We start from the raw sequence: 57,671 nt of genomic DNA, 5'->3' as shown, positions 1-57,671 counted from the left end.
TCTCCATCGCCTTCCCACGGCTCCACCGCGGGATGCACGGGCAGCCTACCGGGAGGATGCCGCGTGAGCAAACCGCCGAAGACACGGTGCAGGCGCCTCGGCATGAGGCGACGCGAGTGCCGGCCGCACGGGTGCCCCGCAGCCGCTACTTGCAGCCCGAGACCTCCGGTTCCCTGACCCGGGCGCCAGTGCCGTGCGGGACCATAATGGTCTTGAAAGCATGTCATGAGGCGACGCGAGCATGTTGAGAGGGCGCGCGGTGCACTGCGAGGAGGGGCGAGGATGCCGGTGAGTGGGGAGACGGGTGCGCGGGTCACGGATTTCATCACTGCCCTGCGTGAGGCCCTGGAGGAGGCGGGCGCCCCCGCCCGCGCCGAGCAGCAGCGGGCGTACCTGAAATCCGAGATGGCGATGTACGGCGTCGGGGTCCCGGAAACGCGGCGCCTCTCGCAACGGATCGCCGTCGCCCATCGCGGCCTGTGGACTGAGGCCGCCACCTGGGAGGCGGCGCTGCGGTGCCTGTGGGATGGGGCCACTCACCGCGAGGAGCGCTACGCGGCGCTGGCCGTCATCCGCTCCAAGCTGTCCGCGTCGCATGCTGGACGCATGGAGTCCCTGGCCCTCTACGAGCATTTTCTGCGCACGGGGCAGTGGTGGGATCTGGTGGATGAGACCTCCCACGCCGTCGGGCTGGTGGTGCGTGAGCATCCGGCTGCGGCGGCCCGTATGCGCGTGTGGGCCACCGACCCGGACGTGTGGGTGCGGCGCAGTGCCATCATCTGCCAGCTGCAGCACAAGGCCGGCACGGACCTCGACCTGCTCACCGCCGTCATCGAGGCCAACCAGGAGGACTCGGAGTTCTTCATCCGCAAGGCCGTCGGCTGGGCGCTGCGCGACTACGCACGCACGGACGGCGACTGGGTGCGCGCCTTCGTCCAGGCGCATCCGGACCTGTCCCCACTCAGCCGACGCGAGGCCCTCAAGCGCCTGTAGGAGCGGGGCGCGACACGGCAGGCGGTAGGGCCGCGCAGTCCGCTGGCCGTTCCTCGCCGTCGGAGCACGCGCGAGCCGTGCTGCCTCAACCGTGAGTCATCAGACCCCATCGGTACGGTACCGCTCACGCATGCGGTCCATGTAGTCGAGGAGGTCCTGTCGCAGGCGCATGGGGGTGATGACGCAGGCATCCGGACCGAGCCGAAGCAGAATCGTCATGGCATGCAGGTGATCCATGAACTCCAGCTGGAGACAAGTCCATCCATCATCTCCGGGAGGTTCGCCATCTGCATCGGTCGTCGCTGCGCGCAACGTCCACTCCTGCACATCGCTCCAACGCTCGTCCCGCACCCAGACAGTGGCTGTGATCGCCTCGAACCTTTCAAGAAACTCCTCACGCTGTTTCTGCCATGCCGCAGCCATATCGAAGCCGGAGTCGTCAGCACACTCCTCAGCGAGTACATCAGCCTCTTCGATCCGAGAGAGCCTGGTGAAGCGAACCTCGGTGCCGTGTGAGGCGCACAGGTACCAGCTGCGACCAGCGGCAACTATTCCGTGCGGATCGACGACGTCCTGCGTCGTCATCCTCGACTTGTGACGGAAGACCATACGCAGTCGATGGCGCGTCAAGACCGCTTCCTGGACAGCATGGAAGACGGCGTCGGCCCGCTCGCTCTCGGGAAGGGGAAGCCACCCTTGAGGATCGACCACGACGCGCGAGGCAATGCCCATGGACCGGCTTCGATGGCTGTCGGGCACGGCGGCGAGCAGTTTGCGAGACGCGGAGACGAGGGCGTCGCCAAGGCCCAGTGGCGCAGCACCCCAGCTGGTGAGACCTGCGAAGAGAGCCCGGCTCTCCTCACGGTTCAGTCCTGTCACGTCAATGCGAAAGCCGGGGTCGATTCTCACTCCCCCATGAGGTCCCCGCTCGCACCATACGGGCACGCCCGCAGCCGACAGCGCCTCAACGTCCCGCAGCACGGTGCGCCGTGAGACCTCCAGCCGCTGCGCCAGATCCGAGGCGGACAGACGACCATGGGTACGCAGCAGCCAGATCATGGACAGCAAGCGGTCAGCACGCACCGGCTCATCCTCGCACGTACGTGACACAAGGTGGCACCAATGGTCTCTAACCTCGACGCCGTCCGCCCACCTCGTATACCCGTGAGAGTCTCAGGAGCATCACCATGACGACCTTCGTTCCCAACAGCGTCATCCTCTACGTCTCCGACGTCGAGGCGAGTACCACCTTCTACCGCCGGATTCTCGGTCATGAACCGATCAAGACCTATCCAGGATTCAGCGTCTTCGCATTGTCCGACGACGTCACTCTCGGCCTGCAGGCAGCCGACGAGATTGAACCGGCTGCTGAGCCATACGTAGGCGGGACCGAGCTGAGTCTCAGCAACGTTGAGCGTGCCGACGTCGATCGTCTTCACGCGCAATGGAAGAAGCTGGGCATTCCGATGGTTCTGGAGCCGACCGTCCTCGAATTCGGCTACACCTTTGTGGCAACAGACCCCGATGGGCATCGCCTGCGTGTGTGCGCCACTGATACCTCGAGCTTCGTCTGACTCGAGACCCTCGGCACCCTGCCCGTCACCGGATGCAGGCCTCGATGCGCCGCAACACTATGAGTTCATCACAATAGTTGCTGTCGCCCGAGTGCGGGTGGGGCACCGCCGGTGTTGACGTGCCCCACCCGCAGTGTGGAGATCGCTCACCTAGAGAGGGCCCGGTGACCTTCCTGCCCCATGCCTCGGGCGCGATGCGCCTCCAGCGCCTGCCTACCGAGATGCTCACTACCCAGCACCTCGCCGACGATGCGAACGGCCTCATCCCAGTCGATCGGCTCCGACGCATACGCCTTGACCAAGGCTGGATAGTCTTCCAGGAGTTCTTCATGAACCCTGGAACTGAGTGGGCGCACATGTCCCTGCGCTCGAGAAAGCACTCCGTTGATGGCCGCATTCAGAGCAATTCTTCGCCGTCCGGTGATACCGTGCTCGGCCTGGAAGGCCAGGTAGGGCTCTTCCTTTCGATACCGGACCGCGATAGACAAGGTATGCAAAGCATCCTGCAACTCTTCGATGCGTTGAGACTGCTCATCAATTCGGCGACGTAATTCGTCTAACTCTGCACTGGACTCGGGCATTAACTGCACCCTCCCCTCGCGCCTTGCGACAGAAGCCTAGAGTAGCGCCCACATGACCCACTCGACAGACTCAGCAATGACTTGAGCGGTGCCACCATCCAAGGGGCCTTGGAGCGCATCACATAGTTTCTCGCGAACGACATGCGCAGCAAGGGCAGGTACGCCTGAGCATGCTCACCGAACACTCCCCGCTCGTCGCCGTCAGGGCGGGCCTGTGCGCCTTCAGCACTGCGGCTCGCCACTGAGTCGACGACTCGGGCGCCACCTTGCATCGGTGGCCCTCGGTGGGCTTCTGACTGCCCGGCCATAGCACTGGGGCCACTGTACGCGTGAACGCCATCCCCGAGGAGCTCTCCTTTCACCGCGTCTGTTTGAGCCTCTGCGAGCGCAGTTCGAAGACGGCTTCACCCTATAGACCACTGCCCTGGCATTCATCACCATGTACCTTGCCACCTGAATCTCCCCAGGGAACACCGCCTCCAACTACGCTACTGAGGTCCCCACGAAGCTGCGCTTCGGCCTGGCGGCCGGGGGGCGGTCCGTCTTGCGCTTGGGCTCCCCTCCCTGCGCCCTGGGCACACACGTGGGCGCAACTTCGCCGGCGTTCTGCCGAAGCCTCTGAGCCAGCAAGACACCCCGCGCAGCTAGAGTCAATTCACCGGCCCCGTCGTTACCGCCTGATATCTGGACCTCCCGGATCGCTAGCAGGTGCGCCGAGACTGAGCTCACCGGGATTTCCCCCGACCTGCCTGTCGCAACGAGCCCACAAAGCCCATGACCGCATACCTCAGAGCCGGGTACATGCGACGCCGGGCGTCAGGCCGGACGCCAGAGTCGTTACCGCCTCCGATCATCCTCATGCTTCACACAACGAAACTACTTCCTCTAAGGTCTCTTTATGCACAACCAGTGGATGGTAGTAGAATATCGACTCATGGTTCATGGGTCCAACTATATATACTCGAATCTGTTTTGACCTCAGTTCCGCCATCGCCAAAGCAGCCCCAAGCTCAACATACATGCCTTTACCACACTCACGATTGTCGCTCATAAGAACGAATGTATCGGCACTAAGAATTCCATTGATATCCTCGCGAGCACGCCTGGAAGCTTCCACAGAATACAATGAGTATGGTTTCTCAAGAGCCTCGGTTCGCGTCCAGTCGTATGTGATGACATGCCCGGCAGCCTCCATTACCTGGAATGCCTCACGAACTCGACGCTTCTCTTTGAACTGCCCGGAAACAAATACTCTCATAACAATTATGGAAACTACGCGAGACTTGTCGAGGCATCGATAGAAGGGATGATGTGCGAGGCAAAGGCATCAGTACGAGTATGTGCGAAGCTTAGTCGAAGTATTTCGTTCGGAAATGCATTCTTTTCGTAACGAAGACGCTCGACTAGCTTCCAACGGAAAGATTCCACAACTCTCCGAAAACGAGTGTCACCCCACCGTACATCAAAAGCCGGCAACACTATTCCCTGAAGCATTCCTGGATAGAATCTACCGTCACGGACCACGAAGGACATGGTGAATCTCTCATACGATTCTCCGTGTTGATCGCATTTTACAGGAATATTGATAGAATCCCCTGAAAATGCGCGCTGAAAATCGTCTCGCGACGGGGGGCGCTCGCGGTAGTCCATAAATTCTCTTGATTTCATCTTGTCGCTGGCCGAGAGATCAAGATGATCCTTCATGAGCAGGATGTCAGCACCTTCACGTGACACAAAATGAACGCTAAGATTATATTTCGTCGGCTGACCAAACCTCTCAAGAAATGTGTCCTGGGAGGTTTCTCGAATCTTGGCCTTCCCTGAGAAAGTTATATTGTCACGGTCCCCCCACTTCGACAGCATCTTCTCGGAGCGAATCATCATGCGCTCGACGTCGGCCGAAGAAACAATGCTTAGCCTACGAAGATTAGACAAAGTGATTGCCAGATCGTTCCACGAGTCGATGACGATCAGAAGATCAATGTCGGAAGCATCGTCACCACCTTTGACATTGATAAACTTGCCATAGCTCATCGACCCTCCGACCACAGCCCCGACCGTCGTCTTCGACAGCGCTTCTTCAAGAAGACGAATATCTCGAAGCCTTCGAGTGGTTTCGATTGTCGATTCAGCGAACCCTGGCGAGCGCCTTCCCTCAACATTTTTTTTGTTAGGATAGCAGGTGAGCCTGTAGACCTCTTCTCGACTCACCTCTCGTTTGTAAACATTCTCCGCTGCCTGGGTGAACCTCTCAACCGCCTTCGAAAAGAAGACGCTCTCCTGGCCGTAGTAACTATTGCTCAGCCGCGCCAAAAGCCATCCGAGAAAATCTGGCACCTTTGACGGCACATAAGGGGCATCTGCCGTAGATGACCTTAAACACTGCTCAGCCAGTGCCTGAACTCTGTCCCAAGGATCACGAATACCTTCAACTGGTTTCATAGAGCCCATTATATAACGACTACTCAGTCGTAATATTGTGGTTCTTTTACAACCGTCGGCAATAAAGTTTGGAGGATGAGACAAACACGAACTCTTTGGTGAGCATGCCTCATCATGCCTTTCAGCCACTGAGGGTTCGAGTAAGCATGGGATGGCGGAGAGGGAGGGATTCGAACCCCCGGTGCGCTAGGCGCACAGCGGTTTTCAAGACCGCCACATTCGGCCGCTCTGTCACCTCTCCAGGCCGCACCCTCCGGGCGCGACAGGCACAGACCCTACCATCCCGGTGGGCCCGCGGTCACCGTGAGCCCACCGGTCGCCAACGTCGCGGTCGTACCTTAGGGCTCGCGTTCGAGGGGTAGAGGGTACGAACGCGCGGCCTACCCTACGAACGCGCGGCCCCTGCCCCGACTGCCCGGCTCCGGCCGGCTTCCGCGACAGTCCCTAGGACCTGCCGAAGAACCCGCGCCGGTGCGACTTGCTGGCGCGCACCGGCAGCAGCGAGTTCGGCTCGTCGAGCCGCCCCTCGGCCAGGGCCTGCCCAATCGCCGGCCACACCGGCAGGCGCGCCATGAGAGTGGCCTGCAGGGCGTGGTAGATGTCCGGGTGCCCGGCCCAGGTGCGGGTCGAGGGCCGGTTGTCGCGGTCGAGCTCGTGGGTCCACACGCCCGGCGCCTCAATGAGGAACTCCTCGGCGTAGTCGATCCAGGCCCGGTAGCAGTGCTCGTAGTGCTCGACGTCGATCTCCCCGCGACCGTCGTCGAGCAGAGCCTGGCGAATGGCGGCCGACGCCGAGATCCCCTCGCAGACGACCCAGTGCATGCGCTCGTGCACCACCGGCTTGCCGTCGAAGTCCGTGGTGTAGACGAAGCCGGGGGCGCCGTCGACGCGCCAGCCGTCGGTGCGGGCCTGCTCGAAGATGTGTTCAGCGGCCTCAAGCATCCAGTCCGGCGCGCTCATGGAGCGGTTGATGAGCGCCCCGCGCAGCTGCACGGTCAGGCGCGCCCACTCCAGCCCGTGGCCCGGCGTGACGCCGTAGGGCCGGAAGGGGTGGGCGGGCTCGTCGCGGTTGTAGTCCAGGCGCGGCTCCCAGGAGGTGGAGTAGTGCTCGGGCAGGCGCCAGCCGTGCTCGCGGGCCTGGACGTTGACGGCGAAGTCAACGATCTTCAGGGCCCGCTCCAGCCAACGCACCTCACCGGTGACATCGGCGGTGGCCAAGTAGGCCTCCACCGTGTGCATGGCGGCGTTGATGCCGCGGTAGTCCTCGGGGCCGGTGAAGTCGGCGGCGTAGGAGTCCACCGGCATCTGCTGGCCCTCGTCCCACCAGTAGCGGTCCTGGACCTCGATGGCGTCGCGCAGCAGCTCATGGGCGCCGGGCCGGTCGGCGGCCGTCGCGGTGGCGGCGGCCAGGAGCACGAAGGCGTGCTGGTAGCACTCCTTACGGGCGTCACGATCGACCGGAACACCCCGCCCCTCGGCGTCGGGCTCGGGGCCGATCGCCGAGTACCAGCCGCCGTTGACCGGGTCGCGCAGGGGGCCGTTCAGGGCGCGCACGCCGTGGTCGGCGTAGCGGCGGCAGCCGGGGATCCCCATGAGCGCCCCCAGGGAGAAGGCGAAGGTCATACGGCCGGTGATCCACAGCTCGACGTGATGGGAGGGGTCCACCTCACCGTCCTGACCGATCCACCCGAATCCGGTGGGCACCTGCGCGGCGCGCGCGTAGTGCAGCAGCGCATGCGTCTCGTAGGCCAGCCAACGCTTGTGCTCGGGGGCGCCGAACCATCCCAGTCCCATGAGTCCTCCTTGATCCGCTGGGGGTCCAAGGCTATCGACCCGCCTGACACGGATCAATGCTCCCGACTGCTCTTGAGCGGCTCACTCCCGCGCCTCACGCGACGCGGCCCACCGCCCCCGCTACTTCCGCTTCGGCCAGGCCGACTCGGCCTGCTTGAGCGCCTCCTTGGGGGTCACCGTCCCGGTCGACCACCGACTCAGCCCGACCCACAGGGCGCTGCTGCCCACGCTCACGGGCATCGAGTCCGAGGCATCCATCTCCACGGTCGTCTGGCGCGACTGGAGCAGTCTCGTGGTGCGCCTGCCGACGTCGCTGGGCGCCAGGTCCGGGTCGACGCCCTGGTTGGCGGTCGCCACCCCGCCCAGTGCCATCCGCGTGCGGGCCCACTCCTGGGAGGTCAGGTACTCCATGACCGCGTTGACCGCGTCCGAGCGGGTGAAGGCCACGAGGTAGTCGGTGCCCACCAGCACGGAGTCCGAGCCGCGGTCCGCCGCCGGGGTGACGAAGGCCGAGACCTTCGTTCCCGCCGTACCGGCCTTAGTCGTCGCACTGGCCGTGCCCTTCGGCGTCGCCGTCGCCCCGGACGTCCCGCCGCCGGCGGCGGCGGCGGTGGCGCTCGCGGTCGGGCGGGGGGCCTGGACCGTCACCGGGTTGGCGCCGTCGGCGTCGGTGATGACGGTGCCCTCGGGGAAGCGGCTCTCGAAGGACGACGAGGCGTGCAGCATGAGGCAGTTTCCCTTGACCAGGTCGGACCCCGCCTGCACGGGGGTGCGGGAGATGACCGAGCCGCGCCCGCCGGCGACGTTCCCGTTGTCCAGGACCAGGGAGTTGACGGCGTTGAGGGCATCCACGGCGTTCGAGGAGTCGACGGGCACCCGGTGCGAGGCCCAGGTCTCGTAGACGCCGGGCCCCTGGGTGGAGAGCAGGGCGTCCTCGAGCCAGTCGGTGAGCACCCAGCCGGTCGACTCCCCGTCGGCGGCGCCCGCGCACCAGGGCGTCACGGAGCCGTCGGGGTGATCGGCCCGGACCTTGCTGGTGAGGGCCTCCAGCTCGCCCCACGTGTCGGGCACCTCGTAGCCGGCCTTCTTGAAGGCGTCCGGCGAGTACCACACGAGGGACTTCACCGAGGCCATGAGCGGGGCGCCGTAGGGCACGGAGGCGTGGATGCCGACCTGGATCCAGTGCCGGTCCCAGCCGGCCTCCACGTTGCTGTTGACCTTGTTCGGCAGCGGGTGGACGACGCCGGTGTCGACGAGCTCGGCCACCATGGCGGGCTGAGGCACGATGGCCAGGTCGGGCAGGTTCTCGGGGTTGTCCTGGCTCGAGGGCGAGGCCCCCGTGCTGGTGGACAGGTTCGCTCCCGAGCCGTTGAGCAGCTGGGAGCGCAGCTCGGCGGTGCCGGTGTGCTCGACGTTGATGCCCGTGCAGCTCTCGAACTCGGCCACGGAGGCCTCGAAGCGCTCGGCCTCGGTGCCGGTCAAGCCGCTGGAGATGGTGACGGTGGCGCCCTTGTGGCCCTGGTAGGCCTGGTAGGCGGCGCAGCCGGTGGCCGACGCCGAGCCGGACCCGCCGACTGAGCAGGCGGCGGTGACGGCGGCCGCCAGGGTCAGGGTGCTGGCGGCGGCCAGGAGGCGGCCGCCCCGACGCAGCCGACGGCCCGCGCGTCCTCGGCCAGGAGCGTTCGCCCCACCGGACGGACCGGCTGCGCGAACGGCGAGCTCCTGGTGGATGGAGTTGTTGTGGGAGACAGGGAGGGGGGACTGTCGCATCAGGGGTGCCTTACTCGTTCGATGAGGGCGTCCAGGACGGCGGCGCAGCCGTCCCGCCACACGGGCTCGGTCAGGATATCGCCGCGGTCGCGCACCCACTGCGGTGCGCTGCCCATGACGACGCCGGCTCCGGCCCACTCGATCATCTCGACGTCGTTGGAGCCGTCCCCGACCGCCAGGACGTGGGCGGAGTCGTTGCCCAGGCGGGCGATGAGCGCCTCGAGGGCGGAGGCCTTGGTGACGCCCTCGGGGGCGACGTCGAGCCAGGCCGTCCAGCCGATGGCGTACTCCACCGAGTGCAGCCCGGAGTCGGCCACGATCTGGGAGAAGCGCTCCACGGGCATGCCCGGGGCCCGCAGGACCACGCGGGTGACCGGCTGGGAGACGAGCTCGTCGAAGCTGACGACCCGCTGGTCCTCGATGAGCTCGCCGTCGGGGAAGAGCCGGGAGACCTTGAAGCCGAGGCCGGGGTTCTCCACGGCGATGATCCCGTCGGGCACGGCGGCGTGGAGGGTCTCGATGGCGGTGCGCGGGTCGAAGGTGCGCGAGTCGACCACCTCGTAGCCGCCGGGGGCGTCCGGGTCGAGCCGCAGGGTCAGGGCGCCGTTGGCGCACACCATCCAGCCGGTGCTCAGCCCCAGGTGGCGCACCACCGGCATGGCGGCGGCGATCCCGCGGCCGGTGGAGATGACCACGGGGACCTCGTGGGCGCGCAGGCGGGCGATGGAGGCCATGACCCGCTCCGAGACGCTCCCATCCATGTCGAGGATGGTGCCGTCGACGTCGAGGGCGACGAGGAGCCCGTGGCCGGGCGCGAGCCGGGCGCCGCCGTCGGCCTCCAGGGCGTCGAGGTCCCGCATCCGGTCCTGGACGAGGGCGTGGTACTCCTCGTGGTCCAGGGGCCGACGGCGCAGGGCGCGTTCGCCGGTGCCTGCGGTGTGGCCGGCGCCGTCCTCGAGGTGCCCGACGTACTCCGTGGAGCCGCCCAGGTGGGTCAAGGGCTGGCCGGCCGGGGCGATGCCGGTCTCGGGATTGACGACCGGGCCGTTGCCGGTGGGATCGGGGTCACCGACGACGTCGGTATCGGTTCCGCGGGCGGCACCCGGGCTGGAGGCGGACGTGGGGTTCATGGGGCCGACCCTCAGGCGGTGGCACCGACGGGCTCGATGACCTCCAGGCCGCCCAGGTAGGGGCGCAGGCCCGCGGGCACGCGCACCGAGCCGTCGGCCTGCTGGTGGTTCTCCAGGATGGCGACCATCCAGCGGGTGGTGGCCAGGGTCCCGTTGAGGGTGGCCACGGGGCTCGTGCCGCCTTCACGACGCTCGCGCACGGCCAGGCGGCGGGCCTGGTAGGTGGTGCAGTTGGAGGTGGAGGTGACCTCCATCCAGCGCTGCTGGGTGGGCAGCCAGGCCTCGCAGTCGAACTTGCGGGCGGCCGAGGAGCCCAGATCCCCTGCGGCGGTGTCGATGACCCGGTAGGGCAGCTCGACCAGGGCCAGCATCTCCTCCTCCATGGCCAGGAGCCGGGCGTGCTCGGCCTCGGCGTCCTCGGGGCGGCAGTAGGAGAACATCTCCGCCTTGTTGAACTGGTGGACGCGGATGATGCCGCGGGTGTCCTTGCCGGCGGCCCCGGCCTCGCGCCGGTAGCAGGTGGACCAGCCCATGTAGCGCTTGGGCCCGGCGGACAGGTCGAGGATCTCATCGGCGTGGTAGCCGGCCAGGGCCACCTCGGAGGTGCCCGTGAGGTAGAGGTCGTCGGCGGGCAGGTAGTAGATCTCGTCGCTGTGGGCGCCCAGGAAACCGGTGCCGCCCATGACCTGCGGGGTCACGAGGGTGGGGGTGGTCATCGGGGTGAAGCCGTGGGCGACGGCGGCGTCCAGGGCGGCCGTCATGAGCGCCAGCTCCAGGCGCATGCCCCAGCCCTTGAGGTAGTAGAAGCGGGCGCCGGAGACCTTGGCGCCGCGGCGGGTGTCGATGATGTCCAGGCCCTCGCCGATCGCCAGGTGGTCGGCGGGCTCGAATCCCTCGGCGGCGAAGTCGCGGGGCTCGCCGCCCTCGTGACGCAGAACGACGTAGTCCTCCTCGCCGCCCGATGGCGCCCCCTCGATGAGGTTGGCGAACTGGCGGGCCAGGTCGTCGAGCTCGGCGGCGGCGGCCGAGGAGGCGGCCTCGGCGGCCTTGACCTGCTCGGCCAGCTCCTTGGCGTTGGCGAGGATCGCCGGGCGCTCCTCCGGCGACGCCTTCCCCACGGACCGGGAGACCTGCTTCTGCTCGGCGCGGAGGTTCTCGAAGGCGGCCAGCGCCTGACGACGGGTCTCGTCGGCGGCGATGACGCGGTCGACGAGATCGACGTCGGCACCACGGGCTCGCTGGCTGGCGCGGAAGGGCTCGGGGTTCTCACGAAGCGCACGCAGGTCGATCATGGTCCCGAGTGTAGTCAGGACCGCGCCCCGGGCAGCATTCGAGCAGCATCCCGGACGGATTCGGGCCGCGAGCGGGGCCGGCGGCGGAGACGGGGAAGGCCGGCGACGATCAAAGTCACGGGCGAGTGGCCGAGCCGACACTCGGGGGCGGAACGGGACGGGATCGACGTCGATCCCCCGTCGCCCGGCCCGCCGTCGGGACAACCCGAGGACCCTGGAATCCATGAATTATCCGGGAGATCGGGTGGTCGTGGAGCGGGCCGGCGGGGCCGTGATGCATACACGCTCACCCTCGTCCGCACCACCTCCTGACGGCGAACGTGACCCACACCCCTCTTACCAACGCAATCCACCTGTGAATAGAATCTATTTCAATCGGTGCACCCTATCGTTCCCGACGGTGTTTCCGGGCCGCCACGTTGGAGGCCCGCCCGCACCTTCCAGCGCACCGCTCTCCCCGCACCTCCCGGCCAGTCGTCTGTCCCCGATTTTCTGTCACTCCGTCATATCAGGCTCACCGACCGCTGCGAATGCGGGCCCCGACCACAGGACCACAACTCATGCCGACCACATCATCTCCGTCCTTCTCCCAGCTGCGGGCGTTCGTAGCGCTGTGCGACCACCAGCACTTCGGCGAGGCCGCCACCGCGCTCGGAGTCAGCCAGCCCAGCCTGTCCCAGGCCATCACCGCGCTGGAGAAGCGTGTCGGCGGCGAGCTGGTGGAGCGCACCACCCGTCGCGTCCTGGTCACCTCCCTGGGCGAGGCCCTGCTGCCCTTCGCCCGGGACGCCGTCCTGGCGGCCGAGGCCTTCAACGAGGCCGCCTCCAGCCAGGGCGCCGCCCTGAGCGGCACGATGCGCCTGGGCATCATCCCCACGATCGCGCCCTACCTGGCCCCCGTTCTCATCGACGGCCTGCGTGAGGCCCTGCCCCAGATGGAGCTGGACCTGCGCGAGATGGTCACCGGGGACAACCTCGACCAGCTCGCCCAGGGGCGCCTCGACGCCGCCATCATCGCCCTGGAGGACGACCTCCAGCGCACCACCGCGATCCCGATGTTCGACGAGCGGCTCGTCGTCCTCACCGCCGCCGACCACCCCTGGGCCGGCCGCACGGACGTGAGCCCGGCCGAGCTCGATGACCAGCCCCTCCTCCTGCTCGACGAGGGCAACTGCCTGCGCGACCAGACCCTGGCCCTGTGCCAGCGCTACGGCTCCCAGCCGCCGGTCGCGGTGGCCACCACCCTGTCGACGGTGACCCGCATGGTGGCCCACGGCTCCGGCGTGACGATCATCCCCGAGGGGGCGCTCCAGCTGCTGGCCCCCTCCTCGGAGTACGGCGTCGCCCGTTTCGGCGGCGAGGCGCCGGTGCGCCACATGGGCCTGGTGCACCGGGTCTCCTCCTCCCGCGGCGCCGACTTCGCCCAGCTCGCCGGCCTCATCTCGCGCCTGGTGCGAGAGGCCGACCTGCCCGTCTCCCCCGCCACGGACCCGGCCGCGGCCTGAGCCCGCCAGTTCCGGGGCGCTCCTCGCCGGCGGCCTGCGCTCTCTGTCCGCCCGCACTCGCCATCCCCTCCCGGGCCGTGACCGGGCCCCTCAGGACGACTAGCCTGCCCCTATGACGGGCGGCACCGACGGCGGCACCCGGGCGACGACGCGCACCGGGCGACCACTGGCCTGCGTCGTCGTCAACCCCTCCAAGCCGCGCGCCACCACCGCAGTGCGGTCCCTGCTGGAGGACGAGCTGCGCGAGGCCGGCTACGCCGGGCCCGTATGGCTGGAGACGAGTGTCTCCGAGCCCGGCATGATGCAGGCGCGCCTGGCCCTGGCCGCCGGGGCCAGGCTGGTGGTGGCCGCCGGCGGTGACGGAACGGTGCGATCAGTGGCGGCCGGCCTGGCCGGCACCGGCGCCCAGATGGGCATCGTCCCGCTGGGCACGGCGAACCTGGCGGCCCGCAACCTCGGGGTGCCGGTCGGGGACACCCGGGCCGCGGCCCGGGCAGTGGCCCACGGGGTCGATCTTCCCGCCGACCTGGCCTGGGTGCGCACCGAGCACTGGTCCGATCCCGACGTCGACTCCGACTCAGGCACCCTGACAGACGGAGCCTCAGCAGTCCCGCCAGGCGCCCCGCCCACTCAGGCCGACTCCCAGCAGCTGTCGACCGAGGCGGCCCGGGCCGTGCGCACGATCCAGAGGGCGACCCGCAGGCCGCGCCAGTGGACCCGGCCCACACTCGGCGACGAGCACGCCTGCATGGTGGTGGCCGGGATCGGTTTCGACGCCGGGCTGGTGGCCTCCACGCGCCCGGCCCTCAAAGCGCGGGTCGGCTGGGGCGCCTACGCGCTGGCGGCCATGGAGAACCTAGGCTCGCCACGCATGGACCTGGTGCTCAGCCTCCTGGACGAGGCCGGACAGCGGCGCGTGGAGCGCCTGACCGCCCGTAACCTGCTGGTGGCCAATGGCGGCCGCCTCCCGGCCGGGATCACCCTGCTGCCCGAGGCCCGCACCGACGACGGCCTGCTCGACGTCGCCGCCATCGACACGGTGGCGGGCCTGGCGGGCTGGAGCTCGCTGGCGCGCCAGGTGCTGCCGCCCTACGCGGCGCGCTACTCCGAGTCGGGCCGCTCCCTGGGGCGAGTGGTGCTGCGGCGCGGCGCGGAGGTGGCCGTCCAGCTCTCGGCGCCGGCCCTGGTGGAGGTCGACGGGGACCTGCTGGCGCCCACGCAGGGCATGCGGGTGCGCATCGACCCCGGGGCGCTGCTCATCCGCCGCCCGGCGGCCTGACCCCGGCTCATTCCTCCCAGAAGCCGGCGACGTCGATCGCCCCGCCGGTAGCCTCGAAGTCTGCTCGTACGGCCCGGCGCAGCTCGGCGTCGTGCAGCCAGTCCAGGGCGACGGCGGCCAGCCCATAGGCGCCGTCGAGCGCGGCCGCGTCCCCGGTGGGGGCGCCGGCGGCCTCGGTCATGGCGGGGGTGTGGAGGGCGACGTCGGGCCGGTCGGTGACCTTGATGAGCGGGTGGATGCCGGGAACGCGCTGGGAGACGTTGCCGAAGTCGGTGCCGGCGGCGATCGTCTCGGGCAGGACCCCGGCGGCCAGGGGGTCGCGGCCCCGCTCGCGCTGGGAGCGCGCCCAGGAGCTGAGCAGAGGGCCGTTGTCCCGGACGGGGACCTCGTTGCAGTACTCGGAGGTGAGGATCTCGACGCCGGTTCCGGTCATGAGGGCGGCGCCGTGGAGGACCTCCTCGACCCGCTCGGCGATCTCCTTGAGGGTCTCGAGGTACTTCGAGCGCACCATGATGGACAGCTCGGTGCGTTCGGGGATGATGTTGGGGACCTGGCCGCCGTCGGTGATGATGGCGTGGAGGCGGTCCATGGGGAGCATCTGCTGGCGCAGCAGGCCGATGCCGGTCAGGGCCAGGGTGGCGGCGTCCAGGGCGTTGCGGCCCATGAAGGGCTGGGAGGCGGCGTGAGCCGGCACGCCGTGGAAGATGACGCGCAGGCGGCGCACGCCGAGCCAGGTCTGGTGGGTGACGTCGTGGGCGTAGGAGTGGGTCTGGATGGCGGCGTCGACGCCGTCGAGCATGCCGCGCACGGCCAGGATCTCCTTGGCGGTCGAGTTCTCCTCGGCGGGCGTGGTCTGCAGGACGACGCGGCCGGGCAGGGCGCCGGGGTGGGAGCGGGCCAGGGCGGCCAGGGCCAGGAAGGCGCCCACGGAGTTGGCGCACATGACGTTGTGTCCGCAGCCGTGGCCGATGCCGGGCAGGGCGTCGTACTCGGCGAGGATCGCGATGGTGCCGGCTGATTCACCGGAGTCTGCGGCGGCGTCGGTGCTTCCGGCCCCGGAGATCTCGGCGCGCAGGGCGGTGTCCATGCCGTAGACGCCGACCTCGGGCTCGATGCCGTGGTGGCGCAGCAGCGCGGCGACCGTGGCCACGGCGTGGTGCTCCTCATAGCCGGTCTCGGGGTGGTCGTGGATGTCGTGGGAGAGGTCGACGATCTGCGGAGCCAGCTCGGCGACGACCTCACCCAGGGCGGTGCGCAGGGCAGCGGGGGCTCCGGCGTCGTCAGGCAGGGCCGGGGCCGGACCGACGACGCCGCGGCGCTCCTCGGTCTCGGCGATCATGCGCTCCTGGATGGCGCCGGAGGGGACGGTGGGGCGGGTCAGGTCGTTCAGGTCGCGCATGGGTCCATCTTGGCCCAGTCGGCATCCCCGCGCTCAGTCGCGGGGTGCGGCGAGCCGACGGGCCGCGTCGACGACGACGGCGCGCTGACGCTCGTGCGCCTCCCCATCATCGAGGGGCCCGCACAGCATCCGCGCCACCTGGGGCACGGTGGACCACCAGCCGGTCAGCGACATGAGCATGAGTATGAGCGCCCCGGGGTCGACGTCCCGGGTCAGGGCACCGGCATCCTGACCGCTGCGCACCCCGGCGATCTTGCGCTGGTAGTGCTCGCGCCGCAGCTCCTCCTCGGGTACTTCGTCGTCGAAGGTGAGGGCCTCCCAGCACAGCAGCCGGATGAGCTCAGGGCGTTGCCGGTGGTAGTCGTACAGGCGCCCGGCGTAGTCCCCCACATCCTCGCCCTCGTCGAAGGCGGGCGGCACGGCCTCGGCCGCCCTGGTCAACTCGTCGCGCAGGACTTCGGAGAACAAGCGGTCCTTGGAGCCGAAGTAGTTGTAGACGCGCTCCTTGTTGACCCCCGCCCGCTTGGCAATCCGCTCCACGGTGGTCCCAGCGGGACCGCGGCGGGTGAACTCGGTGGTGGCGGCGTCCTTGATCTTGCGCTTGGTCCCCTCGGTGTCCCAGGCCATGACACTCCGTCTCCCGTGTCCGCGAGCGCCGGCGGCAAACTCCAACGCTACCGTTGCACTTTCCCTTCCAGTTTACTAGAGTCATTTCCAACGCTTACGTTGGAAAGGGGTTCTCATGTCTCCCTCGCACCGACCCGATCAGCATCCCGACGTCGCCCACTCCCCCGAGCCCTCGCCCCAGTCGACGACTCGGTCGGCCTCCCCCGCCTACCCCGCCGGCAGCAGCTCCACCGCGGCCCTCGTGGTCACCGCACTGCTCGTCCTGACCCAGCTGTATGCCGCCATCCCCCTGCTCGCCCCGATCTCGATCGACCTCCACGGCAACGCCACCGTCGCCCTGTCGACGGCGTTCAGCCTCACCTACGCCGCGGGCTTCCTCATCTGGGGGCCGGTCTCCGACCACTACGGCAGGAGAAGGACGATGGCGCTCGCGCTGGGGATCCTCACTGCCTCCACCATCTGCTGCGCCCTGGCCCCGTCCCTGCCGGCACTCGCGGCCCTGCGTGCGATCCAGGGACTGAGCGCCTCCGGTTTCGCACCCGTGGCCCTGGCCTACTTGTCCGAGGCGCTGGCACCACCCAGGCGGGCCGGGGCGATTGGGGCGATGTCGACGTCGTTCCTCGTGGCGGGGATCGTCGGCCAGGTCCTGGCTTCGCTGGTCGCGCTGCACCTGGGGTGGCGGTGGTTCTTCCCCCTGTGCGGCGGGCTGCTGGCTGTGGCCCTGGCGGCCGTCCTCGTCGTTGTGCACGACGCCGCTTCCACCTCCGGCCCCTCGGGCTCCTCGCTTCGGGGGCAGTTCGCATCACTGGGGCGGCTCTCGCTCAGGCCGGCGGTTCTGGCGCTCAGCCTGGCGCACGTCACGCTGCTCATGGTGTTCGTCGCGATGTACACGGGGGTCGGCGGTCATCTGGAGTCGCTGGGCATGCGGCCTTCGACGATCATCCTCATTCGCCTGGCGGCCCTGCCGGTCATGTTCCTCAGCCTCGTCGCGGGCCGGCTCGCGGCCAGGTGGTCCTGGGCGCAGACGGCCCGATTCGGCTTCGGGGTCTCGGCGTTGGGCATGCTCGGTGAGGCGCTGCTGGCGGAGAGCCTGGCGGGCCTGGTGGCCGGCAGCGTCGTGTACGTCGCCGGGGTCGCGCTGGCTGTGCCGGCGATGATCAGCCTCTATGGACAGGTCTCCGCACCCAACCGCGGCAGCGGCATGGCGCTCAATGGGTTCATCCTGTTCGTCGGCACGAGCGCAGGCCCACTCCTGGCGACGTCGTTACCCACCTTCCGGACGCTGGCTCTCACCCTGACCGGCATCCTGGCCGTGGCACTGGCCGCGATCACCGGCTTCAAGGCACTGGCCGACGCCGACCGCTGACCGTCGCCCGCACGGCGGGAGCCGCCCCGTCCTCAGCTGAAGAGCGAGGCGGCCACCATGGTGTCGCCCTCCTTGATGCCCGGGGGGATCGCGAACAGGGCCGAGGCCTCGTGCTTGAGGTACTCCTGGAGGGCGTCGCTCTTGGTCATGCGGTCCAGGATCGGGTAGAAGTTCGTGCGCGGGTCACGCACGAAGGCGATGAAGAACAGGCCGGTCTGCAGCAGCCCCAGGGAGTCGGAGCCGTCGGTGTAGTTGTAGCCGCGGCGCAGCATCCGGCGTCCCTGGTTCTGCTCGGGTGAGACGACGGCGATATGCGCGTCGGCCGGCACGAGCGTCTCGCCCTTGTCGTCCTTGGCCGCGTAGTCCACGGTCGTGAACTCCTCGGAGGACTTCGTGGGGTTGGCGATGCTCAGCGGCGCCCCGTAGCGCTTGTCGCGTCCCATGGTCTGCTCCTGCTCGATGAGCCGCAGACGGTCCCAGATCTCGGCGAGCATGCGGATGCGCCGAGCCACGTAGTAGGTGCCGCCCGTCATCCACTCGGCTGCGGCGTCGTCGCCCTTCTGGACCCACAGGTGCTTGTTGAGCTGTTCGGAGGAGTCCTCGGCCTTGATGTTGTTGGTGCCGTCCTTGAAGCCGAACAGGTTGCGCGGCGTCTCCTGGTCCACGGAGGTCGACGACGTGCGCCCGTAGCCGACCTGGCTCCACCGCAGGGCGGCGGTCCCGAAGGCGATACGGGTGAGGTTGCGGATCGCGTGGACGCACACCTGGGCGTCGTTGGAGCAGGCCTGGATGAGCAGGTCGCCGTCGGACTGGGCGGCGTGGAGCTGGTCGCCGGCGAAGGAGGGCATGCCCTCCTTGAGGACGGCGGGCATCTTGGCGGCCAGGCCGAAGCGGTCCTTGCCGTCGGCGTCGACGAACAGGCCCTTGCCCACGCCGAAGGTGATGGTCAGGCCGTTGGGCTTGTAGCCCCAGGCCTCGCCGGTGTCCTTGGGCGGCAGCTGCTTGTTGGAGCTGGGCTGTCCGCCGATGAGCTCGCCGGCGGTCATCTGCTCGGCGGCCACGGCCCAGTCGGACAGGAGGGTCTTGAGCTCCTCGACGTCGGTGGTGGAGACGTCAAAGGCCGCCGTGAACATGTTGTCCTGGGCGGGGGTGGTGATCCCCGCCTGGTGGTCACCCCGGAAGGGGTAGGTCGTGAGGATGGTGTCCTCGGGGCGCCGGGAGGCCTCCCAGGCGCGCCCGCCGGCCACACCGGCCAGGCCCGCGAGCGCGGCGCCCAGGCCCGCACCGGTGAACATGGCGCGGCGGCTGGTCCCCTTGGTGCTGGGCTTCCCGGCCTGTCCAGGCTTCGCGGGCTCATCCGCCTTATCCGGCTTCTGCGGCTCGTCAGCCGTGTCGGACGTGCTGGCGTCCTCAGACTGTTCCGCCGAGTCGGAGGCCGGAGAGCCGTCACCCGGTCCTTCCGACGTCGGGGGCTGCGGCTCCTGCTGCGCCTGCGCCGCCTCCGCGGCGGTCGCGTCATCCGCGACCGGGGAGGTCTCCGGCTCGTCGACCGGCTTGCCACTCACTGCTGACTCCTTCCGGGGCGTCCGGGTTGCTCTGGCCTCGCGGCCTCAGAGGATGGTCCCGGCGACCTTGGACAAGGACTCGCTCAGGGCGTTGACGGCGTCGGAGAACTTGCGCTGCGTGTCGGTGTAGGAGTTCTTGTCCGGAGCCTCGCCGGCATCCTTCTGCACCGCGGCGATGGTGGAGTAGTCCGCGTAGGTGGGCTCGCCGTTGGCGGCCTTCCCGGAGACGTGGGCCTCGACGAGCTTCTCAACCGCCGCGAACTGGGTGGTGATCTTCTCGGCGAGCTTGGCGTCCTTCTTCTTCATGAGGTCCTCGACGTTGCCGTAGGCGACCTTGGCGCCCTCGACGTTGGCCTTGAAGTCGTAGAGGTCGGTGTGGGAGAAGGTCTCCTCCTCGCCGACGATCTTGGTGGTGGCGACCTCCTCGAGGAGGGAGGAGGCGCCGTTGGCAACGTCCTCGAGCCCGAGCTCGAACTTCTTCCCACCGGTGCCGGTGATGTTTCCGTAGACGAGGTCGTAGAGTGACTTGGTGTCGGTGTTGAGCTGGTCGGCCACCTTCTTGCGGGCGGCGTCGTCGGCGAACTTGAAGGGGCTGGAGGAGTCCTGGACCCACAGGTCGGCCTCGATGCGGTGCCATCCGGTCCAGCCGGAGATGACCTCCTTGTCGGTGACGGCCTTACCGGCGCCTGCGGCGAGGTCCTGGACGCGGGTGTCCAGGGCGCTGTCGAGGTCGCCGGCCTCCTTGACGCCGAAGGACTCGGCGGTGGGCTCGATGCGCTCGTAGAACTGGCGCGCCAGCGGGTAGAGGCTCTTGGCAGTGGCGGTGTCGCCGGAGGTGTAGGCGGTGACGAAGCCCTGGGTGGCGGTCAGGAGCTGGCCGGCCTGATCACGCACGTAGGCGGTGTAGTTCTTGACGGCGTCCTCGCGCGCCTTGGCCTCATCGGCGCTGACGTCGACGGCGGCGCCCTTGGTGATCTTCAGCTCGGTGACACCCTTGAGCTCGCCGACCATGTTGGGCTTGCAGGCCGCGTAGCAGGTGCCCTCCTTGAGGGAGGTGGTGAGCTTCGTGGTGGTGCCGGGGCCGATGTTCTCCTGCTCGGAGATGATCTGGAGCTTGTCCTCGGTGAGAACCTCGAACTCGTTGGGCACCGTGCCGGAGTTGGTGATGGTGAAGGTGACGACACCCGAGGGGAAGGACGTGGACGAGAGCTTGCAGGAGTCGTCGGTGAGGGTCACCGTGATCTCCTGGGCCTTGCCGGATCCCGAGGCACCGCCCTTGGCGTTCTTGGGGTTGTCGGCGCAGGCTGCCAGACCCAGCCCCATGGCGGTCAGAGGAAGCATGGCGAGCACGTTGCGTCGCTTGATGGTGGGCATCTGTCTTTCCTTTACGAAGAAGCGGTGGTGGATCAGGGGTGGGTCAGGGTCTGTGGAGGCGGTCAGGAGGCCTCGACGGCGTCGACGGAGGCCTGCGCGCCGGCGTCGACCTTCTCGATGCCGTCCTTCTGGCGCGGCGCGGGCCACCGCCCCATGATCTGGAGGGTGAGCAGCACGAGGGTCGGCACGATGTAGAGGCACCAGCCCAGCACCTGCAGCACGGAGGGCTGGAGGTTGAGCTGGAACATGGCCTCGAGCAGCACGTAGAGCCAGTGGAGGGGTGAGGTGTTGGCCGGCAGGTAGGAGGACAGGTCCCAGGCGTGGCTTGTGTGGCCGAGCAGGAGGCCCGCCTCCTGGAGGTCGCCGATGCCGTAGGCGACGATGCCGGCGGCCACGACGATGAGGAAGTAGCCGGTCACGGCGAAGAAGATGCGGAGGTTGATGCGCACCGCGCCCTGGTAGATGAGGACGCCCAGCACAATGGCCAGGACGAGGCCCGTGACGACGCCCGCCGTCGTCTGCATGATGGAGGTCTCGATGCTGGAGCGCACGGTGGCCCACACGAACAGAGCCGTCTCCACGCCCTCGCGCCCGACGGCGACGACGGCGATCCAGACGACACCCCAGCCGGAGCCACCCTCGGCGAGGGTCTTGGACAGCGAGCCCTCCAGCTCGCCCTTGAGCTCGCGGGCGTTCTTCCCCATCCAGAAGATCATCCAGGTCACCAGGCCGACGGCGACGAAGGACAGGAGGCCTCCGAGGATCTCCTGGGCCTGGAAGGTGAGGGTCTTGGGGCCCCAGGTCATGATGGCGCCGGCGACCAGTGGGACCAGTGCCGCCAGCCCGACCCCCAACCACAGCTTGGGCAGGGCGTCCCGGCGGTCGGACTTGACCATGTAGGCGACGATGATGCTGACAACGAGTGCCGCCTCCAGGCCTTCCCTCAGGGCAATGAGCAGGTTGGCGAGAAACACTCGACCTCCACGTCATGTATCAATCTCAGATCACTACGGTCGAGGTAAGCCTAGCCTTAGACGATCTCATCACCAAAGACTCACGTTTATCACGCTCGTGTGGGATACAGCCCAGTTTCTCCGGTCACACCGGCCCGCGCCACCCCGGGGCGGTACCGGCCGACGACACCGCGGCGCTCCTCGGTCTGGCAAGCATGCGCTCCTGGATGGCTCCGGAAGGGACGGTGGGGGTGGGGCAGGACATTCAGGCCGCGGGCGAGTCCATCGCGGCCCAGCCACCCGCGCCGCGGGAGCCACCGCCCCATCGAGGACTTACTTTCGGTACCAGGACTGCGTTGTCCCCCAGATGACTGCGGGGAGATCCCAGTAGCCTGGAGGACAACGCAGTCCTCGATCGGAAAGTACGTCCTCGGTGGCGACGCAGGCGACGACAACACGACGGGCGGCACGCCGACAGAGAAGAAACTCCGCCTGCGCACCGCCCCGGGAAGGAAGGTGGGGGCGAGGGCGCGCCATCCGCGCACCTCAGTCTCGCCCCCACCCACGAGTCGAGCCGCTCGCGCAGCCTCAGCTCGTCGAGCCTCCGCTCTGCGCGGCGCCCGAGCTCCCGGCATCGCCACCGGCGTCGCCATCACCGACGGCGTCGTCGGCCTCACCTAAAACCACGGAGCCCCCGCCGGTCGCCCCGGCGCCGACCTCCACCTCGGCCCGCGCGTCGGCCTCCTCCTTGAGCCGGGTGTTGACCTTCTCGACGTCGAGCCGCATGAGCAGGAAGAGGATGAGCGCGTTGGCCGCGAGCGGCAACCACACGTACATGACGTAGATCATCTGGATGGCGGACTCCGGCTGGACCTTGAGGTTCCCGTCGTACCCGGCGGCGGCCAGCAGCCACCCGGAGATGGCCGCGCCGAGCCCGCCACCCACCTTCACACCGAGCGAGGTGCAGGAGAACATGAGCCCGTCGATGCGCTTGCCCGTGCGCAGCCAGGTGTTCTCCGAGGCCTCGGCGATGAGGGCGTTGAGCGTGCCCTGCAGCGAGCTCATACCCAGAGCCGCGACCCCGGAGAAGAACAGCATGAGCGCAAGGCTGTCCATGTAAGCGGCCACGAGTACCCCGAGCCGCCCCAGGGTCGCGATGACATAGCCGATGATGTTGATCCGGTACATGCCGCCGAAGCGACTCACCACCAAAGGCGTGATGAGGAGCCCGATCATGAGGGGAACATTGATGGACCAGGCGAAGGTCTTCAGCAGGTCCGCATCGCCCAGCACGTACTTCATGAAGTAGATGCCCATGTTGAGCATCGCCGTGAAGATCTGGGTGAGGAGGAAGACGATGAGAATAATGAGGTAGTACTTGTTGGACACGAGAATCTTGGCCGACTCCCCCACCGAGAGCTTGTCCTCCTCGGGCTCCTCCTCACCCACGAGCTCCTCGGGCGGCAACTCCTTGACCGAGAGCACCGAGAGCGTGTTGACCCCCAGGCCGAGCAGCGCGTAGAGGATCGCCATCGTCCGCCAGCCGCTCGCGCCGCCACCGAACATGGCCACGCCGCCCACGGTGGCGCTCTGGATGAGCAGGTTCGTCCCGAAGGCGAACATGAAGCGGATGGAGCCCATCTGCACACGCTCGGCCCCGTTGCGGGTAATGAGTGCGGTCAGCGAGGAGTAGGCGATGTTGTTGGCCGTGAAGAAGACGGCATTGAGCAGCGTGTAGGCGATGAAGAACCAGGCGTACTTAGCAATGTTCCCCAGACTCGTGGGGATCGCGAAGATCGCGATGATCAGGATGGCACAGCCCACGAACCCCCACAGCATCCACGGGCGGGCCTTGCCCATCCGCGTGTTGGTGCGGTCCAGCAGCGCCCCGAAGATGAGGTCGGAGAATCCGTCGAAGATGCGGGAGACCATCAGAAGCGTGGCGACGACGCCCGCATTCAGCCCGACGGTGTCCGTCAGGTAGATCATGACGAAGGAGGTCAGCAGGACGTAAACGACGTTGCCGGCGACGTCGCCCGATCCGTAGCCCACCTTGTTGTACCACTTCAGGTACTTCCTCTCGCTGGCCGCCTCCAGTCCGATTCCTGCTGCGGGGGCGCCGGTCTTCTTGCCGGCAGAGTCGCTGCTCATGGCTTCACCTCGTTGTGAGTGCTGGCGTGGGTGATGAGGGGGTTGAGCAGGAGATGGAGCTCCATCCCCAGCTCCTGGCTGTCGACCTGGTAGCGGGGCCGCAGGGCGGGCCCGCAGCTGTTGGATCCGATACCGGCCATGGCGGCGTCGAGGCATAGGACCGTGCTGCCCGACGGCGTCAGCTCGGTGTTGCGGCGGCGCGCAGCCAGTTCCTCCTGCGTGTATCGGGAGGCGTTGAAGGAGAAGGGGGTCGGCCCGACAGCGGCCAGGCTCAGCCCGCCTCCGGAGAGGACGACCTTGTTGCAGTCGGCGTGGCTGCCGTTCTCCTGGGGCCTGATGTAGTCCTCGTGGAGGTCGACGACCTCGGCACTGAAGGCCCCGTGGTAGCTGGCGCGGTGCTTGTCGATGTAGCTCTCCTGCGGGCCCAGGCCGTAGTAGTCGACCTGGTTCATGGACTCGGGCAGGAAGAGGCGCAGTCCCAGGCGCGGCAGGCTCGGGAAGCCCAGCGTCCGGCGCAGTCGCAGGCTCAGGCTCAGGACGCCGTCGTCGGCGAGGGTCCAGATGAGCCGTCCGTGCAGGGCCGGCTGGACCGAGGGCGCCACGAGGCCGACGTCGGCGCTGACGGTGACCCGACCGGGCTCCTCATCGACCTCGACGCCGTAGGCGCGGGCCACGGCCTGGTGGTAGTGGGCGCGCTCCCACTCCAGGCGCACGTGGCGGTCGTTGTCGGTGGGCGCCCGCCAGATGTTGAGCTCGACCGGGCGGTCCAGGAGCTCGCGCCCCTCGGTGGACAGAGAGCCGGGCAGACCGGTGCGCGTGTCGATGGCGCAGCTCAGCCTGTCGCTGTCGATCTCGATCCGAGTGCCCTCACGTCTGACCGGAAGTCGGGTCTCACCGATGGGGCGGTTGGCGAGCGCGGCGACCCACCGGTGGCGCCTGTCGGCGTTGCGCAGGGCGATCTCGTCGAAGCCCAGGACGTGACCGGCGGCCAGCAGCGAGTCGGGGCGCGCGAGCCGGTAGGTGACCAGCAGGTGGCAGCGGCCGGTGGGCGGGACGCTCGGCTCGCAGCGCAGCATGACGCTCGTGTGCGGCGGGACGGGCTCCACCAGGTCGAGGTCCTCACGGTCCACGACGACGCCGTCGCACCGCACCTCGTAGGAGATGCGCAGGTACTGGGACAGGTCGGTGTGGTCGAGGTCGTTGTGGATGGTGAGCAGACCCTCGTCCTGGTCGTACTCGATGACGCGGGCGGGGCGCTGGACGTTCTTGAGCTCGGCCAGGCCGGGGTGGGGGACACGGTCGGGCGAGACGAGCCCGTCGACACAGAAGTTGCCGTCATGGACGGCCTCGTCGTGGTCGCCTCCGTAGAGGTGGACCGGCCGGCCGTCATCACTGGTCCCGGCGGTGACCGCATGGTCGCACCACTCCCACACGAAGCCGCCGCACATGCGCTCGTCGGCTCGGATGATCTCCCAGTAGTCCTCGAGGTCGCCGGGGCCGTTGCCCATGGCGTGGCAGTACTCCACGAGGATGAAGGGCTTGTCGGGGTCGGAGTCCAGGTAGTCGCGGATCTCCTCGATGGCCGGGTACATGCGGCTGTACAGGTCGATGCAGGAGTAGTCGTAGCGGCGCTTGGAGTCGCGGTAGTAGGAGCTCTCATAGTGGGTCAGCCGCGTGGGATCGAAGTCCTTGACCCAGAAGAGCGCCGCCTCGAGGGTGCAGCCGTAGGAGCACTCGTTGCCCGCGGACCAGGAGATGATGCTGGGGCGGTTCTTCTCGCGGTGGACGCACAGCCTCATGCGGTCGACGGTGGCCTCGGTCCACTCGGGATTATCGGCGATGGGCTCGTTCCAGTGCTCGACCTGGTTGTCCCAGGAGGGGTCGGCCAGGAACCGGCTCTGGGTGCCGTGGCTCTCGTTGTCGGCCTCGGACATGACGTAGAAGCCGTGCTCGTCGCACAGCTGGTAGAAGCGCGGATCGTTGGGATAGTGGGAGCTGCGCACCGCGTTGATGTTGTGCTCCTTCATCAGGCGCAGGTCCCACAGCATGTGCTCCAGGTCGACGACGGGGCCGGTGGCGGGATCGGAGTCGTGCCGGTTGACACCGCGCAGGGTAATGGGCCGGCCGTTGAGGCGGACGACGGCGTCACTCACCTCGACCTCGCGGATGCCCACCCGGTCGGTGATGACCTCGTCGGGCGTGGTGATGACCAGGGTGTAGAGGTAGGGGTCCTCGGCGCTCCACAGGTAGGGGGCCTCGACGGTGAGCCGGGTCCGGTGGGTATAGCCGTCGTCGCCGGCGAAGGGCTCCAGCTCACCGGCGGCCACCACTGCACCGTCGTGGTCGACGAGCTCGACGGAGGTGGGGACGGGCCCGCCCCGGTAGGCGCCCTGGATCTTGATGAGGGCGGTGGACGGGCCGGCGTCGAAGCCGGTTCCGACCACCGGGCCGAGCGAGGTGGTGGTGACATAGTCGAACAGGACGGCGGCCGGACGGCTCAGGAGGTAGACGTCGCGGAAGATGCCGCTGGTGCGGAACTTGTCCTGGTCCTCCAGGTAGGTGCCGTCGCACCACTTGAGCACCAGGACGGCCAGACGGTTGGCGCCGGGGCGGACGAGCTCGGTGACATCGAACTCCGCGGAGGCGTGGGAGACCTGGCTGTAGCCGACGTAGGTGCCGTTGAGCCACACGTAGAAGCAGGAGTCCACGCCCTCGAAGGTCAGGTAAGTGCTGGGGGCGGCGGGGTCCGGGGTGTACTCGAAGTCGCGGATGTAGGCGCCGCAGGGGTTGTCCTGAGGCACGTGAGGCGGGTCGAAGGGGATGGGGTAGCGGACGTTGGTGTACTGGTGGTGGTCGTAGCCCAGGTGCTGCCAGGTACTGGGCACCTGAATCATGGTGAAGCCCTCCGGAACGGCGGCAGGGCCCTCCTCGCGGTGCTCGTCGTCGGTCTCGGGGGCCTTCTCCTCCCAGAAGGGCTCGGTGAGCTCGTGGATGCTGGGCAGGTAGCGGAAGGCCCACTGACCGCTGAGCAGATGGAAGCGGTCGGAGTCCTCCCGCCTCCAGGGGCTGGTGGCGATGGGTCGGGATGCGGGCACGTAGTAGGAGCGTGGCGGCAGCGTGTGTTCATGGAGGACGTCGAGGTCCTCGAAGTGTCTAGGAACGATCATTGTTCGGCTCCCCAGGGGGTTGACGGGAACAGAGGACGCGCAGCAGTGCAACGCCTGCTTGTTGACGTCAACATAGTAGATGAGATCTGCTCCAGTGAGGCAGATCTACCCACAAGATTCTGGCCCCACCGACCTCAAAGGCGGATCGATATGGTAACGTCATCACATCGTCAGGATGCGGTTACCCCTGACAATCCTGATAACCTCGCGTCATGCTAGGGCAGAGCCGGGGCGCGCAGGGAGCGCCGTCGATGAGCGACGTGGCCCGCTTGGCCGGCGTCTCGGCTCAAACGGTGTCGCGCGTGGCGGCGGGCTCGGAGCACGTCCGGCCCGATACCCGCGAGCGGGTCCTGCGCGCGATGAACCAGCTCGGCTACTCCCCCAACCGCGCAGCTCAGGCCCTACGCCGCGGCTCCTTCAAGACGATCGGCGTACTGACCCAGCAGATCCAGCGCACCGGGGAGGCCCTGACCACCGCGGGCGTGCTGGAGGCCGCCACCGCCGCCGACTACGCCGTCAACCTCGTCCAGGTGGAGCACCCCGCCTCCAACGACCTGCGCGAGGCCGTCTACCGGCTCTCCCACCAGGCCATCGATGGGCTTGTCGTCGTGCAGGCAGGGCGGGCCGGACGCGAGCAGCTGGTACTGCCCCCCTCGATGCCGGTGGCGGTCTCGGACTCCACGCTCGTGGACTACTACCCCTCGGCCAGCGCCGACCAGGTCGGCGGGGTGCGCGACGCCGTCGGACACCTTCTGGAGCTGGGGCACCGCACCGTCCACCACGTGTGCGGGCCCGAGGACTCCCAGTCCAGCCTCATCCGCAGAGCCACCTGGGCCAGGACCCTGCGGGAGGCGGGACGGGAGGTTCCCGAGCCGATACCCGGCGACTGGGAGGCCGCAGCGGGCTATGAGGCCGGCCTGCGCCTGGCCGCGGACCCGGAGGTGACGGCCGTCTTCTGCGCCAACGACGAGCTGGCCCTGGGCCTCATCCGGGCCATGCACGAGCAGGGAAGGCGCGTGCCCAGCGACGTCTCAGTCGTCGGCTTCGACGGACTGGCGGTGGGCGAGTACAGCTTCCCGCCTCTGACCACGGTGCGTCAGGACTTCAAACGGCACGGCCACGAGATGGTGGACCTGGTGCTGGAGCAGGCGGCCTCCGGGCCCCTGGACGGCAGCCGCAGCATCATCATCCCCACCGAGTTCCTCGTGCGCGGCTCAACCGCCCCGCCGACCGCCTGAGCGCGGTCCTACCTCCCCACCAAACGCCCGAGCGCCGCCCGGCTTCCTTGTCTCCTGACTTCTGACGCATGTGACTGTTCTGGCCTCTCAGGCGGGAGCACGGGGGGCGGGGCAGTTGTTCTGGAGGCGACGGCGGGCCGAGGGAAGCGGCCTGTCGGGTCGCCGGTGTCCATGGTGCTGACATCAACCCCGCACAGGCGCCGCACCCCGAAGAGGAACCGCGGAATTCCAACGATCCTCAAGGAGTCCTTCGACGGCAGGCTCGTTGATGTCAGCGCTGTGGACACTGGGCGGCCTGCGGGATCAACTACGCCGAACCTTGGCGGCGATGCCGGGCTCCCCCACCTCGGGGCCGGGCATTGTCATCCCAGGGCCGGGGCCTCACCTTCCACGGCCTGCCCCTGCCGACTCCTGCCCTGGGGCCAGGCGACGTCGGCCCAACCCGGCCCGCAGCCCACCCTCGTCTCAGCCGGCCTGCGGCAGGAGTATGGAGGCGCCCAGGGCGAAGGGGTAGCCGGGTTTGAGGATGCACTGGACAACCGGCTGCGCCATCTCCAGGACGCTGTCGGCGTCGAGGCCCTCCTCGCCGTTGGGACCGGCCTCGGCCACGAGGTCGGAGTAGGGGATGGTGAGATCGAGCAGGGCCATGCCGTCCTGGTGGGTGGCGGAGTCCCAGGCGCCGCCCTCCATTTCCTGCAGAGTCCCCAGATGGAAGCTCATGATGCCGTGGTCGTCGACCTTCGCGGGCACGGACAGGATGTGGTGCGGCTCGGGGTCGCGCGGCGCACGCAGGGTGAACAGGACGATGCCGCCGTCGCGGGCGGCGCGAAGCATGACGCGGCCGATGTGGATGCCGAAGCCGACGATGTCGAAGACCCCCTCCATGGCCTCCCCGTAGCTCAGCGGCGCCTCCAGGGGGATGGGGGCGCCCTCACCGGGGTCGTTGATGGCGCGGCGGCCCGACGGCGTGGCCGCCTTGAGCAGCAGGAGGCGGCCGGAATCAGTGAGGACGCCGGTCTCGACGCGCTCCTGCCAACCGGCCGGGGCCTGGGCGGGGCCGGGCTCGGACTCCACCAGCCCCATGCCCAGGACGGTGGACAGGTCGGTGCCGTCGGCGGGCCGGTGCCAGGTGATGGTGGCGTCGTCGTGCCAGATGGGGAGGACCCCGTTGAAGGGGATGCCGAAGCGCACGTGCTCGCGGGCGCCGTCGACGGGCCGGGACCTGTCGACATGACTGACATGGCTGGTGTGCCGGCCGGACCGACCCGCCGGCCCTGCGCTGCCGGCGCCATTGTCCTGCGGTCCTGCCAGGTACTCGCTCATGAGCCCAGCCTAACTGCCGCCCGGTCGCCCTGCGCACTCGCGCGGCCGGCGAGACGCTCCTCCTTGCGGGCGCGCTCCCACTCGTGGACCTGGCGACCCGAGAGCGCCAGCAGGGCCAGGACCTGGAGCGCACTGGTGACGACCAGACCAAGAGTCGCCTGCCGGACCCCGAGACTGGAGACCTGAGCCATGTCAGTGACAATGCCCAGGACGAGGGTCGCCATGAGGGCGATGCGGCCGCGCGGGTGCCCGCGCCAGGCCGCCACCCCGAGGGCTGCGGTCAGGAGCGTCAGGCCGGCGGACACCGTGGCGATGACGGCGACGACGGCGGTGACCACCGCCGGGTCCTCCTCGGGGATCGGGGCGGCCTCCAGCACCTGGGTGATGTCGATGTGGGCGACGCGCAGGATCTCAGCCGCGAGCATGAGCCCGATGAGCGCCAGGGCGATGACGAGCTGGCTGGGGCGGCGCCGTCGGGCCTCGAGGTCGGCCAGGCGGGCCTGCTGCAGGGAGAGCCCGGCGTCGGAGCCGGGGACCACCTCATTGAGGTCGAGCACATGGAGGGCGCCGTCGGTGACCACCCGGTCCCCTCCCCCATTCTTGTCGTGGTAGGAGGTGAAGAAGTCCGGCCAGATCTCCAGCTCGGCGGCCTCGCTGGCCCAGCGGACGTCGTCGACGACGTAGTTGCGCTCAATGTCGATGTCGGCGTCGATCTTGTGGGTGACCTGGAGGGTGAGGACGCTCAGGCCGACGGCGCGGTCGTAGGTGGCGGCGGCCAGCCAGTCCACGTGCCCGCCGCCGGGCAGCGACCAGCCGGGCGGGCAGTACCAGAAGCGGATGTGGTGGCGCTGGGCGGGGTTGCCTTCGACCTCCTTCTGGTAGGCGAAGCTCTGCTTGCGCCCGAAGAGCATGAGGTTGGAGACGGGGGCGGCCGGGTAGGAGCGGCGCAGCAGCGAGGAGATGACGATCCTCCAGGAGGTGCGCAGGGTGATGGGGTCGGCGCGCACCCAGCCGGCCGCGACCATCGCCTCGTGAATGTCCTCCTCGTCGCCCTTGACGGCGAGGTTGACCGGGTCGCCCAGGAGCCCGTCGGGGGTGCGGGTGCGGCCGATGAAGTAGTCGGGCACGTAGAGCCAGGTGAGGACCTGGTGGAGGCGCGGCAGGGCGAGGTAGGACAGGACCGCCCAGAACAGCAGCGAGTTGACCACGAGCGCCGCATCGAGGTGCCAGCCTGAGCCGATGAGCAGCCAGGCCAGCCACAGCGTGGCGACGGCGGCGATGGCGAAGAAGACGGCGTCGAGGACGTCATCGATGCTCCAGGAGCGGGCGTCGACCTCCGACATCTTGGACGGGCCGTCCCGGTAGACGGGCGGTGCCGTCGGGCGGGAGCGAGTCACCTCGGATGACGTCATGACAGCACGTTACCGAAGATGGGGGGGCGCCGGAGGCCGGCTGAACCGCCGCATGCCACTGCCTCACGCGCTGCCGCGTCCTTCGGACCCGTGGGAACGGAGGACGCGGCAGCCGGGGAACGACGTCGGCGGGGATCTCAAGGCCGCCGAGGGAACAGTGTCATCAGATCTACTTCAGCACGAGGTCCTGGGTGTCGGAGTAGGCCGGGTACTGCTTGCCGGACTGGATGCCCTTTCCGGCCTCGCGGTTGTATACGATGCTGGTGGTGCCCTCGGAGAAGGGCTTCAGTGCGCTCGACTCCGACACAGCGGCGAAGGCGAGCCAGCCCTCAACCTTCGTGGAGCCGGAGTCCTCGGAGTCGAAGGGCTCGAGACCGTCATCCTTCAGGTCGTCGGCCACCAGCGCTCCGTACTCGTCCGCCTTGCTAGTGGATTTCGTTTTGTCCTGGAGTGAGGTGGAGTCTGAGAGTGTGCTGCTGTAAGCGATGTCTCCACTGAATTCGAGCGTGCAGTGAAGCAGGTAGACGGTGTCTGACTCGTGGGTCTTCTTGTACTTCGGTGCGGCGTAGTCCTCGACCACCTTGTCGCAGGTCTGCGTGAGACCGATTTCCTCATCCTTGAAGGTCACCGGCTTGATGTTCTGAATTGTGGAGCCGGACTTGGTGGTCTCGCCACCCTTGCTCTTGGAGTCCTTGGCATCCTTGGAGTCCTCGGAGGGGGTGGTGTCCGAGGCGTCCGAGTCAGTCTCGGCGGAGCTGGTCGCGGAGGCGCCACCGGGTGAGGGCTGAGCGATGTCCTGCTCATCGCAGGCGGACAGTCCAACAGCCATGGCGAGGGCGGCGGCGACGGAGAGAACTTTGACGGAGGAGCGCATGGGAGTTCCTTTCTGGCGCGCTGGGAACAGCGAAAGTGTGCGCCGCACGCGCCATCTCCACCATGGGGAGCCCGTCCGGGGGAGCGCTCCCCGTCTCCGCCCGGATGCGCTCAGAAGTCCCAGTCCTCGTCCTGGGTGGCCTCGGCCGTTCCCATGACGTAGGAGGAGCCCGAGCCGGAGAAGAAGTCGTGGTTCTCGTCGGCGTTGGGGGACAGGGAGGCGAGGATCGCCGGGTTGACGTCGACGGCGTCGGCCGGGAAGAGCGCCTCGTAGCCCAGGTTCATGAGGGCCTTGTTCGCGTTGTAGCGCAGGAACTTCTTAACGTCCTCGGTCAGGCCGAGCTCGTCGTAGAGGTCCTCGGTGTACTGCTCCTCGTTGTCGTAGAGCTCCATGAGCAGGTCGAAGGTGTAGTCCTTGAGCTCTTGCTGACGCTCGGGCGAGGACTCACGCACGGCGAGCTGGTACTTGTAGCCGATGTAGTAGCCGTGGACGGCCTCGTCGCGGATGATGAGGCGGATGAGGTCGGCGGTGTTGGTCAGCTTGGCGTGGCTGGACCAGTACATGGGGGCGTAGAAGCCGGAGTAGAAGAGGAAGGACTCCAGCATGGTGGAGGCGACCTTGCGCTTCTCGGGGTCGTCGCCGCGGTAGTAGTCCAGAATGATGCGGGCCTTGCGCTGGAGGTTCTCGTTCTCCTCGCTCCAGCGGAAGGCCTCGTCGATCTCCGCCGTCGAGATGAGGGTGGAGAAGATCGAGGAGTAGGAGCGGGCGTGGACCGATTCCATGAAGGCGATGTTGGTGAGCACCGCCTCCTCGTGGGGGGTGCGGGCGTCCGGGATGAGGGAGACCGCCCCGACCGTGCCCTGGATAGTATCCAGGAGGGTCAGCCCGGTGAAGACCCGGGTGGTCATGTTCTTCTCAGCCTCGTTGAGGGTGGCCCAGGACTGCACGTCATTGGACAGCGGCACCTTCTCGGGCAGCCAGAAGTTGCCGGTGAGGCGGTCCCAGACCTCGAGGTCCTTGTCATCGGCCAGGCGGTTCCAGTTGATGGCCTGGACACGGTCGACCAGCTTGATGGGCTCGTGCATCGGTTTCCTCCCGGGGTTGGCTGCGCTGGCCTCATGCTACCGACGAGACCACCGGCTAGCAGTGACGCCCGACCGGTTGGCGACTGTGGTGCCCGCCGCGCTCCTGCCGTCGGGGGCTTCCGGACGGGAGGACGACCAGAGATGTTATTGACTCACACAATGTGAGTGACTAACATTTTTTACATGAGCCCACGCGCCTCCACCGCCGACCTGCTTCGGCGCACCGCACTGCGGATGTTCACCGAGCAGGGGTTCGACGCCGTCCCGGTCACCGCGATCGCCAAGGCCGCCGGGGTCTCTCACATGACCTTCTTCCGCCACTTCCCCACCAAGGAGGCCGTGGTGGTGAGCGACCTGTTCAATCCGCTCATCGCCGAGGCGGTGCGCGCTCAGCCGCAGCGGTGGCGGCCACTGACCCGAGCCGTGCGGGGCCTCGTTGCGGCGATGAGTCAGGAGTCGGCGCGCAAGGAGATGTCCTCCCAAGAGTTCCATGAACGCATTCGGCTGGCAGCCCTCACCCCGTCGCTGGCGGCCGCCGTGCGAACCGCGGGTCAGGAGACCGAGCGCGCCATCGCCGCGGCACTTGCCGCTCCCGGGGTGGACGACGCGGCGGCGCGGGCCGCGGCCGGAGCCGTCATGGGAGCGGCGAGCAGCCTCCTGCTCGCCTGGGCCGGCGAGAGCAATGCAGCCGACACCGGGGCGGCCGATGCGGCAGCAACCCTCAGTCGGGGTCTTTTCAGCCTGCTGGGGGAAGCATGAGCGGTACGGCACCAGCGGCCCTGGAGGTTGCGGGCGTCCACGTCGCCCTGCGGGGGAAGCCTGTTCTGCGCGACCTCAGCCTCTCACTCGCCGACGGCGAGTGTCGCGCCATCGTGGGTCTCAACGGCGCCGGGAAGACCACGGCTCTGCGCGTTATCCTGGGCATGCTGCGTCCCGACGCCGGCAGGGTTCTTCTGCACGGCCGCGACATCGCCTCCTCCCCCAGGGATGTCTGGCGGCGGGTGGGCCATCTGGTGGAGAGGCCCTTCTCCTACCCCGAGCTCACGGCTCGGCAGAACATCGAGGCGTCCATCCGGCTCCACGGCGCCGATCCTGAGCGCACCGAGCGGGCAGTGCAACGGATGAGTGAGGCGCTGGCGCTGACCGGTTGGCTCAATGCGCCCGCACGCCGCCTGTCACTGGGGACGCGCCAGAAAGTGGGGCTCATCGGCGCCCTGGCGCATGAACCGGACGTCGTCATCCTCGATGAGCCGACCAATGGGCTCGATCCGCTGGCGGTCGTCGGATTCAGGGATCTTCTGCGGGAGGTGACCGGGCGCGGCGGAACGGTGCTGGTGACCGGGCACCACTTCGATGAGCTCACGCGCATCGCGGACCGTGTCGACGTCCTGCACCGGGGGCGGATCATCGACACGATCGTGCCTGAGGAACCCGGCCGCCCCGGAGGCACCGACCTTGAGAGAGTCTTCTTCGACGCCGTCCTGGCGGCGGACCTGGCCGCAGACAGCACTGTCCTGGAGTCAGGGGCGGGGCCGGACGCCCGCACGGAGGCGAATCGCGAACGGACGGAGGTCTCCTAATGGCCATGGATCGCAGCACCGTCGGGGTCGTGATCGGTCTCGAGGCCCACAAGCTGGCTCGGGGCACGGTCGTGCGCGTAGCGACGGCGGCCGCCCTCGTTCTGGTCATGGCGACCACGGTCGGCGGGTATGCCGCCGCGATGCACGCCGGAGATACTGATCTGGGTCGAAAGGCCGCCTCAATGGTGACCTCGCCCGGCTGGGACGGCTACACGGCCCTGGGGGCGACGAGTGTGAGCGTAACGATGCTCCTGGCCGTGGGCGTGGTGATGTCATGGAGTACGGGGCGGGAGTTCGTCGACGGCACCGTCGTCGGCCTGTTCGCGATTCCGCCTCCCTTGGGCATCATCGCGGCGGCGAAGATGGCGGTGGTTCTGACCTGGGCGACCATCCTGGGAGCTGTTGAAGCAGGAGCGCTCACAACGGCGGGGCTGCTGCTCGGCCTGGGACCGGAGGGGGCCGCCGGGTGCTGCACGGCACTGATGCTCGTTGCCGCCCTGCTGGGCGCAAGCGTGCTGCCGGTCATGTGGGCGGCGACGCGGTGGCGCGGCTACCTGGCCGGTATCGGGCTCACGCTGGTGATCCTCGTCGTCGCCAATCTTGCCGCAGGGTTCGGGCTCGGTTCCTACGTCCCGTGGTCCATCCCGATCGTGTGGGCCTCGCACCAGACGGAGGTCAGCACGCCGTTGCTGGCGACACCGGTGATGACCGCCGCGATCGGCGCCTGGGTCACCCTCCGATCCTGGGACCGGCTCCAGCTGGGCACAGACTGACCGCAATTCCCTTGGAACAACTGTTATGACGAGGAGGCAGCCGCCTGCTGGGCGGCGGCGAGGATGGGCGCGCCCTGCTCGGGTGGGTCTCCCTTGCCGACCACGGCACCGGACTTCATACCGAAGGTGACGCTCTTGGATTCGTAGTCGTCATTGATCTGCGTGCCCAGTTCGACCCTCTCAAGGGTCTGGTTGCCGAGGACCGTCGCCAGAACAGCAGCGGCGGACGAAACATCCACACCATCCTCATACTTCCCCAGTCCATTGACGACCAAACCGGGCCGATGATTGACGACATCAGCCGCGTCCAGGCGCACGAACGCCCCGTCAGATCGCTTATCCGATGGAACAGCATCCAACACTTTCTTGAGCGGCACAGAAGTGAGATCGACACCACTGGAGTGCGTGATGACGCAATACAATGAGTTGACCCTGACATCCTGCTCGGTCTCCAGTGAACCAACGCTCGCGATCGGAGACGTCTTCGGCAGGATGAAGTCATCCGGAAGGGTCTGTACTTCATTATAGCGAAGCGTGATTCGCTCCTCAGTGAGCCCCACACTCTCAATTTCAGAAGAGACCACCTTCATGGCTGTCGACACCGCCTTCTCGGGATCATTCATCGGCAGGTTGCAGGACATCGACGTCGCCCCCTGAACCCACCTGACTTCAATACCCACCTCGTCACTATCAACCAGTTCCACTACTTCATTGCGAGCATCGCGAACGATCGCAAGGACTGAGTCCTGCGCAGGATCATCCTTGAGATTCACAGTCACAGACCAGCGATCATCGGACATGAGGTTCGGGCTGACATACATCTCAACAGATGTCACGCCATCAAGCCCGGAAAGATACTTGCGCACCTTCCTCTTCTTCTTGCTGCGCGCAACAGCGAACGGCGAGCATCCACCCACGGTGAAGGCCAGAAACGCGACACCCAGTGCCAACACCTCTCGACGTCGAATACTCATCGATCTCACTCCCCTTTCCATGTTGATATCTGGCATACGTGACCACGGCAGGGACGCCTTCGGGGCCGCTCCTCATCAGGATGGAGAGGCAGCCGCCTGCTGGGCGGCTGCGAGGATGGGCGCGCCCTGCTCGGGCGGGTCGCCTTGGCCGACCACGGCACCGGACTTCATGTCGAAGACGACCGTCGTGGGCTGATTGCTGTCTTCCACCGCGGTACTCAGCTCCACCCGCTGGAGCACCTGGTTGCCGAGGACCGTGGCCAGAACCGCAGCGGCGGACTGAACATCCACGTCCTGCCCGTACTGCCCCAATCCCCTCACTGTCAGACGGGTCTGATGGCGATCCTCATCCTCCGCCTCCAGGCTCACGACCGCTCCGTATCGCTTGTCGGAGGGAATGGCTTCCAGCGCACGCTTGATCGGCACGGACGTGACGTCCTTGCCCTTGGCGTGAGAGACGAAGCAGTACGACCGCCCAATCAGAATGCTCTGCTCGATCTCGAATGAGTCGAGGCTCAGCGCCGGGGAGGTGGGCGACAGGATGAAATGATCCGGGAGAGTCTCAGCAGTCCGGTATCCGAAGGATATTCTCTTTTCGGCGACCTGCACTCGCTCCATGCCGGGCGATACCGCCTCCACCGTAGCGGAGGCCGCCTTGTCAGCATCCTTCATCGGCAGGTTGCAGAACACGGAGGTCTCACCCTGATCCCAGGAGACATGCATATTCACCTCGTCAACCCTGGCCAGGTTCCGCACCTTGGTGTAGGCGTCACGCACAACCGTCGCCACTGATTCAGCAGACGGGTTGTCCTTGAGCACCACATCCACCATCCAACGGTCTGACGCTAAGAACTCCGCGCGCACATCCACCTGCGCAGATACGACCGCGTCAAGCCCGGAGAGGTACTGACGCACCTTCCGCTTCCTCCTATTGCGCGCAAAAACGCCGGGCGAGCACCCCGCTACTCCGAACGCGACAGAGGAGACGCCCAGCACCAGTACCTCACGACGTCGAACACTCATCAGACGTCACTCCGCCGCGTCAAGAAATCCCGACAGCCTCTCCTGCCACAGGCACGTACCCGATTCATATCATCACCATCGCTAAGAGGCGGAATTCCGTGCTGCCTCGAGTATCTTCTCACCCTCGACGGATGGGAATCCGTCATCAAAGTCACCCGCTTCCATCTGGAAGCGCACGCCTTCCGTTCCAGCAGTCCTTCGGTCCGACACGGTCGAGAGATAAAGCGACTGAAGTGCCTGTCAGAATCATGCGCCTCGGGAGGGCTGCCCCGTCCACCAGCCTCATCACAGCCGGACCGATTCACCTGGGCGCGCCAGGAAGAGCGCGGTGAACAGGAACCGGATGATGCTGCGTCGACGATGAGCCATGGCGCCACCTTAGGGCCTCGCTCCGGCACCCGGGATGGGCATCATTCCCCTCTCCGGCTTGCTCGGCTGCTGGAGCGCAAGACGCCCCGGGCCCACCTGAGTTCTGCACTCAGGTGGGCCCGGGGACCTATCCCGATGAGAGGCGGGGACTGGCAGCCGACGTCAGGCGCGGCGGCGGCTCACCAGCAGAGCCCCTCCCATCACGGCAACCACGGCGATACCCAGCGGCAGACCAATCCTGACACCAGTGCTGGCCAGCGGACCCCCCGCAGGGCTACTGGGAGCCCCGGGAGCCGGGGTCGGTGCCGCCGAGTTGGTGGGCGTGACCTGCGGAGTCGCGTCGGACGACGACGGGTCACTCGCAGAGACAAAGGCACTCGCGCTTGCGCTCGGGGCAGCGCTCGCCTCATCAGCCGGCTTATCAGCCGGGTCCGCACTCGCGTCTGCGCTGGGCTTGGCGTTCGGCTCTGCGCTTGCGTCGGCGGTCGGCTCAGCAGCCGGGTCCGCACTCGGAGCAGCAGTCGGCTCAGCGGTCGGCTTCACGCTGGCGTCAGCGCTGGGCTTGACGTTCGGATCCGCACTGGCGTCGGCGGTCGGCTCAGCAGCCGGGTCCGCACTCGGAGCAGCAGTCGCGTCCGCAGTCGGCTCAGCAGTCGGCTTCACGCTCGCGTCAGCGCTGGGCTTAGCGTTCGGATCCGCACTGGCGTCAGCGCTGGGCTTGGCGCCCGGCTCTGCGCTTGCGTCGGCGGTCGGCTCAGCAGCCGGGTCCGCACTCGGAGCAGCAGTCGCGTCCGCAGTCGGCTCAGCAGTCGGCTTCACGCTCGCGTCAGCGGTCGGCTCCGGCGTCGGCACCTCAAGAGCGGTGTAGGTGCCGGCGAAGTTCATGGCCAGCATCTTCTCGCCAATAATCACCTTCTGAGATGCGGGGGCCTTGAGGGTGTATCCATCGACCTGTGCCGTGTTCACGTCCTGCTCAATGGTGCACTCAGTACCCACGGGCAGCTCCGGGCCGTTGACCGCCGTGCCATCGGCCTTGACCTTCAGGGTCCCCTTCTCCCCGTTGTCACAGGTGTAGGTGAAGGTGAACTCCTTGTCTCCGACCTCGGCACCCATGACAGTGTTGGTCACCGAGAACGAGCCCTTGGCCTTCGTGTAGGTGTTGGTCATCGTCACATTGGCCGTCTCATCCTGGGCGATGGCGACGGTCTGGGGCTCCGGGGCGGTCAGCGTGTACCCCGTCCGGAAGGCGGATTCGGTGACCTCAGTGACGGTGCAGGTCGAACCCGCCTTGACCTCTTCGGACGTGTCCGAGGTCTTCCCACCCTTCACCATCAGGAAGCCCGCGGTCTTGTCGGTGCAGCTGTAGGTGAACAGGAAGGTCGAGTTGCTGAAGTCGCCGTCGCCGGCCAGGGCCTTCGTGATCGTGAAATCACCGTGATCCACGGGCACGGCATCCGCGGAGTTGCTCAGCGTCACGGACGCGCGCTCCTGGTCCGCAATGGTCGCGGTGCTGGCGCTCTGACCGTTCACCGTGAAGGCCGGCTTACCCCAGACGACACCCTCGGGAGTGACCGAGGCCTTCGTCGGGTCCTCGTTGAACGTCAGGACCGTTCCGGTGGGGAAGATGTCTTTGAACACGGTCTTCGCACCGATGGCGAGGTTCATTTTCAGGTCACCACCAGTACCGTCCTGGTTGAGGGTGCCTGGGGCCTTCCAGTCCGGGTAGGCGCTCGCCTTCGCACCACCGGGGAGCTCGTAGTGGACACTGACGTTGAATGTGGTGTCGGCCGGCACCTTGCCGGTCTCCGTTCCAGTGAGGAGCTTGGTGATCTCGAACCCACCGAATCCGGGCTTCATCTCGACGTTGATGGAGAAGGACGAGGCGTAGTGCACCGCGTAGGTGCCCCGCAAGCCGGTTCCCAGCGCCATGGCGTCGTTCTTGTACCGCACACCGGCCTGAACCTTGCCATTCTCTGTGTCCGGGGTCGACTCGTAGCGGACGATGTAGTTGCTACGCGGTGCGAAGGGGCCGGTCACCTTGATGAAGGCGACGTCGCCGGTCATGGTGACATCGAGGTCGAAGTCGCCCGCACTGGTGTTCTGGTCCGTTCCGGCAGCGTCCGTGAGCTGGACGGAACTGGCATTCTTGCCCTCAGCGGTGCCGGTCTCCAGCCTCCACTTGTCCTTGGCGGTGACGTAGCTCTGCCCGGGGCCGAGCTCGTCGGTGAACATGATGGTCGAGCGGGTCTTGCCGTCCACGGTCAGGGACTGGCCGTTCTCCTCGAGAGCCGCCTTGATCTGGTCAGGGCCGAAGATCAGCTGCCAAGCCACCTTGTCGGAGTCGGCGGTCAGGTCGCTGGCCCACTTGGTGACCTTCTCCGGCTTGTAGGGGCCTTCGACGTAAGCGCCGATCTTGCCACCGGGAACGGCCACGGGAGTGTCCACACCGTTGGCCTTGATCGGCAGCTTGGGGAGGTCGGTGGCCCCGTTAGCCACCATGAGTGACGTCCCGTTTCCACGCAGGTCCTTGAAACCCTGGGCGGTCACCTTGTCGAGCTCACTGTTGAAGGTGCAGGTGATGGTGCGCTCGGACACCACGCACTCACCCACCTTCGTGTTGATGCCATCGTGGTTGAGCATCATCGACTCAGTGATCTTGTCCTTACTGCGGATCTGCTCGGGCAGTCCGATCTCGAAGGAGTCCCCACCCTTGGCGTCCGCCTTGCTGGCATCCCAGCTGAACTTCAGCTTGAGGTAGTCACCGCTCTGGACCGCGGTCTTGTTCGGGTCCTCCTCACCGTTGGCGTTGGAAGGAGTCAGTGACAGGTCGGAGACGGTGATCTTCGGGTTGATGGCGGCTCGGGCCTGCATCGGCAGGACCGTCAGCATTGCGGCGACCATCACCACAAGCAGGAGGAGAGCGCCTGATGCACGTACAGGCACCCTGAACGCTCTGGGGGCAGGGATCTGAGACACGGCAAACCTTTCGGGAGAATTCCGACACTCAATTGATGACTCGCTGAACTTAGATCCCATATTTACGGATAACAATGGCGAAAATCTCAGGTGTGCGTCACGAGTCTGTGGCCATTAGGCATCGAAATGATGACGACGATGACGACTTCGTCGCTAACCGAGCAGATGGGCGGAATGGGGGCGTCGATGGCGACCACACCGTGGACCCGCCCAACGTCCGTCTCATCACCCAAGCGCCCGCCGCTGCGACAAAGTATGGCGCGCCCCCAACAACGAGCCCAGTACCCGCAATAACCACGAGTAACACGACAAGGCACCACAGACCACACAGCAAAAACCTCCTGGTGTTTACTCCACATGAGTCTCGAGGTACCGGAATTGACGAAGGCCTCCTGAAACACAAGACAAGCAGCCTCCGAGATACACCCAGCAGCCACTCCATCGGCAACGAACCGGAGCACCCGTGCGCACCAGGGAAATGGCGGTCAGAAGGAAACGGACGATGCTGCGCCGACGACGAGCTGGCGCCGCCGTAGGATCCCGCTCCGGCACACGGCACCGGGTGATCGCCCCCTCCGGCTCGCGCAGCCACCGGCTAAGCAAGACGCCCCGGGCCCACCTGAGTGCAGAACTCAGGTGGGCCCGGGGACCTATCCCGATGAGAAGCGGGGACTGGCAGCCGATGTCAGGCGCGGCGGCGGCTCACCAGCAGAGCCCCTCCCATCACGGCAACCACGGCGATACCCAGCGGCAGACCGATCCTGACACCAGTGCTGGCCAGAGGGCCTCCAGAGGGCTCCTGGGGCTTCGCCGGCTCGCTGGGTGCGGCAGGCGGAGTAACACTCGGCGAGGAGGGGTCACCAGGCGTGGCGGGGTCGCTCGGCTTCGGGGTACCGCTCGGAGCGGGAGACGGCGACTCACTGGGCACCGGCGTCGAGGACTCGTTCGGGTCCGGAGTTTTACTAGGCGTCGGAGTCTCACCAGGCGTCGGAGTCTCGCTGGGAGTCGGTGAGGACTCCGGCGTCGGGGACGGCGAGGCCGGCTCACTGGGGGACGGCGACGGCGTCGGGGACGGCGAAGAGCTCGGTGAGGGCTCAGGCTTCGGGGTCTCACTGGGAGTCGGCGAGGGCTCCGGCGTCGGGGACGGCGAAGGCTCAGGCTTCGGGGTCTCGCTGGGAGTCGGCGAGGGCTCAGGCGTCGGGGACGGCGAGGGCTCAGGCTCGGGCTCAGGGGTGTAGGCGTTCGTGAAGGTCACGAGCACCGCCTTCTCCTTCTCACTGATGGTCACTTCCTGGGAGTCGGGCGCCTCCAGGGTGTACCCCTTCACCTGAGCGGACTGAGCGTCCTCTGCGATGGTGCACTTGGTGCCCACGGGCAGCTCGGGTCCGGAGGCCACCGATCCGTCGGCCTTGACCTTCAGCGTGCCCTTGACGTTGTTGTCGCAGGTGTAGGAGAAGGCGAACTCGTTGTCCACCGACTCAAGACCGGTGACGACCTTAGTCACCGAGAAGGTGCCCATGTCGCGGGCGTACGTGTTGGTCATCGTCACCGCGGCCGTCTGGTCCTTGGCGATCGCCACGGTCTGCGCTGCCGGGGCGGTCAGCGTGTAGCCGTGCTGACCGGCCTTGGCGCTGTCCTCGGTGACGGTGCAGGTCGATCCAGCCTTGACCTTCTTGGACTTCTCCGAGGTCGCGGCCCCGGTCACCGTCAGCGACCCTTCGGTGCCGTCGGTGCAGGTGTAGGTGAAGTCGAAGGTGGACTTGCTGAAGTCACCATCACCGGCCAGAGCCTTGGTGACCGTGAAGTCACCCTCCTCCACAGCGGCGGGATCGGCGGAGTTGCGCAGCGTCACGGCCGTGGACTTCTGGTCCTCAATGGTCACGCTGTTGGTGTTCTGGTCCTCGACTGCGAAGGTGTGGCTGCCCCAAGCGACACCGGCGGGAGTGGCCGAGGCCGTCGTCGTGTCCTCGTCGAGGGTCAGGACCGTCCCAACCGGGAAGGTGCCGTTGTACACGGCCTTCTCACCAACGGTGACGGTCATGGAGGTGGTGCCACCGGTGCGGGCCTGGTTAACGGTCCCCGGAGCCTTCCACCCCGGGTAGGTGTCCACGGTGGCACCACCGGGCAGGGCGTAGTTGATACCCACCACGAAGGTGGTGCCGGCCGGCACCTTGCCGGTCTCGGACCCGGTGAGGAGCTTGGTGATGTCCAGCCCACCAAATCCAGGCTTCATCTCAACATTGATGGTGAAGGACTTGCTGTAGTGCACCGAGTAGGAGTGCTCCAGACCGCTCCCCACCACAGAGGCCTTGTTCGTGTACTCCACGCCGGCCTGAACGACGCCATCGGCCGTGGTCGGGGTGGAGGAGTAGTAGATGTGATAGTTGGTCTTCGGCGCGAAGGGGCCGGTCACGGTGATGGTGGCGGTGCTGCCCTGGATGGCGAAATCGAGGTCGAAGTCGCCCTGACTGGTGTCCTGGTCGGTGCCGCTGGCGTCTGTGACCTGACCGTAGATGTAGTTCCGCCCCTGGGCGGTTCCGATCTTCAGCTTCCAGTCGCTCTTATTCGGGACGTAGACCTGTCCAGGACCCAGCTGGTCGGAGAAGGTGATGGTCGAGCGGGTCTTGCCGTCCACGGTCAGCGACTGGCCGTTCTTCTCAAGCGCCTCCTTGACCTGGTCCGGTCCGAAGGTCACCTCCCAGTCCACCGTCTTAGAGGTGCTGGTGATATCGGCGGCCCACTTGCTCATCCACTGCGGCTTGTGCGCATGTCCGACGTTCTCAGCGATCTCGCCGCCGGGCACGGGCACCTCGGTCTGCTTGCCGTTGGCATCGAACGTCACATTGGCCGAATTGCTGGCCTGAGAGGCCAGCAACAGCGCCGCCCCGTCACCCCGCAGGCCGGTGAAGCCCTGGCCGACGATGGTGTCGAGAGTGCTGTTGAAGGTGCAGGTGATGGCGTGGTCGTCCATCACGCACTCGCCGATGGAGTGCTCCGCACCCTGGTGGGAGACCTTCATCGGCTCGGAGAGGCTCTCCCGGTTGCGGAACTGCTTAGGCAGTTGGATCTGGAAGGAGTCGCCACTCTTGGCGTTGGCGTTGCGGGCATCCCAGGCGAACTTCAGCTTGAGGATGTCATCGACCTTGACCGAGGTGTTCTCCGGCTCCTCGACACCGTTGGCGTTGGAGACCACGAGCGACAGACCGGAGACGGCGATCTTCGGGTTGATGGCGGCTCGGGCCTGCGTGGGCAGGACCGTCAGGAGCGTGGCGACGAGCGCGACGAGTGCGACAAGAGCACCTATCGCGCGCCGAGGAGTACCAAGCACCCTGGGGATAGGGATGGCGGACACGGGCGACCTTTCGAGAGAATTCTGAGAAGAGGCTTACAGTTGTCTGAATCTAGATTCCTCAAGAGTGTCGTTCAGTGATGCGAGACACATCGGCAGTCACAACTTTGCGGCCATCACGTCTCAACCCGCTAAAGCACACCGCTTTTTACTGCGCCGCCGCACCTGCTCCCCGGCGCTCGGTCTTCAAGGCATCACAATGGATACAGATGCCGCGTCCGCTCCTCAGTCAGATAGTTGACTGAGATAATAGTTCCATGAGCCCCACGGTTCGGGTGGGCGAGACCTCCACCCTTATCAGCAACCTCGTCGACCAGCTCACGCAGCGGTTGGCGACCGACGACGCACCCCAACGCTTCATCGTCGGACTCACCGGCGCCCCCGGTTCGGGGAAGTCAACGATCGCCGCCGACCTGGAAGGCAGGCTCAAGGAGGCCGACCTCTTCGCCGGGCTCATCGCCATGGACGGCTTCCACCTGTCCGATACCGTCCTGGACGACCTGGGGCGCCGCAACCGCAAGGGCGCCCCGGACACCTTCGACGTCGAAGGCTACCTGGCAGCCCTGGATCGGGTGCGAGCCGACGGCGCCCATCAGGTCTTCGTCCCGGTCTATCGGCGGGACCTGCACGAGTCGGTGTCGGCCGGGGGCGTCGTCTCCGGAACCGGCGTCGTCGTCACCGAGGGCAACTACCTTGCGCTCGAGACTCGCGGCTGGGGCGCAGTACGGGAGCGGATCGACCTCCTCATCCACATCGACGTGCCTGAGGAGGTGCTCGTGGTGCGGCTCATCAACCGGCACGAGGACTTCGGCAAAAACGCACTCGACGCCGGTCACTGGGTGCGCACCGTGGACCTGCCCAACGCGCGCCTCATCGCCACAAGCGTCCACCGCTGCGACGAGGTGTGGCGCGAGCCCGAGGACGAACCCGATTCCGACGGCGACGCTGACGACAAGCTCGAATAGCGCCTCGGCCTGCGCCAGCGTGAGCGCGACGACCGCCTCCTGGCACAGGATCACTATCTCCCTGCCGACCATGCAGTGGCGCCTGCGCGGGTTCCCGGCCGAGGAGGATCCGCGCACCACTGTGCGTGAGCTGCGTCGTCACACCGAGGAGTCGTCACCTGCAGGCAACTGACAGCACCACAAGGACGGGCGGAGACGTGTGACCCATGCCGCTACTGCTGGCATATAGTTAACGTGCCGCCGCGTTACGGCGCGGAGTGGAAGGAAGCGCCGGTGCACCCGTGTCGTCATGTGGGCCCGGCGCTTGCGCTGTCACCACTACCGCTCCAGTCGGGTATACTCAAGTCGCTCAGGGCAGTAGCCCTGTGAAGTAGACCCGGCAGCCTTCCGGACGGTGGGCGAGCCGGGTTTCGCGCACCACCAGCGCGGTTCACGCACATAGCTCCCCATCCAGCACGACGTCGGGGCCGAGAGGAGCCATTTCCTCTCGGCCCCGACGTCGATCATGGGCCTGCAGCCGACAGTGGCCGCCTCACAGCATGCAGGAGACGCAGCCCTCGACCTCAGTACCGGTCAGGGCGGCCTGACGCAGGCGGATGTAGTAGAGGGTCTTGATGCCCTTGCGCCAGGCGTAGATCTGGGCGCGGTTGACGTCGCGGGTGGTGGCCGTGTCCGGGAAGAACAGCGTGAGACTCAGCCCCTGGTCCACGTGCTGGGTGGCCGCGGCGTAGGTGTCGATGATCTTCTCCGGGCCGATCTCGTAGGCGTCCCGGTAGTACTCGAGGTTGTCATTCGTCATGAAGGGCGCCGGGTAGTAGACGCGGCCGATCTTGCCCTCCTTGCGGATCTCCACCTTGGCCACGATCGGATGGATCGAGGAGGTGGAGTTGTTGATGTAGGAGATCGAACCGGTGGGCGGCACGGCCTGCAGGTTGCGGTTGTACAGACCGCCCTTCTTGATCTTGTCGGCCAGCTCGGCCCAGTCCTCACGTGTGGGCACGTGCACGTTGGAGGCCGCGAAGATCTCCTTGACGCGCTCGGTGACCGGCACGAAGTCCTGGGTCACGTACTTCTCGAAGAACTCGCCGCTGGCGTAGGTCGAATCCTCGAAGCCCACGAAGCTCTCCCCACGGGCCACGGCCATCTCGTTCGACGCCGTCAGGGCGGCGAACAGGACGCTGGCGAAGTAGACGTTGGTGAAGTCCAGGCCCTCCTCGGAGCCGTAGTGGATGCGCTCGCGCGCCAGGAAGCCGTGGAGGTTCATCTGCCCCAGACCGATGGCGTGCGACTCGTGGTTGCCCCGGTCGATGGAGGGCACGCTGGGCAGGTGGGTCTGGTCGCTGACGGCGGTCAGGCCGCGCACGGCGGTACGGATGGTGCGGGCGAAGTCCGGGGAGTCCATCGTCTTGGCGATGTTGAGGCTGCCCAGGTTGCAGGAGATGTCCTTGCCCACGTGGGCGAAGGTGAGGTCCTCGTTGAGCTCGCTGGGCTCGGAGACCTGAAGGATCTCGGAGCACAGGTTGGACATGACGACCTTGCCCTTGATGGGGTTGGCCCTGTTGACCGTGTCCTCGAACATGACATACGGGTAGCCGGACTCGAACTGGATCTCGGCCAGGGTCTGGAAGAAGGTGCGGGCGTTGATCTTCTTCTTCTTGATGCGCCCGTCGTCCACCATCTCGCGGTACTTCTCGGTGACGTTGATGTCCGCGAAGGGCATGCCGTAGACGCGCTCGACGTCGTAGGGACTGAAGAGGTACATGTCCTCGTTGTTGCGGGCCAGCTCGAAGGTGATGTCCGGGATGACGACGCCCAGCGAGAGGGTCTTGATGCGGATCTTCTCGTCGGCGTTCTCACGCTTGGTGTCCAGGAACCGCATGATGTCGGGGTGGTGGGCGTGCAGGTACACGGCCCCCGCGCCCTGGCGGGCCCCGAGCTGGTTGGCGTAGGAGAAGGAGTCCTCCAGCAGCTTCATGACGGGGATGACACCGCTGGACTGGTTCTCGATGCGCTTGATGGGGGCGCCCATCTCCCGCAGGTTGCTCAGCAGGAGGGCCACTCCTCCACCGCGCTTGGACAGCTGGAGGGCCGAGTTGATGCCGCGGGCGATCGACTCCATATTGTCCTCGATGCGCACGAGGAAGCAGGAGACGGGCTCGCCACGCTGGGCCTTGCCCTCGTTGAGGAAGGTGGGGGTGGCCGGCTGGAAGCGGCCGGACATCATCTCGTCGATGAGGTCGAGGGCCAGCTGCTCATCGCCGTCGGCCAGGGTGAGGGCCACCATGGTGACACGGTCCTCGAAGCGCTCCAGGTAGCGCTTCCCGTCGAAGGTCTTGAGCGTGTAGGACGTGTAGTACTTGAAGGCGCCCAGGAAGGTCTCGAAGCGGAACTTGTGGGCGTAGGCGGCCTTGAAGGCGGTCTTGACGAACTCCGGGGAGTACTTGTCCAGGATGTGGCCCTCGTAGTAGCCCTCCTCGACCAGGTACTCGAGCTTCTCCTCCAGGTCGTGGAAGAAGACCGTGTTCTGGTTGACGTGCTGGAGGAAGTACTGCCGAGCCGCCTCATGGTCGGCGTCGAACTGGATCTTGCCGTTCGCGTCGTAGAGGTTCAGCTTCGCGTTGAGCGCGTGGTAGTCCAGATCCGGGGAGGACACGGTCTCTGAGCCGGTGTCCGTCAGCGTGTCTGCCAAAAGTCTTCCAATCCTTCTTTGACGCGTGCGACGTCCGTGGGAGTGCCGAGCAGCTCGTAGCGGTACAGGAACGGCACCCCCAGCTTGCTGGCGATGATGTCACCCGCCAGGCAGTAGGCCTGGCCGAAGTTGGTGTTGCCCGAGGCGATGACGCCCCGGCACAGGGCCCGGTTGTCCGGGTTGTTGAGGAAGGCGATGACCTGCTTGGGCACCGCCCCCTTGACGGAGCCGCCACCGTAGGTGGGCACGACCAGGACGTACTCCTCGTCCACGGTCAGTGGCGGCTCCGTGCGCCTCAGAGGGATGCGCGCCGTCGGGAAGCCGAGCTTGCCCACGAATCGGTGCGTGTTCTCCGAGGTGGAGGAGAAGTAGACCAGCAGGGGCCTGTTACTCACAGTGCGCCCCCGCGGTCTCAGACCGCGACGGACTCGACGGCCAGGGCGAGGGTCTTGATCTTGTCCGGACGGAAACCGGACCAGTGGTCCTCTCCGGCGACGACGACGGGAGCCTGGGCGTACCCCAGGGACTTGACCTGCTCGAGGGCCTGGGCGTCCACGGAGATGTCCACCGTCTCGTAGGACAGGCCGGCCTTGTCCATAGCGCGGTAGGTGGCCGTGCACTGGACGCAGTTGGGCTTGCTGTAGATGGTGATCGCCATGTCCGTCTCTTCCTCAGGGTCGGGTGGCGGTGACTGCGGCCCGTCCCTGGGCAGGGACTGCGCCGGCGGCACCACACGCTTGTCATTCACGGGAGGCCAGAACGGCCCCGCGGAGCAAGACACTACCCCTTGGGGTGATCCGGGTCCATCACCCCAAGATGCTGTGTCCAACGTGGTCCTGTGCACACCACCCCTCCCCTCTGTGGAAAACACTCACCGCACTGTGGACGGCTGGTGGAGACAGTCCGCGGGCGCCTCGCCGGCGACGCTCGGCCCCACCTCCACAATCCGCACAACGATGGTCCTGCACGGATGTGACATCTATTCGGCCCCCTTAACCACAGGGAGGGGCCGCCGCCGTCGGCGCTCTACCCCCAGCCCTGGGGATGAAGACGCAGAATTCACCCTCTCAGAGGTGCCCGTTCGGCGTGTCGCCACACCCAGCAAACACCCAGCAAGCGACCAAGACCTGACAGCTGACGGCATTGACAACGACCACATCGGTCTCCGCCTCCCACCTGCGGCGCACAACGAGACCGAAGGCAGCCGCAGAAGCACTGAGGGTCGGAGTGAGAGTACGCAGCCTCACACCGAACAAGAGGCTCACGCTCTAGCGCTTTTTATAGAGACTGATTTGTCGTTATGATAACGTAATAATACGGTTCCCAGCCCCCTCCCCCAAGGACATCCTCATGCAGCAGGTGTTGCACGATCTACCACTGACACTGGCCTACATCGGTGCCGACCTGGTGGCACTCATGCTCCTGGTCGGAGCCCTCTATATTCCCCGCCACGGTCGCCGCGACCTCGTGGCCGCCTACATCGGCGTCAACGTGGGCGTCCTGGCCGTCACTCTTCTACTGTCAACGAGCGACAACGTCGGAGCCGGCCTCGGCCTGGGGCTCTTCGGTGTTCTCTCCATCATCCGTCTGCGCTCCTCCTCCCTGGCCCAGGGGGAGGTGGCCTACTTCTTCGCGGCCCTGGCCCTGGGCCTGCTCGGCGGCATCAAGACCCACCTCATCATCGTCACCATTCTCATGGCCCTCATCCTCGCCTCCCTGTGGGTGGGAGACCACCCGGCGCTCATGCGCCGCAACCGCAACCAGACCGTCACCCTCGACCGGGCCATCAGCAACGAGAACGAGCTCATCACCGAGCTCGAGGACCTGCTCGGCGCCCAGGTGCGCAGCGTCGACCTCAAGAGCCTGGACCTGGTCAACGACACCACCATCGTGGAGGTCCACTACCGGCTGCATCCTCGGTCCCGCACAGCGACGCCGGCTCCGCCGCAGGCCGCCCAGGTGCATCAGGCGGAGACGCCGCGGGTTCCCCACCTGGTCCAGGAGACTCCGCCTCAGGCACTCACTCAGGCCCCCGCTCAGGCTCAGGCTCAGGCTCAGTCCACCAGTCAGCAGCTCTGGCCCGAGGCCCCCGTGGCCGACAGCGCCGCGAGAGCGGCCACCGCCCCACCCCGGTACGACTGGATCACCGGTCACCGCCAGCAGCAAGCCTCCCAGCAGCCTGCTCCGGTGAGCGCCCCACCGTCCATGGTGCAGCCCCACTACAACTGACCGGCCGGCCCTCCTCGCCGGTGGCGCCACCACGTAGACACCGCGTACCCACCACGCAGCCACCGTCGCCTCCCGTCACCGCTGCCACCCAGCAGCACCGGCCTCCCCACCTCGTGACTCCCGATCCCGGAAAGGACTGCACCGTGCTGAACACCGACGGCATCAACACGATCACCCTCGCCGAGCTCAACTCCGAGGCGAGCCTCCTGACCCGCATGGACCGCAAGTACCTGGTGCCCCCCGGCGACACCCAGCACGTCATCAGCTACCTGGCCCCGCGGGCGCAGGTCCTCCAGATCGACGGCCTGCGCCACTTCCGCTACGCCTCGACCTACTTCGACACCCCCGGCCTGGACGCCTACTTCCTGGCGGCCCGCAAGCGCCGTCGGCGTTACAAGATCCGCACCCGCACCTACCTGGACTCCGGACTGTGCTTCCTGGAGGTCAAGACCAACGGCTCACGCGAGTCCACGGTCAAGGACCGCTTCAAGTACGACCCCGACGACGCCGACCGCATCACGCCCGACGGTCGCCTGTTCGTCATCGAGCGTCTCGTGGAGTCCTCCACCTGTTCTCCGGACGACGCGCGCATGATCGCCGACGCCCTCGTCCCGGTCATGGACTCCACCTACAGCCGCACCACCCTGCACCTGCCCCACGACGAGGCCCGCGCCACCTTCGACACCCAGCTCACCTGGGACCTGTTCGGCCCTGATGGGAAGCGCCTCGAGCAGGGCGTCTCAGTGGATCACCTCAACGTCGTCGAGACGAAGAACCCCTCCACGGCCTCCCCCACGGACCGCCTCCTGTGGCATCAGGGGCATCGGCCGGCCCGCATCTCGAAGTACGCCACCGGCATGGCGCTGCTGTACGCGAACCTGCCCACCAACCGGTGGAACCGCACCATCAAGCGGGATCTGGGGCGCTACTGGCGTCAGGCCCAGTCTCGTCAGCTCGCGGCCTGAGCCGCAGCCGCCACGCTTCCGCCTCACCCCTCACCAGCGCCTCCGGGAGGTCACGGGCACCGCCCGCCTCCGGAGGCGCTGTTCGCCGTCTCATGCCGCGGCACGGCAAGTCATGCCTCCCCCATGCCCTGTTCACAGCCCGCTCATGGAATGCGCCCGTTGACTGTTTCTCACCGGACGGAGCCGCACGGCACCGCGGCGCGCTGAGGGCTCACCCCTGCTGCCACCCCGCGGTCAGGCCCCGTCACCGGTCCGAATGACCCGACAGGAGCCTCCCGATGAGCCTGACCACCCTGACCTACATCGCCGCCGACCTGATCGCCCTCGCTGTCCTGGTCGGGGCGCTCTACGCCCCACGCCACTCGCGCAAGGACCTCATGGCCGCCTACATCGGCGTCAACGTGGGCGTCCTGGCCGTCACCCTGCTGCTGTCGACGGCGAGCGTCGCGGCCGGCCTGGGCCTGGGGCTCTTCGGCGTCCTGTCCATCATCCGTCTGCGCTCCACCGAGCTGGCCCAGCACGAGGTGGCCTACTTCTTCGCGGCCCTGGCCCTGGGCCTGCTCGGCGGGATCCAGACCGCGCCGATCGGGATGGTGGCGGCCCTCATGGGCACCGTCGTCGCGGCCCTGTGGGTCGGTGACCACCCCGCGCTCATGCGCCGCAACCGCCATCAGGTGATCGTCCTCGACCACGCGATCACCAACGAGACCGCGCTCATCGCCCACCTGGAGCGCACCCTGGGCGGGCAGGTCCGCTCGGTGGAGGTCCAGCGCCTCGACCTGGTCAACGACACCACCATTGTCGACGTCCGCTTCCGGGTGCCGCGGCACACCCCCGCTGAGCTCGAGCTCGCCACGGCCCCCGACGACGTCGTCCCCGCCTCGCAGCCGGCAGTCGAACCGACCGGCGCCGTCGCCCACGAGGAGCAGACCGCCCAGTCCTGGAGCGGCGCACGCCTGAGCGCCGCGCACACTGACGTACGCCCCCGGCCCGTTGAGACCCAGCCCATCACCATGACACCGGCCGCTCAGTACGTCACCCGCTCCGCCGCGCAGTCGGCAGCGTCGCCCACGGCCGGCTCCGGCAGCCGGACGGCCTCCCCCGCGGCCATGGCCTCGCGCTGAACGGCGACCGGAACGAATCGACAGGACCGACAGGACCCCGATGATGACCTCGACGACGATCCCGACCACGACCGTGAGAACCTTTCCGGCGACTTCCTCCGCAGGATCGGACGCTCCGACGTCGGCACCCCTGAGCACCGATCACCTGGCCTCGACCGGCCTCACCGAGCTCAACAGCGCCGCCGGCCTGCTCACCCGGGTGGATCGCAAGTACCTGGTGCCTCTGGAACGCGCGCAGGACCTCGTCAACGGACTCACGCCCGACGCCCGGGTGCTGGACATCGATGGGCGGCGCTGGTTCTCCTACGCCTCGACCTACTTCGACACCCCGGGGCTGGAGGCCTTCATGCTCGCGGCCCGCAAGCGGCGTCGGCGCTTCAAGGTGCGCACCCGCACCTACCTGGACACCGGCCTGTGCTTCCTGGAGGTCAAGACCCGCGGCGCACGCGGTACCACCGTCAAGCGGCGTATGGGCTACCACCCCGACGACGCCTCCCGCCTCACCGGCCCGGGCCGCGCCTTCGTGGCCGCCTGCCTGGCGAGCACGGGGGTCACTGGTCCGGCCGCGGCCCGGGAGATCGCCGCCGCGCTGCGGCCGGTGCTGGCCACCACCTATGAGCGCACCACCCTGCACCTGCCTGACGCCGAGGCCCGGGCCACCATTGACACGGCCCTGACCTGGCAGCGCCTGACGCCGGGGGCCCGCACGAGGGCCGCCGCCATCAACGACGGCGAGCCGGTGGCGGTGGCGGATGTCGCCGTCGTCGAGACGAAGAACCCGGCCACGCCCTCACCTGCGGACCGCGCCCTGTGGGACGCCGGCCACCGGCCCACCCGCATCTCGAAGTACGCCACCGGCATGGCACTGCTCCACCCCGAGCTGCCCGCCAACCGGTGGTATCGGACCCTGACCCACGAGCTCGCCGACCTGTTCGGCACCGACCGCTCCAGCCTGGAGAGCATCGGCGCCATCCACACCACCGCAAGCGCCGCCTGAGCGCCGCACCCAGACCACCCACGATCCGACACCGGACCCGAGAAGAAGAGGCCCAGAAACCATGAAGACCACCAAGACGATGACGACCAAGCCCCTCAACCGACTCCGCCGTCGCGCGACCGGAGCCGTCGCGTTCCTGGCCGCGATCGCCCTGGCGGCCGGCTGCTCGACCTCCTCGGCCTCCAGCAACGCCAGTGCCTCGAGCTCGAGCGAGTCGGACACGACATGGACGACGATCTCCTCGTCGGTCGCTACGGCGTCGACCGGCGCCAGCGTCTCCGACATCCTGGGCGCCAACGCCTCGGTGGAGGACGCCTCGAGCTCTGCGGACGACGCCGGGACCACGGACACGTCGTCGGCCACCACGATCACGCTGTCGGGATCGTCGGCCTCGGCCAGCGGGTCGGCGTCGAGCAATGTGAAGGTCGACGGGGGCACCATCACCATCAGCGGCGGCGGCACCTACGTCCTCAGCGGTGAGCTCAGCAACGGGCGGATCGTCGTCAACGCCCCCAAGGCCGATGTGCGCCTGGTCCTCAAGGGCGCGAGCATCACGAGCTCGGACGGGCCGGCCATCGACATCCAGGACGCCGGCAAGGCGATCGTGGTCCTGGCCAAGGACTCCAAGAACACGCTCACCGACGGCCAGAGCTACGCCTCGGGGCAGGAGGCCACCGCGACCCTGTTCTCCTCCGACACTCTCACCATCACCGGGACCGGCCAGCTGGACGTCACCGGCTCCTACAAGGACGGCATCTCCTCCAAGAACGGCCTCATCATCACCGGGAACGCCACCATCAAGGTCAAGGCCGCCGACGACGGCCTGCGCGGCAAGGACTACCTGGTGGTGGAGTCCGGGACGCTGACGGTGGAGGCCGGCGGCGACGCCCTGAAGTCCAGTGAGGGCGATGATGAGACGAAGGGCTTCATCTCCCTGGGCAAGGCGAGCATCACGCTGACCTCCACCGACGACGCGATCTCGGCGACCACGGACGTCACCGTGAAGGACACGACCCTGACGATCACGGCCGGCGGCGGTCAGGCCAACGCCACCGTTGAGGAGCAGGCTCCCCCCGGGCAGGAGTCGACGGCGGACTCCTCGACGCCCTCACCCAAGGGCATTAACGCCGGGGTGAGCTACACGCAGGACTCCGGGAAGGTCACCGTCAACGCGGCCGACGAGGGGCTACAGGCACCGTTCATCAACGTTGCCGGCGGGGAGCTGTCCATCGCGGCCGGCGATGACGGCATCAACGCCTCCAACGGCGACCACGTCATCGAGGGCCACGAGAATGCCGACTCCGAGTCCGACGACGGCTCAGTGCTGACGATCAGCGGCGGCGAGGTGGAGGTCTCCTACGCCTCCTCCGACGGTATCGACTCCAACGGCTCGGCCTACGTCAAGGGCGGGATCGTAGTGGTCTCGGGGCAGGCCGGCGCAATGGACGGCGCGGTGGACGCCAACGGCGAGACCCAGCTCGTGGGGGTGACGGGCTCGCCGTCGGTGAGCGCAGGGGACACGCTCACCGTCACGGACTCCTCCGGGTCCCAGGTGGCCTCGGTCAAGGTGGACTTCACGGCTGAGGCGATCACGGTGCTGGGGCTCAAGGAGGGCCAGCAGTACACGGTGGCGACGTCGTCGGGCGGCTCGGCCACGGGGACGGCCTCGGCGCTATCGGCTGGGATGGGCGGTCCCATGGATGGTGGTCAGGGCGGCCAGGGAGGTCAGCCCGGCGGCGGGCAGGGCCAGCAGTCCGGCAACCAGAGCAACCAGAACAGCCAGTCGAACAGCAAGTCCAGCCAGTCGAGTACCGCCCAGAGCAGCTGACCCGGGCTGGAAACTGAGGGTGGGGGGCCGCAGCGCAACGCTGCGGCCCCCCACGCTTGCATCGTCGCAGGTCTTCGTCTCGACCTATCGACGCAGGATCCGAGGTCAACGAGCTCCGGAAAGACGCGGATGAGGCTCGTGAGCGCAGATGACATCAATCCCGTCCTCCACGCATTCCTTGAGCCAGGCTCTTGACTCCCGCCATGCTCGAGCATCAGTCCGCGTCATGTACTGAAAGGCCCTGAGCCCCAGGGGAGCACGCCCACCGAAGAGCTCGGTCTTGACGTCCATCACCGCATCACCAGCATGAATAAGAGGAGGTTCGTTCTCGCGATCTATGACGACTGCACAGTGCCCCTCAATATGTCCATCAAGCGCGACCAGGCTCAGACTGTCATTCAGCCTGAAAGAGGGGCGCGAACGCCACGTCTCCGATAATGTGACAGGCTTCCACTGCGGTGCATGCGACCACTGAACGGGATGAAGCCTGCGCACCATATCCTTGCGCAGTGCGGGAACGATGAGGTCGACCTGAGCACGTGACACATAGACGCACGCCCAGGGGAAGTCCGCAATACCTCCCACATGATCGACATCATGATGAGTGAGGACAATGCTCCGCACATCGTGCGGATCGATACCGAGTGCCTGAACCTGCCTGATCGCGGGCTCTGCGGGGTTGAGGACCGGGCGAACTCTGCGCAGAAAGTTATCGCCCAAGCGATCGCGGGGATTGCGCAGGTCGGCTGATCCCAGCCCAGCATCGACAAGAGTCCAGTACTTTCCCGTCTGCACCACAAGGCAGTGACATACGAGTGTCGCAGGAGCGGTCAGACTTCCTCGACCGTTCACAAGAAGTTGGCTCGGCGGGTGGAGTGTGCCACAGTTAAGATGATGAATCGTCATGACAACCAGGCTCCCCCTTCAGGCCGACCTCAAGGCAAGCGGATCGGCGACGTGGCTCGTGAGACCGGAATCGCAGCACACGTTCTACGGCACTGGGAGGATGAGGGGATCCTGAAGCCTGAAAGAGACTCCCTCGGGCACCGTCGGTATCGCCCTGAAGATCTCAGTCGGGCCGCAGCAGTGCGACGCGCACAAGAGGCGGGGTTCACCCTGGAACAAATCAGACGCTTCATCCGAGCAAGCGCGCAGGAGCGCAAGGCCCTGCTGAACGATCATCGGTCGGCACTCTCCGACCAACGCGAGCGGCTCACTCACGCCATCGGTCTCGTCGACGGCGCCATGCGCACATCCCCCAACACCTCCTGCCCATACAGCGTGTGAAGGGGATGCAGGTCAGAAACATGCGCACCACCCCAAGATGGCGCCAGTCAATCCCAGCGCGACGCTAGGAGCCACATGACACGCTCAGATCATCATCGCGCGGATGCGCTTTGATATAGCGCCTTGCCGTCCCGTCAGAAGCTATCTGAACAAGTCGCTGATGAACGGCTTCATCAGTCGGATCGAACCAGCGACCGTTAGCTTTTCGAATTGAGATGGCGGCCATCACATAATCGCCACGATAATAGTCGACCTCAAACGAAATCTCGCGACCGTCCACCGCCCCAATCGTCAACACACCTCCCTCGGAATTCACATCGTAATCGTACGACGAAATTTCTTGAAAGAATATCCGAGTGACCTTACCAAGCCGTCCGCGCTTCTCAACGTAATCAATTCCCGTCTCGACATACTCATTTTTCAGAGACATGATCATGAGATACGATAACGACGACAGAAAGATGCCGCCAGCGAGGGCCATCAGAGCCAACAAGAAGACCCAGGCAGTGTCTTCATATGAGAACAGAGAGGTATCCTGCGAATATATCCAGGCTTGAATAGAAAACCATAGACAGAACACCCCAACGACATTTAAAGCGATCCCTACGGGCGCCAGGATGATAACGGCAATCAATGGGAACCTCGGGGCTCGCACCCTCACAGCGCCCTCAGTGGAGACCGAGTATCGTTTCGAGTTTCTGCGCCCTAAAAACACTCTCACTGCGGGGCCGACAGCAACAGCAATGGCTATAAGAATGTAGTTGAAATTTCCCATCGCTTACATTTCAGTTGTTTAGATTTGGGTTCCGTACCGCACGCCGGAATAGTTGAGTCACGCTCAAGGACCCACCTGGCTGGCCACGTCAATCCGTGTTGTCAAGCATGGAGATGCACTCCTCAGCACTCCACGACGTTGACGGCCAGGCCGCCGCGGGAGGTCTCCTTGTACTTGGCGAGCATGTCCTCGCCGGTCTGACGCATCGTCTCAATGACGGTGTCGAGGCTGACGGCGTGCCGGCCCTCGCCCCACAGGGCCATGCGTGCGGCGTTGATGGCCTTGACCGCAGCCACCGCGTTGCGCTCGATGCAGGGGATCTGGACGAGCCCGCCCACCGGGTCGCAGGTGAGCCCCAAGTTGTGCTCCATGGCGATCTCAGCGGCGTTCTCCACCTGGGCGGGCGTCCCACCCAGGGCCTCGGCCAGACCGGCGGCCGCCATCGAGGAGGCCGACCCGACCTCCCCCTGGCAGCCCACCTCAGCCCCCGCGATCGAGGCATTGGTCTTGATGAGCCCACCCACGGCAGTGGCGGCCAGCAGGAAGCGGCGGGCGCCGTCGTCGTCGGCCCCGGGGATGAAACGCTCGTAGTAAGCCAGAACCGCCGGGACGATGCCGGCCGCACCATTAGTGGGGGCGGTGACGACGCGGCGCCCGGCGGCGTTCTCCTCGTTGACCGCGAGCGCGAACAGGTCCACCCAGTCCATGCCGCGCAGGGGGTCGGCCATGGTGAAGGCGGCGGCCGGGCCGGTCGACTGGGCGCACAGCCGCTCATGGAGGGCCTTGGCGCGGCGGCGCACCCCGAGCCCGCCGGGCAGGATGCCCTCGGCGTTCATGCCGGCCTCGATGCAGGCGCGCATCGTGGCGCGCAGGC

At 66.9% G+C, this 57,671-nt stretch carries 46 protein-coding genes and 2 tRNA genes (2 of these 48 only partly in view); 17 read left to right on the top strand and 31 right to left on the bottom strand.

What is annotated here, in order from left to right; translation table 11 throughout:
* Positions 1-5 (bottom strand) — tRNA-Ser (locus tag RIV12_RS05275); it reaches 82 nt to the left of the window's first position.
* A 277-nt stretch (positions 6-282) separates the two neighbouring features.
* Between RIV12_RS05275 and RIV12_RS05270 the strand changes: the two genes are divergently transcribed.
* The gene (locus RIV12_RS05270) at positions 283-993 is read left to right on the top strand and encodes a DNA alkylation repair protein (protein WP_309322680.1); all 711 of its coding nucleotides are present in this window, start codon (positions 283-285) and stop codon (positions 991-993) included.
* A 99-nt stretch (positions 994-1,092) separates the two neighbouring features.
* Here RIV12_RS05270 and RIV12_RS05265 read toward each other — a convergent pair whose 3' ends face one another.
* Complete coding sequence (locus RIV12_RS05265) at positions 1,093-2,052, bottom strand: helix-turn-helix transcriptional regulator (protein WP_487274891.1); 960 nt, start codon at positions 2,050-2,052, stop codon at positions 1,093-1,095.
* A gap of 128 nt (positions 2,053-2,180) precedes the next feature.
* On the opposite strand from RIV12_RS05265, the gene RIV12_RS05260 reads away from it, so the two are divergent.
* The gene (locus RIV12_RS05260) at positions 2,181-2,567 is read left to right on the top strand and encodes a VOC family protein (RefSeq protein ID WP_075417414.1); all 387 of its coding nucleotides are present in this window, start codon (positions 2,181-2,183) and stop codon (positions 2,565-2,567) included.
* A 146-nt stretch (positions 2,568-2,713) separates the two neighbouring features.
* Here the strand turns inward: RIV12_RS05260 and RIV12_RS05255 are convergent, their stop codons facing one another.
* From RIV12_RS05255 to serS, 8 genes are all read right to left on the bottom strand, one after another.
* Positions 2,714-3,148 carry a hypothetical protein gene (locus RIV12_RS05255; RefSeq protein WP_309322676.1) on the bottom strand — a complete coding sequence of 145 codons (435 nt, stop codon included), beginning with the start codon at positions 3,146-3,148 and terminating at the stop codon, positions 2,714-2,716.
* A gap of 856 nt (positions 3,149-4,004) precedes the next feature.
* Positions 4,005-4,406, bottom strand: a complete 402-nt coding sequence (locus RIV12_RS05250) for a hypothetical protein (protein ID WP_309322674.1) — start codon at positions 4,404-4,406, stop codon at positions 4,005-4,007.
* Between the two features lie 14 nt (positions 4,407-4,420).
* Positions 4,421-5,590 (bottom strand): hypothetical protein, encoded by a 1,170-nt coding sequence (locus RIV12_RS05245; RefSeq protein ID WP_309322672.1) that lies wholly within the window; start codon positions 5,588-5,590, stop codon positions 4,421-4,423.
* Between the two features lie 152 nt (positions 5,591-5,742).
* A tRNA-Ser gene (locus tag RIV12_RS05240) sits at positions 5,743-5,831 on the bottom strand.
* Between the two features lie 203 nt (positions 5,832-6,034).
* The gene (locus RIV12_RS05235) at positions 6,035-7,384 is read right to left on the bottom strand and encodes an AGE family epimerase/isomerase (protein WP_309322670.1); all 1,350 of its coding nucleotides are present in this window, start codon (positions 7,382-7,384) and stop codon (positions 6,035-6,037) included.
* 120 nt (positions 7,385-7,504) lie between these two features.
* Positions 7,505-9,154 carry an ABC transporter substrate-binding protein gene (locus RIV12_RS05230; protein WP_309322668.1) on the bottom strand — a complete coding sequence of 550 codons (1,650 nt, stop codon included), beginning with the start codon at positions 9,152-9,154 and terminating at the stop codon, positions 7,505-7,507.
* Positions 9,154-10,284: an HAD family hydrolase gene (locus RIV12_RS05225; RefSeq protein ID WP_309322666.1), complete on the bottom strand. Its 1,131-nt coding sequence runs from the start codon at positions 10,282-10,284 to the stop codon at positions 9,154-9,156. The genes RIV12_RS05230 and RIV12_RS05225 overlap by 1 nt, the downstream gene beginning before the upstream one ends.
* 11 nt (positions 10,285-10,295) lie before the next feature.
* Complete coding sequence (gene serS, locus RIV12_RS05220) at positions 10,296-11,576, bottom strand: serine--tRNA ligase (protein WP_309322664.1); 1,281 nt, start codon at positions 11,574-11,576, stop codon at positions 10,296-10,298.
* Between the two features lie 560 nt (positions 11,577-12,136).
* Between serS and RIV12_RS05215 the strand changes: the two genes are divergently transcribed.
* Both RIV12_RS05215 and RIV12_RS05210 read left to right on the top strand, forming a co-directional pair.
* Positions 12,137-13,081, top strand: coding sequence for a LysR substrate-binding domain-containing protein (locus RIV12_RS05215; RefSeq protein WP_075419198.1), 945 nt, complete (start codon positions 12,137-12,139; stop codon positions 13,079-13,081).
* A gap of 112 nt (positions 13,082-13,193) precedes the next feature.
* The gene (locus RIV12_RS05210) at positions 13,194-14,360 is read left to right on the top strand and encodes a diacylglycerol/lipid kinase family protein (protein ID WP_309322662.1); all 1,167 of its coding nucleotides are present in this window, start codon (positions 13,194-13,196) and stop codon (positions 14,358-14,360) included.
* Between the two features lie 7 nt (positions 14,361-14,367).
* Here RIV12_RS05210 and RIV12_RS05205 read toward each other — a convergent pair whose 3' ends face one another.
* Positions 14,368-15,759 carry a M20 family metallopeptidase gene (locus RIV12_RS05205; RefSeq protein WP_309322660.1) on the bottom strand — a complete coding sequence of 464 codons (1,392 nt, stop codon included), beginning with the start codon at positions 15,757-15,759 and terminating at the stop codon, positions 14,368-14,370.
* 33 nt (positions 15,760-15,792) lie between these two features.
* Positions 15,793-16,386, bottom strand: a complete 594-nt coding sequence (locus RIV12_RS05200; RefSeq protein WP_309322658.1) for a TetR/AcrR family transcriptional regulator — start codon at positions 16,384-16,386, stop codon at positions 15,793-15,795.
* A 115-nt stretch (positions 16,387-16,501) separates the two neighbouring features.
* On the opposite strand from RIV12_RS05200, the gene RIV12_RS05195 reads away from it, so the two are divergent.
* A complete protein-coding gene (locus RIV12_RS05195) occupies positions 16,502-17,752 on the top strand; it encodes an MFS transporter (RefSeq protein ID WP_309322656.1) in 1,251 nt (416 codons plus the stop codon).
* 32 nt (positions 17,753-17,784) lie between these two features.
* Here RIV12_RS05195 and efeB read toward each other — a convergent pair whose 3' ends face one another.
* The 5 genes from efeB to RIV12_RS05170 all read right to left on the bottom strand — a co-directional run bounded on the left by efeB (position 17,785) and on the right by RIV12_RS05170 (position 26,962).
* Entirely contained in the window at positions 17,785-19,317 is a 1,533-nt protein-coding gene (efeB, locus tag RIV12_RS05190; protein WP_309322654.1) for an iron uptake transporter deferrochelatase/peroxidase subunit, read from the bottom strand.
* A 45-nt stretch (positions 19,318-19,362) separates the two neighbouring features.
* Positions 19,363-20,691, bottom strand: coding sequence for an iron uptake system protein EfeO (gene efeO, locus RIV12_RS05185; protein ID WP_309322652.1), 1,329 nt, complete (start codon positions 20,689-20,691; stop codon positions 19,363-19,365).
* 62 nt (positions 20,692-20,753) lie between these two features.
* Positions 20,754-21,665: an iron uptake transporter permease EfeU gene (gene efeU, locus RIV12_RS05180; protein ID WP_309322650.1), complete on the bottom strand. Its 912-nt coding sequence runs from the start codon at positions 21,663-21,665 to the stop codon at positions 20,754-20,756.
* Positions 21,666-22,232: 567 nt separating this feature from the next.
* On the bottom strand, positions 22,233-23,795 hold the full coding sequence (locus RIV12_RS05175; RefSeq protein WP_309322648.1) for an MFS transporter: 1,563 nt from the start codon (positions 23,793-23,795) through the stop codon (positions 22,233-22,235).
* The gene (locus RIV12_RS05170; protein ID WP_309322646.1) at positions 23,792-26,962 is read right to left on the bottom strand and encodes a glycoside hydrolase family 2 TIM barrel-domain containing protein; all 3,171 of its coding nucleotides are present in this window, start codon (positions 26,960-26,962) and stop codon (positions 23,792-23,794) included. The genes RIV12_RS05175 and RIV12_RS05170 overlap by 4 nt, the downstream gene beginning before the upstream one ends.
* Before the next feature lie 251 nt (positions 26,963-27,213).
* Here RIV12_RS05170 and RIV12_RS05165 point away from each other — a divergent pair, with 251 nt between their 5' ends.
* Complete coding sequence (locus RIV12_RS05165; RefSeq protein WP_309322644.1) at positions 27,214-28,200, top strand: LacI family DNA-binding transcriptional regulator; 987 nt, start codon at positions 27,214-27,216, stop codon at positions 28,198-28,200.
* Between the two features lie 465 nt (positions 28,201-28,665).
* Here RIV12_RS05165 and RIV12_RS05160 read toward each other — a convergent pair whose 3' ends face one another.
* From RIV12_RS05160 to nrdF, 4 genes are all read right to left on the bottom strand, one after another.
* The gene (locus RIV12_RS05160) at positions 28,666-29,523 is read right to left on the bottom strand and encodes a hypothetical protein (RefSeq protein ID WP_309322642.1); all 858 of its coding nucleotides are present in this window, start codon (positions 29,521-29,523) and stop codon (positions 28,666-28,668) included.
* Positions 29,520-30,935: an LssY C-terminal domain-containing protein gene (locus RIV12_RS05155; protein WP_309322640.1), complete on the bottom strand. Its 1,416-nt coding sequence runs from the start codon at positions 30,933-30,935 to the stop codon at positions 29,520-29,522. The genes RIV12_RS05160 and RIV12_RS05155 overlap by 4 nt, the downstream gene beginning before the upstream one ends.
* A gap of 169 nt (positions 30,936-31,104) precedes the next feature.
* Complete coding sequence (locus RIV12_RS05150) at positions 31,105-31,809, bottom strand: hypothetical protein (RefSeq protein ID WP_075419151.1); 705 nt, start codon at positions 31,807-31,809, stop codon at positions 31,105-31,107.
* A 110-nt stretch (positions 31,810-31,919) separates the two neighbouring features.
* Positions 31,920-32,894, bottom strand: a complete 975-nt coding sequence (gene nrdF / locus RIV12_RS05145; RefSeq protein WP_075419152.1) for a class 1b ribonucleoside-diphosphate reductase subunit beta — start codon at positions 32,892-32,894, stop codon at positions 31,920-31,922.
* A 183-nt stretch (positions 32,895-33,077) separates the two neighbouring features.
* Between nrdF and RIV12_RS05140 the strand changes: the two genes are divergently transcribed.
* Genes RIV12_RS05140 through RIV12_RS05130 form a run of 3 tightly spaced genes read left to right on the top strand, consistent with a single transcriptional unit; the run spans position 33,078 to position 35,247 of the window.
* Positions 33,078-33,653 carry a TetR family transcriptional regulator gene (locus RIV12_RS05140; protein WP_309322638.1) on the top strand — a complete coding sequence of 192 codons (576 nt, stop codon included), beginning with the start codon at positions 33,078-33,080 and terminating at the stop codon, positions 33,651-33,653.
* A complete protein-coding gene (locus RIV12_RS05135) occupies positions 33,650-34,474 on the top strand; it encodes an ABC transporter ATP-binding protein (RefSeq protein WP_309322636.1) in 825 nt (274 codons plus the stop codon). Before RIV12_RS05140 ends, RIV12_RS05135 begins: the two co-directional genes overlap by 4 nt.
* Positions 34,474-35,247 carry an ABC transporter permease gene (locus RIV12_RS05130; RefSeq protein ID WP_309322634.1) on the top strand — a complete coding sequence of 258 codons (774 nt, stop codon included), beginning with the start codon at positions 34,474-34,476 and terminating at the stop codon, positions 35,245-35,247. The genes RIV12_RS05135 and RIV12_RS05130 overlap by 1 nt, the downstream gene beginning before the upstream one ends.
* 23 nt (positions 35,248-35,270) lie before the next feature.
* Here the strand turns inward: RIV12_RS05130 and RIV12_RS05125 are convergent, their stop codons facing one another.
* The 4 genes from RIV12_RS05125 to RIV12_RS05110 form a co-directional block, all read right to left on the bottom strand.
* On the bottom strand, positions 35,271-36,221 hold the full coding sequence (locus tag RIV12_RS05125) for a hypothetical protein (RefSeq protein ID WP_309322632.1): 951 nt from the start codon (positions 36,219-36,221) through the stop codon (positions 35,271-35,273).
* Between the two features lie 75 nt (positions 36,222-36,296).
* Positions 36,297-37,136 (bottom strand): hypothetical protein, encoded by an 840-nt coding sequence (locus RIV12_RS05120; RefSeq protein WP_309322630.1) that lies wholly within the window; start codon positions 37,134-37,136, stop codon positions 36,297-36,299.
* Between the two features lie 639 nt (positions 37,137-37,775).
* On the bottom strand, positions 37,776-40,514 hold the full coding sequence (locus RIV12_RS05115) for a DUF7926 domain-containing protein (RefSeq protein WP_309322628.1): 2,739 nt from the start codon (positions 40,512-40,514) through the stop codon (positions 37,776-37,778).
* 760 nt (positions 40,515-41,274) lie between these two features.
* A complete protein-coding gene (locus tag RIV12_RS05110) occupies positions 41,275-43,941 on the bottom strand; it encodes a DUF7926 domain-containing protein (protein ID WP_309322626.1) in 2,667 nt (888 codons plus the stop codon).
* A gap of 254 nt (positions 43,942-44,195) precedes the next feature.
* Here RIV12_RS05110 and RIV12_RS05105 point away from each other — a divergent pair, with 254 nt between their 5' ends.
* Both RIV12_RS05105 and RIV12_RS05100 read left to right on the top strand, forming a co-directional pair.
* Positions 44,196-44,903 carry a nucleoside/nucleotide kinase family protein gene (locus RIV12_RS05105; protein WP_309322624.1) on the top strand — a complete coding sequence of 236 codons (708 nt, stop codon included), beginning with the start codon at positions 44,196-44,198 and terminating at the stop codon, positions 44,901-44,903.
* A gap of 19 nt (positions 44,904-44,922) precedes the next feature.
* Complete coding sequence (locus RIV12_RS05100) at positions 44,923-45,075, top strand: hypothetical protein (RefSeq protein ID WP_309322622.1); 153 nt, start codon at positions 44,923-44,925, stop codon at positions 45,073-45,075.
* Between the two features lie 360 nt (positions 45,076-45,435).
* Here the strand turns inward: RIV12_RS05100 and nrdE are convergent, their stop codons facing one another.
* The 3 genes from nrdE to nrdH are packed head-to-tail and all read right to left on the bottom strand — an operon-like array spanning position 45,436 to position 48,250.
* Positions 45,436-47,592: a class 1b ribonucleoside-diphosphate reductase subunit alpha gene (gene nrdE / locus RIV12_RS05095; RefSeq protein WP_309322620.1), complete on the bottom strand. Its 2,157-nt coding sequence runs from the start codon at positions 47,590-47,592 to the stop codon at positions 45,436-45,438.
* On the bottom strand, positions 47,577-47,987 hold the full coding sequence (nrdI, locus tag RIV12_RS05090; RefSeq protein ID WP_075418101.1) for a class Ib ribonucleoside-diphosphate reductase assembly flavoprotein NrdI: 411 nt from the start codon (positions 47,985-47,987) through the stop codon (positions 47,577-47,579). The genes nrdE and nrdI overlap by 16 nt, the downstream gene beginning before the upstream one ends.
* A 17-nt stretch (positions 47,988-48,004) precedes the next feature.
* On the bottom strand, positions 48,005-48,250 hold the full coding sequence (gene nrdH, locus RIV12_RS05085; RefSeq protein ID WP_075418100.1) for a glutaredoxin-like protein NrdH: 246 nt from the start codon (positions 48,248-48,250) through the stop codon (positions 48,005-48,007).
* A 692-nt stretch (positions 48,251-48,942) separates the two neighbouring features.
* Here nrdH and RIV12_RS05080 point away from each other — a divergent pair.
* The 5 genes from RIV12_RS05080 (at position 48,943) to RIV12_RS05060 (ending at position 54,735) form a co-directional block, all read left to right on the top strand.
* A complete protein-coding gene (locus tag RIV12_RS05080; RefSeq protein ID WP_309322618.1) occupies positions 48,943-49,821 on the top strand; it encodes a DUF4956 domain-containing protein in 879 nt (292 codons plus the stop codon).
* A gap of 143 nt (positions 49,822-49,964) precedes the next feature.
* Positions 49,965-50,786 carry a polyphosphate polymerase domain-containing protein gene (locus RIV12_RS05075; protein ID WP_075418098.1) on the top strand — a complete coding sequence of 274 codons (822 nt, stop codon included), beginning with the start codon at positions 49,965-49,967 and terminating at the stop codon, positions 50,784-50,786.
* A 278-nt stretch (positions 50,787-51,064) separates the two neighbouring features.
* Positions 51,065-51,910 (top strand): DUF4956 domain-containing protein, encoded by an 846-nt coding sequence (locus tag RIV12_RS05070; protein WP_309322616.1) that lies wholly within the window; start codon positions 51,065-51,067, stop codon positions 51,908-51,910.
* A gap of 40 nt (positions 51,911-51,950) precedes the next feature.
* A complete protein-coding gene (locus tag RIV12_RS05065; RefSeq protein WP_428978912.1) occupies positions 51,951-52,907 on the top strand; it encodes a polyphosphate polymerase domain-containing protein in 957 nt (318 codons plus the stop codon).
* Positions 52,908-52,968: 61 nt separating this feature from the next.
* A complete protein-coding gene (locus RIV12_RS05060) occupies positions 52,969-54,735 on the top strand; it encodes a carbohydrate-binding domain-containing protein (protein ID WP_309322612.1) in 1,767 nt (588 codons plus the stop codon).
* 105 nt (positions 54,736-54,840) lie between these two features.
* Here the strand turns inward: RIV12_RS05060 and RIV12_RS13150 are convergent, their stop codons facing one another.
* Entirely contained in the window at positions 54,841-55,641 is an 801-nt protein-coding gene (locus RIV12_RS13150) for an MBL fold metallo-hydrolase (protein ID WP_081380075.1), read from the bottom strand.
* Between RIV12_RS13150 and RIV12_RS13145 the strand changes: the two genes are divergently transcribed.
* Positions 55,627-56,022: a helix-turn-helix domain-containing protein gene (locus tag RIV12_RS13145; RefSeq protein WP_081380073.1), complete on the top strand. Its 396-nt coding sequence runs from the start codon at positions 55,627-55,629 to the stop codon at positions 56,020-56,022. The genes RIV12_RS13150 and RIV12_RS13145 overlap by 15 nt on opposite strands.
* A gap of 64 nt (positions 56,023-56,086) precedes the next feature.
* Here the strand turns inward: RIV12_RS13145 and RIV12_RS05050 are convergent, their stop codons facing one another.
* Both RIV12_RS05050 and RIV12_RS05045 read right to left on the bottom strand, forming a co-directional pair.
* Positions 56,087-56,797, bottom strand: coding sequence for a hypothetical protein (locus RIV12_RS05050; RefSeq protein WP_309322608.1), 711 nt, complete (start codon positions 56,795-56,797; stop codon positions 56,087-56,089).
* A gap of 122 nt (positions 56,798-56,919) precedes the next feature.
* A protein-coding gene (locus RIV12_RS05045; protein WP_309322606.1) for an L-serine ammonia-lyase crosses the window boundary here: on the bottom strand, positions 56,920-57,671 show its end. The gene runs 907 nt beyond the window's last position; 752 of the gene's 1,659 nt are visible here — the last part of the coding sequence; the start codon falls outside the window, past its right edge — the gene reads right to left on this strand; it ends in the stop codon at positions 56,920-56,922.

This window comes from Actinomyces stomatis (assembly GCF_031292835.1).
GTDB lineage: Bacteria > Actinomycetota > Actinomycetes > Actinomycetales > Actinomycetaceae > Actinomyces > Actinomyces stomatis.
This window is presented reverse-complemented; position numbering and strand designations above follow the sequence as displayed.

What these genes read in the sequence shown, in the direction of transcription:
- RIV12_RS05245 (WP_309322672.1), bottom strand. Translation starts at nt 5,590, where the DNA reads ATGAAACCAGTTGAAGGTATTCGTGATCCTTGGGACAGAGTTCAGGCA.
- RIV12_RS05050 (WP_309322608.1), bottom strand. Translation starts at nt 56,797, where the DNA reads ATGGGAAATTTCAACTACATTCTTATAGCCATTGCTGTTGCTGTCGGC.
- RIV12_RS05160 (WP_309322642.1), bottom strand. Translation starts at nt 29,523, where the DNA reads ATGAGCGAGTACCTGGCAGGACCGCAGGACAATGGCGCCGGCAGCGCA.
- RIV12_RS05155 (WP_309322640.1), bottom strand. Translation starts at nt 30,935, where the DNA reads ATGACGTCATCCGAGGTGACTCGCTCCCGCCCGACGGCACCGCCCGTC.
- RIV12_RS05170 (WP_309322646.1), bottom strand. Translation starts at nt 26,962, where the DNA reads ATGATCGTTCCTAGACACTTCGAGGACCTCGACGTCCTCCATGAACAC.
- efeO (WP_309322652.1), bottom strand. Translation starts at nt 20,691, where the DNA reads ATGCCCACCATCAAGCGACGCAACGTGCTCGCCATGCTTCCTCTGACC.
- RIV12_RS05125 (WP_309322632.1), bottom strand. Translation starts at nt 36,221, where the DNA reads ATGAGTATTCGACGTCGAGAGGTGTTGGCACTGGGTGTCGCGTTTCTG.
- RIV12_RS05065 (WP_428978912.1), top strand. Translation starts at nt 51,951, where the DNA reads ATGATGACCTCGACGACGATCCCGACCACGACCGTGAGAACCTTTCCG.
- RIV12_RS13145 (WP_081380073.1), top strand. Translation starts at nt 55,627, where the DNA reads ATGATGAATCGTCATGACAACCAGGCTCCCCCTTCAGGCCGACCTCAA.
- RIV12_RS13150 (WP_081380075.1), bottom strand. Translation starts at nt 55,641, where the DNA reads ATGACGATTCATCATCTTAACTGTGGCACACTCCACCCGCCGAGCCAA.
- RIV12_RS05270 (WP_309322680.1), top strand. Translation starts at nt 283, where the DNA reads ATGCCGGTGAGTGGGGAGACGGGTGCGCGGGTCACGGATTTCATCACT.
- RIV12_RS05105 (WP_309322624.1), top strand. Translation starts at nt 44,196, where the DNA reads ATGAGCCCCACGGTTCGGGTGGGCGAGACCTCCACCCTTATCAGCAAC.
- nrdF (WP_075419152.1), bottom strand. Translation starts at nt 32,894, where the DNA reads ATGCACGAGCCCATCAAGCTGGTCGACCGTGTCCAGGCCATCAACTGG.
- RIV12_RS05135 (WP_309322636.1), top strand. Translation starts at nt 33,650, where the DNA reads ATGAGCGGTACGGCACCAGCGGCCCTGGAGGTTGCGGGCGTCCACGTC.
- RIV12_RS05130 (WP_309322634.1), top strand. Translation starts at nt 34,474, where the DNA reads ATGGCCATGGATCGCAGCACCGTCGGGGTCGTGATCGGTCTCGAGGCC.
- RIV12_RS05060 (WP_309322612.1), top strand. Translation starts at nt 52,969, where the DNA reads ATGAAGACCACCAAGACGATGACGACCAAGCCCCTCAACCGACTCCGC.
- nrdH (WP_075418100.1), bottom strand. Translation starts at nt 48,250, where the DNA reads ATGGCGATCACCATCTACAGCAAGCCCAACTGCGTCCAGTGCACGGCC.
- RIV12_RS05175 (WP_309322648.1), bottom strand. Translation starts at nt 23,795, where the DNA reads ATGAGCAGCGACTCTGCCGGCAAGAAGACCGGCGCCCCCGCAGCAGGA.
- RIV12_RS05165 (WP_309322644.1), top strand. Translation starts at nt 27,214, where the DNA reads ATGAGCGACGTGGCCCGCTTGGCCGGCGTCTCGGCTCAAACGGTGTCG.
- RIV12_RS05080 (WP_309322618.1), top strand. Translation starts at nt 48,943, where the DNA reads ATGCAGCAGGTGTTGCACGATCTACCACTGACACTGGCCTACATCGGT.
- RIV12_RS05260 (WP_075417414.1), top strand. Translation starts at nt 2,181, where the DNA reads ATGACGACCTTCGTTCCCAACAGCGTCATCCTCTACGTCTCCGACGTC.
- RIV12_RS05150 (WP_075419151.1), bottom strand. Translation starts at nt 31,809, where the DNA reads ATGCGCTCCTCCGTCAAAGTTCTCTCCGTCGCCGCCGCCCTCGCCATG.
- RIV12_RS05225 (WP_309322666.1), bottom strand. Translation starts at nt 10,284, where the DNA reads ATGAACCCCACGTCCGCCTCCAGCCCGGGTGCCGCCCGCGGAACCGAT.
- RIV12_RS05230 (WP_309322668.1), bottom strand. Translation starts at nt 9,154, where the DNA reads ATGCGACAGTCCCCCCTCCCTGTCTCCCACAACAACTCCATCCACCAG.
- RIV12_RS05210 (WP_309322662.1), top strand. Translation starts at nt 13,194, where the DNA reads ATGACGGGCGGCACCGACGGCGGCACCCGGGCGACGACGCGCACCGGG.
- RIV12_RS05255 (WP_309322676.1), bottom strand. Translation starts at nt 3,148, where the DNA reads ATGCCCGAGTCCAGTGCAGAGTTAGACGAATTACGTCGCCGAATTGAT.
- RIV12_RS05235 (WP_309322670.1), bottom strand. Translation starts at nt 7,384, where the DNA reads ATGGGACTGGGATGGTTCGGCGCCCCCGAGCACAAGCGTTGGCTGGCC.
- serS (WP_309322664.1), bottom strand. Translation starts at nt 11,576, where the DNA reads ATGATCGACCTGCGTGCGCTTCGTGAGAACCCCGAGCCCTTCCGCGCC.
- RIV12_RS05070 (WP_309322616.1), top strand. Translation starts at nt 51,065, where the DNA reads ATGAGCCTGACCACCCTGACCTACATCGCCGCCGACCTGATCGCCCTC.
- RIV12_RS05195 (WP_309322656.1), top strand. Translation starts at nt 16,502, where the DNA reads ATGTCTCCCTCGCACCGACCCGATCAGCATCCCGACGTCGCCCACTCC.
- RIV12_RS05205 (WP_309322660.1), bottom strand. Translation starts at nt 15,759, where the DNA reads ATGCGCGACCTGAACGACCTGACCCGCCCCACCGTCCCCTCCGGCGCC.
- RIV12_RS05115 (WP_309322628.1), bottom strand. Translation starts at nt 40,514, where the DNA reads ATGGTCGCCGCAATGCTGACGGTCCTGCCGATGCAGGCCCGAGCCGCC.
- RIV12_RS05250 (WP_309322674.1), bottom strand. Translation starts at nt 4,406, where the DNA reads ATGAGAGTATTTGTTTCCGGGCAGTTCAAAGAGAAGCGTCGAGTTCGT.
- RIV12_RS05265 (WP_487274891.1), bottom strand. Translation starts at nt 2,052, where the DNA reads ATGATCTGGCTGCTGCGTACCCATGGTCGTCTGTCCGCCTCGGATCTG.
- RIV12_RS05140 (WP_309322638.1), top strand. Translation starts at nt 33,078, where the DNA reads ATGAGCCCACGCGCCTCCACCGCCGACCTGCTTCGGCGCACCGCACTG.
- RIV12_RS05200 (WP_309322658.1), bottom strand. Translation starts at nt 16,386, where the DNA reads ATGGCCTGGGACACCGAGGGGACCAAGCGCAAGATCAAGGACGCCGCC.
- RIV12_RS05215 (WP_075419198.1), top strand. Translation starts at nt 12,137, where the DNA reads ATGCCGACCACATCATCTCCGTCCTTCTCCCAGCTGCGGGCGTTCGTA.